The sequence below is a fragment of the Sphingomonas sp. MA1305 genome (genome assembly GCF_016107325.1).
In the GTDB taxonomy this organism is placed as follows: Bacteria; Pseudomonadota; Alphaproteobacteria; order Sphingomonadales; family Sphingomonadaceae; genus Sphingomonas.
This window is the reverse complement of the sequence record NZ_RCVT01000003.1, coordinates 285,558-343,228: the sequence shown is the minus strand read 5'-3', so window position 1 is coordinate 343,228 and position 57,671 is coordinate 285,558. Positions and strand designations below refer to the sequence as shown.

The following is a 57,671-nucleotide window of genomic DNA, read 5'->3' as shown; positions in this document are numbered from 1 at the left end:
CCTCGACATCGCCGGCCAGGTGCTCGACATCGCCCATGGGGGCCTCGCCGCGCGCGGCCGCCTCAATGCCGCGGGCGACGACGAGACCGGCTTTCTCGACCCGCTGCGCGAGGTGGTGCGCAGCGGCAAGGTGCCGGCCCAGCGGCTGCTCGACCGCTACAACGGCGACTGGCGGCAGGACATCACCCACGTCTATGCCGAGGCGAGCTTCTGACGCTGTCCTACACGGGCCGCGGCGGCTATGCTGACCGCGGCTCTTTCTTATCGTCGATCACAGGCGCCGCCCCCATTCGTCTCGGCTGAGACGTTTGCGACCTTCCGCGGCCGGACGGCCGTGTACCGGTGCGACTTTCGAGACTTTCCGAAGTCGGGAGGTCGGGTCGCGAAGGCGCACAGGTGAGACCTTTGCGACCTTCCGCGCGCGTCACGCCGGCAGGGAGGTCAGCGCGCTACCATCCAGCGCAGGAAGCGCGGCACCGCGCCATGGCGGGCGATCCAGGCATCGTAGGCGACATAATCCGGATCGAGTCGCAGATGCCGCTCCTCGGTCCGGGCGCGCCAGTAATAGACGCCACTGACCACCCCCATCAGCGCCGTCGCCCGCACCGCGTCGACGACGCTGCCCGTGGTCAGCACCGGCAGCGTCGACGCCCACCAGAACAGGTTCTTCGACAAATAGGCCGGGTGCCGCGACAGCGCATAGGGACCGTGCGTCAGGATGCCGCGGTTGGTCAGGTTGGAAAAGCGCAGGCCGAATGCCACCGTCGCCCAGGCGTAGATCGCGGTCAGCGCGACCAGCATCGCCCCCCAGCCGGCGAGCAGCCAGGGATGCCACTGGAACCAGGTCGCCCAATCCTGGGTGCCGGGGTGATAATCGAGCGGACCGCCGCTCTCCATCAGGATGAAGGGCGGATAGCAGATCAGCGCCGCCGTCCACGCCGCGGCGAACGGATTGGCGCTGCGGATATGCGCGTCGAGCGGGCGCAGCGTCAGCACATAGCCGACCGTCGCGAACATCACGTCGACGCTGAACATCAGGCCGATCAGCCATTGCGTCAGCGCGACCGGATCGCGCACCGCCTGGGTCAGGTCGGTGCGGATCAGATCGCTCCAGCCCCCCGGCACCACCGCCAGCATGAAGGCGAGGAAGAAAGCCTTCACCGCCCAGGCCCGCAGATGGCCGTAGATCGCCTCCGCCTGCCAGCCGGACCGGCCCGACAGCCAGGTGCCGAAATGCCAGGCGCCGTCGCGTGAGTCCACCAGCCGCCGGTCGAGCCACAGCACATAGGGCACCGCCAGCACCGCGACGAACGGCATCGCCCGCGCCAGCCATTCCATCGCGAAGGCGAACGGCCCGCGCCAGTAGAAGCGGCAGATGCAATAGATCAGCGCGATCCCCGCCCAGGTCGCGTACAGGCCGAACAGCTTGGTCAGGCTGACGTCCAGCGTCGCCCGCCGTTCGCGCGGCAGGGTCCAGTCGATGCCGGTGCTGGCGCGCCGGTGCACCGTGTCGACGATCAGCGACCAGCCGACCATCGGCATCGCGCAGGCGGCGAGCGCGACCAGCGCCGCATAGGGTCCGTCCATGCCGACATGGCGCGCGACGCTCACCCACAGCGCGAAGCCGACGAGCCCCGCCAGTCCGACCCCGCTGCTCACCGCGGACGCCGGCCGCTTCGCCTGCTGGATAGGCGCCGCGAGCGCCGGATCGTGATACATGCCGGCTGTGCTAGCGCGGCAGTGGTAAGCAAGCCGTGAACTATGCCGCCGAGGAAATTAAGAGCCGCATGGCTTCGGTTCGGAACCGCCAGTCAGGCCGCGTGGGGCGATGGAGCGGGTAACGGGAATCGAACCCGTGTATTCAGCTTGGAAGGCTGCTGCACTACCATTGTGCTATACCCGCGAGGGCGGATCGCCATCGAGGGTTGAGCCCTTAAACGAAACGGGACGGGGTGCGCAAGCATGCCCCGTCCCGTCCGCGCGACGAACCTTGCGGCGCTGCGCCGCCTTACATCGACTGGAGTTCGGTGATGTGCGTCTGCACCACCGGCGCGACCTTCGCCGCAACCGCCTTCAGCGGTGCGACCGTGCCGCTGGCGGCATAGCCCTGGTGCAGCGCCAGCGCGCGCTGGTGCGCTGCCTTCTGCTGGGTGACGTACAATTGGTCGCGGGCGGTGCCCTTGGCGGCGCGCAGCGCGGCGACGTCGCGCGTGCCCATCGCATCGAGCTTCGGCGGCGGCGGGGTCATGCGCGCCTGCTGCGCCGCCGCCTTGACCTCGGCGGTGCTCTTGGTGTGATCCTGGATCATCATGTTGGCGAAACTGCGCAGCTTGGCGTTCTGCGTCGTCTGCAGCAGCAGCTTGCTCGACTGGATCTCATATTGGTCGCCGGCGCCGGCCTTGGCGACATAGGTCATGCCGCTCATCGGCGTCTGCGCCACGGCGGCGGCGAAGGGGATGGCCGCGATGGCGGCGGCGGTAAGGATGCGGTTCATTGTCGGTCCTCCTGCTTGGTTCAGTTCTTGGCGGTGCCGGGCTCGGCCATGTTGCGATGCTGCTCCGCCAGCACCGCATTGGGCGTGACGTTGGCGATCGCCGATTGCAGCTTGTTCTTGAGGCCGGAGGCGACCGCCGCCTTGCCCGCCATCAGCGCGTCCCAGCCGTCCTGCGCGACCTTGGCCGGGTCCGCCTTCTTAGGATCGGTGCCGACGTCGGTGTCGAGCATGTCGGCGCGGGCGAAGAATTCGGTGTCGGTCGGCCCCGGCATCAGATTGGTCAGCGTGACGCCGTCGGCATCCTTGATCTCGTTCTGGATCGCCGCGACGAAGCTGTCGATGAACGCCTTGGTGCCGTTGTACACCGCCTGGAACGCGCCGGGGATGTAGCCGGCGATCGAGCCGGTCACCAGCACCTTGCCGTCATTGCGCGCGACCATGTCGCGCAGCACTTTCTGGAGGAGATAGGTGGTGCCGGTGATGTTGGTGTCGACCACCAGCCGCCAGTCCTTGACCTCCTGGTCGAGGAAGGCGCGACCCAGGCCGTGACCGGCATTGGCGCACAGCAGGTCAACCTGCCGCCCGTTGGTCGCGCTCAGCAGCGTATCGACGCCGTCGATCGTCGACAGGTCCGCCTGCACCGAGCGTACCTCGGTACCGAACTGCTTGAAGTCCGCCGCGGCGGCGTCGATCAACGGCTCGTCGGCGACGACCAGAATGTCGTAGCCGTTCTTCGCCGCCAGCGTGGCGAGTTCGAAGCCAATGCCCGTCGAGGCCCCGGTGATGATCGCGAATTTATCGGCCATTCCCTTCACTCCTCTCCTTCGTCATTCCCGCGAAGGCGGGAATCCAGACACGCTTACGTCCTTGATAGAGCCGCACCGTCAGCGTCTCTGGATCCCCGCCTGCGCGGGGATGACGTTCAGCTGTCACGCCGCCGCCGCCATGCCCGGCTTCAGCACGATCTTCGTCACCTCGTTCTGCTGGTCGTGGAACATCTTGTAGCCCTTGGGCGCGTCCTCGAGCGGCATGCGGTGGGAGATCAGGAATTCGGTGTCGATCTTGCCCTCCATGATCGCGTTGAGCAGCGCGGGCATGTAGTGCTGGACGTGGGTCTGGCCGGTCTTCAGCGTCAGCCCCTTCTCCATGAAGGCGCCGAGCGGGAACTTGTCGACGAAGCCGCCATAGACCGCCGGCATCGACACCCGCCCGCCCTTGCGACAGGCGATGATCGCCTGGCGGATCGAATGCGGCCGGTCGGTGCCCAGGAAGGTCGACGCCTTGATCTGGTCGATGACATTGTCGACGAACAGGCCGTGCGCCTCCAGCCCGACGGCGTCGATCACCGCATCGGGGCCGATGCCGCCGGTCATCTCCATCAGCGCCTCATAGGTGGCGCTTTCCTCGAAGTTGATCGTCTCCGCGCCGAAGCGCTTGGCGAGTTCAAGGCGATGCGGGAAGTGATCGATCGCGATGACCCGCTCGGCGCCCATCAGGAAGGCGGATTGTACCGCGAACAGCCCGACCGGGCCGCAGCCCCACACCGCGACGGTATCGCCCGGCTCGATCTGCGCATATTCCGCCGCCTGCCAACCGGTCGGCAGGATGTCGGACAGGAACAGCACCTTGTCGTCGTCGACCCCATCGGGGACCACGATGGGGCCGACGTCGCTGAACGGCACGCGGACATATTCCGCCTGTCCCCCGGCATAGCCGCCGGTCATGTGGCTATAGCCGAACAGGCCCGACATCTCCTGCCCGTACAAGGACATGGCAATGTCCTGATTGTCGGCGGGCAAGCCGTTCGGGCAGGCCGAATATTGGTGCTTGTTGCAATGGTAGCAGCTGCCGCACGAAATGGTGAACGGCACCACGACGCGCTGGCCCTTCTTCAGCGTCGACTTGGCGCCGACCTCGACCACTTCGCCCATGAATTCATGGCCGAGCACGTCGCCCGCCTGCATCGTCGGAATATAGCCGTCGTAGAGATGCAGGTCCGATCCGCAGATCGCGGTCGACGTCACCTTGATGATGCAGTCGCGCGGATTGACGATCTCCGGATCGTCCACCGTGTCCATGCGGACGTCATGCTTGCCATGCCAAGCCAGCGCTCTCACAGGCCCATCTCCTCGAACTGCTTGGGATTCATCGCGGGGGTCGCGATCTCGCCGGTTTCCATCAACTGCTTGAAGCGGCGCAGGTCACGACGGGCCTGGATCGCCGGTTCCCGCTGGAACATCTTGGCGATCACCTTGCCGATGATGCCGCCTGGCGGATCATAGGCGATCGTCGCGCTCACCACCGTGCCGCGCGCACCGGCGTCGCGGAATTCGACACGGCCGCTGTTGGCGACGTCGGCGCCCGGCTCGGAGGTCCATTCGATGAAGCGGTTCTGCTCCTCGGCGGTGATGCGCGCGTCCCATTCGACGGTCGAACCGCCCGGCGCCTTGACCACCCAGTGCGAACGCTGCGCGTCGCCGACGGTGATCGACACGACATTCTCCATGAAGCTCGGCAGGTTCTGGAAGTCGCGGAAATAGCCGTAGACCTCTGCCACCGGACGGTTGATCGTCACGGCGCGGCCGACCACCGACGAGCCCTTGCCCTCGACCAGCGCGTCGGTCGCGGCATCGGCGGCATGGGCCTGTTTGGAGGCGGACAGCGGCGCGTCGTCGCTCAGGCCTTCACGGGCGTCGGACATCGGCATCTCCTCTAGTCGAATGCCCGCCCAACCGCCGCGACGGTTGCCCGTTCCAACCGTTACACCCCTGAATTAAAACAGATAAACATGAATTTTGCGGCCGGAGCGGCCGATCCGTGCCGCCACGCGTTCGTCAGCAACAGCCAGGAGACAATCATGACCGACCATCAGCCGATCACCGACGCGATCACCGACACTCCGCAGCGCGCAGCGATGCAGCCGCAGCACACCACCGGCGAAACACCCCTCGCCGCACAAGTGGACGAAGACGGCGCGAAGCCGGCAGCCCCCCAGAATTCGGTCCGGTCGGACAAGGATACCGACGCGCTTCACGACCAGCTCACCGAGGATCTGTCGGTACAGGGCGGCGAATAAGCGGTCGGTCGCGTCGTCCCCGACTAACCAAAAGGGGCCAAGCATCCACACCGGGATCACCCGGCGAACGCCGGGCTCCAGAGGAGAAGGCCCAGGTGACGGAGCGTATCCGCTGACCACAGCGGACTCGCACTTGAGCCCCGGCCTTCGCCGGGCTGGCGCTGACCCTACGACCCGGCCTTCGCCGGGCTGGCGCTGACGAAGTCGGGGACGATGTATGTCGACGCCAAGGTCAAGGCGACCCAAAAACCGCGCTGTCCTACACGCGCGCGTGCCGCTACGCCGTATGCAGCGCTCACCCGATTCTTTCTCATCGTGTAATTTACTGTCGCGACAGATGCGCCATTCGCAACATCCAGGCGACAATTCTGTCAAGACTCGCGCGCGGCAACGGGTCGCCCGCCGCTCTCGGCGCCGTCCCGCTTGCTCCCTCGATGTCGGATCGATGGTGGAAGGGGCTGGATTCGAACCAGCGTACACTTGCGTGGGCAGATTTACAGTCTGCTGCCTTTAACCACTCGGCCACCCTTCCGGGGTGTCGCTTCCCTCGAAGCGGAGGCGGCCTATTGGCGAAGCCGAACGCCCCTGTCAACGGCATGCTTGCATCGTCCGACAGCGGACCTTAGCACCCTCGGCAACGAAACACCCGGGGGGAATATCATGCGTCACCTGCTGTTTGCCGTGTCCGCCGTAGCGCTCGCCAGCGCCGCCACCGCGCAGGACCGCGGCGCGGTCAACGCGATCATCGATCAGGGCACCAACCACAGCGAGGTGATGCCGATCGCGCAGCATCTGTCGGATGTGATCGGCCCGCGCCTGACCAACTCGCCGGCGATGCGTCGGGCGGAGGACTGGACCGAGGCCAAGTTCCGCGAGTGGGGACTGAAGAACGTCCACAAGGAAGGCTTCGCCTTCGGACGCGGCTGGTCGATCGAGCGCGCCAGTGTCCGCATGGTGACTCCGCGCGCGGTGCAGCTGACCGCCATTCCGGTCGCCTGGACGCCGGCGACCAACGGCACGATCACCGCGCCTGTCGTCGTCGCTCCGATCAGCACCGAACGCGACTTCGCGAAATATCACGGCCAGCTGACCGGCAAGATCGTCATGGTCACCCTGCCCCGTGCCGCAGGCGATGCGACCGACGCGCCGTTCAAGCGCCTGTCCGGCGAGGACATCGGCAAGCTCGACCAGTTCCAGCAGCCGACCTACGATCCCGCCGCGACCGACCGCCGCCTGAAGCGGCTCGACTTCACCAAGAAGCTCGATGCCTTCCTGAAGAGCGAGGGCGCGGTGGCGATCGCGACCATGGCCTATCGCGACGGCAAGCTCGTCTCCGGCGAAGGCTATCTGTTCGGCACGGGCGAAACGGCGTCGCTGCCTTCGGTGCAGATCGCGCAGGAGGATTATCTGCGCCTCGCTCGCCTGGCCAAGGTCGGTCCGGCGCCGACGCTGGAGATCACCAGCGACGTGCGCTTCGACGACAGCGACCAGCAGGCGTACAACGTCTTCGCCGAGATCCCCGGCACCGATCCGAAGGCCGGCTATGTCATGGCCGGCGCGCATCTCGACAGCTGGGTCGCCGGCGACGGCGCGGCCGACAATGGCGCGGGTTCGGCGGAGATCATGGAGGCGGCACGCATCCTCGCGGCGAGCGGCGTGCGCCCGAAGCGGACGATCCGCTTCGCCCTGTGGGCGGGCGAGGAACAGGGCCTGCTCGGCTCGATGGCCTATGTGCAGGCGCATCTCGCCCGCCGCGGCGCACCGGGCGAAGCGATGCCGGCTGGCATGAAGGGCTTCTACGGCTTTTCCGATCGCTGGCCGATCACGCCGCTGCCGGGTTACAGCGACCTCGCCGCCTATTTCAACATCGACAACGGCTCGGGCAAGCTGCGCGGCCTGTATGCGGAGAACAACCCGGCGGTGGTGCCGATCTTCCGCGAATGGCTGGCCCCCTACGCTTCAATGGGCGCCGGCAACGTCGTCGCGCGCCAGACCGGCGGCACCGATCACGTCTTCATGCAACAGGTTGGCGTGCCGGGCTTCCAGTTCATCCAGGACCCGCTCGACTACGGCAGCCGCATCCACCACAGCGCGATCGACACCTACGACCACCTGAAGGCGGAGGACATGCGCCAGGGATCGATCGTGCTCGCCGGCGTCTTGCTCTCCGCCGCCAATGCGGACAAGGCGCTGCCTCGCCCGCCGCTGCCGACCAGGCCGGTGGTCACCGATCCCTTTGCCTATAGCGACAATGATGACTGATCCCGCCTTTTCCCAAATGACGAGCTCCCGCTGATGGCGCGTCGTGGCCACCGTCCGTCGACCGGCACCGCCAACCGTCCCCGCTTCTGGGGTCGTCACGCGGTGACGGCGGCGCTCGCCAATCCGAACCGCGTCGTGCGCAAGCTGTGGGGCACGCGCGAGGCGCTCGCCGCGCTCGACCTGCCGCCGGTGCTGCCGGTGACCTTCGCCGATGTCGCAGACCTCGGCCGGCTGGTGCCCGCCGATGCCCCGCATCAGGGCCTGGTCGCGGAGGTCGAGCCGCTCGAAGACATGTGGCTGGGCGACCTGCTGATCGAGGGGCAGGATGACCAGCGCCCGCTCGTCGTGCTCGATCAGGTCACCGACCCGCACAATGTCGGCGCGATCCTGCGCTCGGCAGCGGCGTTCGACGCGCTCGGCATCGTCACGCAGGATCGCCACGCGCCGCCGGAAAGCGGCACGGTCGCCCGCTCGGCGTCCGGTGCGCTGGAGACGGTGCCCTGGGTCCGCGTCGTCAATCTCGCCCGTGCGCTGGAGGAGATCGCCGAAGCCGGCTTCTGGCGGATCGGCCTGACCGGCCACGCCAATCAGACGCTGGCACAGGCGATGGGCAAACAGCGCATCTGCATCGTGCTCGGCGCAGAGGGCGAGGGCATGCGCCAGAACACCGAGGCGCATTGCGACGAGCTCGCCAAGCTGCCGATCAGCCACAAGGTCGAAAGCCTCAACGTCTCCAACGCCGCGGCGATCGCGCTCTACGCAGTGGCGGCCCGCTGATCGCCCGTGAGCCCCTCCGTCGTCGGAGGGGCTCGGCAACGTCTTATTCGTCCGCGCCGATCGTCACGCGCATTCCGTCCAGCGCCGGCCCGAACGGCAGCTGGCACGACAGCCGGCTGGTCGCGTCACGGTCGTCGACCGAATCGAGCAGGTCATTCTCGTCCTCACTCATCGGCGGCAGTTTGTCGGCGAAGGCGGGGTCGACGTGGACGTGGCAGGTCGCGCACGAGCAGCAGCCGCCGCACAGCGCGAGGATCTCGTCGATGCCGCCGTCGCGGATCACTTCCATCACGGAAAGCCCCGTGTCGCCAGCGACTTCGCGTTCTTCCCCCGTCCGCGTGACGACGATAAGCTTGGCCATGATCTTCTCCAGAATTCGTCTCCGCGCCCTAGCCGCCTGCGCCGTCCGGGATCAAGCATGGGCCTGAACGCCGAACAGTTGCGCGATGCGCTCGATGCGCTCGGCGCGATCGAGCCCGCCTTTGCCGAGGGCCTCGCCCGCGTCGGCTATCCCGCCCCGCGCATCCGCGCCCGCGGCTACGATACGTTGCTGCGGACGATCCTGGGACAGCAGGTCAGCGTCCAGTCGGCCAATGCGGTCTATGCCAAGCTCGCCTCGCTGGTCGGCAATCCCAGCGATCCGCACACCATCCTCGCCGCCAGCGACGAGACGCTGCGCGCGGCCGGCCTGTCGCGGCAAAAGGCATCCTATGCGCGCAGCCTCGCCGAAGAAGTGACGAGCGGTCGCCTCGACCTCGACCATCTGGCCGCCGATGACGAAGAGGCGATTGCGCAACTCGTCCGGATCAAGGGCATCGGCCGCTGGTCGGCGGAAATCTATCTGTTGTTCGCCGAGGGGCGTCCGGACGTCTGGCCCGCCGGCGATCTGGCGGTGCAGGTCGAGATCGGCAAATTGCTCGGCCACGACACCCGTCCTTCCGAGAAGCTGGTGCGTCAGATTGCCGAGGCATGGCGCCCGCACCGAGGCGCGCTCGCGATCTTCACCTGGCATCATTATGGCGCCGGACCCGACGTGGAGTTGAGCAAGGCGCCGGTCTGACCCAAATCTCGCAGACTGGCTAACATCGGCTGATCCCGTTCGATGTCAGGAGGTTACCTGCCAGGAACGGTCGCCCGGCGGCGATCTGGCAGGAGCGTCGCGATGCGAATCCACCACCTCAACTGCGGCACCGACTGCCCGCTCGGCGGCGCCCTGTTCGACGGCCGCAGCCTCGGCCCGCTCGGGCGAATCGTCTGCCACTGCCTGCTGATCGAGACGGACGCGCACGGCCTGGTGCTGGTCGACACCGGCTATGGCCTGCGCGACGTCGCCCATCCCCACCATTACCCCCACCCCCGCATCACCCCGGCGTGGCGGGCGATGCTCAATATCCGGCTCGACGAGCGGGAGACCGCGCGGCGCCAGATCGAGGCGCTGGGCTATCGCGCCGACGATGTCCGGCACATTATCGCCACCCATCTCGATTTCGACCATGCCGGCGGACTGGAGGATTTTCCGCACGCGACGGTCCATGTCATGCAGCGTGAATATGACGATGCGACCGGGCCACGGGCCGACTTCGTCGCCCGCCACCGCTGGCGCCCCGCCCAGATCGACGAGGTGCAGCGCTGGCGCGGCTATGGCGCAAGGGGGGAACCGTGGTTCGGCTTCGACGCGGTCCGCGATCTGGACGGCTTGCCGCCGGAAATTTTGTTGCTGCCCCTGCCCGGCCACACCTGGGGGCACGCCGGGGTCGCGGTCCGCGTCGGCGACGGCCGATGGTTGCTTCATGCCGGCGACGCCTATTTCTATCGCGGCGAGATGCGCAGTGCGCAGCGGCGCTGCACCCCGGGGCTGCGCGCCTATCAACGGCTGATGGAGGTCGATCGGGTCGCCCGCCTCGCCAATCAGCAGCGGCTGCGGACGCTCTCGATCGAACGGCGCGACGCGGTCACAATCACCTGTACCCACGACCCCGTCGAACTCGAACGCTGCCAAGCCGGCGACCCGCTATAGGCCGGCCGGGCTCCCGTCTACCGAGATCGTGCAGCCGTAATCCGGCGGCTTCTCCCCCGCCGGCATCAACGCCACGATCCGCGCCAGCGAGCAAAATGATGAGAGCCGATCCGCCGAGGTGAGGGCCCATTTTTCTCATGAGAAGGCGGCGGCCGAAAAGGTTCCGCACCGCACAACAAAACATTCTCTTTGCCGATCGTGCCATCATCCGCCACACATTCGGCCGATGCCACCTGCTTCCGCCCCCTCGCTGATCGGCAGCCACCGTAGCGTCGTGGTGCCGGTCGGGGGTAAACCGGGGCGGCGGTTGGCGGCATTCCTTGGACCGGGATTTCTTGTCGCGGTCGGCTACATGGATCCGGGCAATTGGGCGACGGACATCGCCGGCGGCTCGGCCTTTGGCTATACATTGCTCTCGGTCGTTCTGCTGTCCAACCTGATGGCGATCGTGCTGCAGGCCTTGTCGGCCCGGCTCGGCATCGCAGCCGGGCTGGATCTCGCCCAGGCGTGCCGGGCGCAGTATTCCCGGTCGGTCACGCTCGGCCTCTGGGCGCTGGCCGAGGTTGCGATCATCGCCTGCGACCTGGCAGAAGTGCTCGGCACCGCGATTGCGTTGAAGCTCCTGTTCGATCTGCCTCTCGTCTGGGGCGTTCTGGTCACTGCGCTCGATGTCTTCCTGATCCTCGCCCTGCAGCGCTACGGCTTTCGCAAGATCGAGGCATTCATCGTCGCGCTGCTGCTGATCATCGCCGGCTGTTTCGCGTTCGAGCTGTTCCATGCCAGACCCGATGTCGGCGGTGTCGTCGCGGGCTTGCTGCCGACACCCGGCATCCTGTCCGATCCGACGAAGCTATACCTCGCCATCGGCATCCTCGGTGCGACGGTGATGCCGCACAATCTCTACCTTCATTCCTCGATCGTGCAGACGCGCGCGATCGAAGCCGATGACGCGGCCAAGGCGGAAGCGGTCCGGCTGGCAACGTTCGATAGTACGCTTGCACTCGGCCTCGCCTTCTTCATCAATGCCGCCATCCTGATCCTTGCCGCGGCGGTGTTCCATGCCAGCGGCCAGACCGGCGTCGCCGATATCGACGAGGCCTATCGCCTGCTGGCGCCGACCATGGGGGTCGGTGCGGCGAGCATCGTCTTCGGCATCGCCCTGCTCGCCTCCGGACAGAATTCCACCGTCACCGGAACCCTCGCCGGCCAAATCGTGATGGAGGGCTTCCTCGACATCCGGCTGCCGGTCTGGCTGCGGCGGCTGGTCACCCGGCTGCTCGCGATCGTCCCGGCGGTCCTCGTCGTCGGAGCGGCGGGCGACAGCGGCGCGACCCGGCTGCTGGTGCTGAGCCAGGTCGTGCTGAGCCTGCAATTGCCGTTTGCCGTGGTGCCGCTGGTCGCCTTCACCGGCCGCTCGACCGTGATGGGACGGTTCGCCGGCCCGATCTGGCTGCGCGCTCTAGCCTGGATCATCGCGGCGACGATCATTGGCTTGAACATCACCTTGCTGTGGGGAATGTTCTGATCGCCACGCCGTTTCGCCCCTCGGCAACATGTTAACAGTGCCAAGATTATGGGCCCTGTCGTCAGTACGTGCTTACCCATTTCCCAAGTTACGGGGCCATTGTGACCGATAGCGATTCTCCTCAGGCGCTCGCCTCTTCGATCGTCGACACGCTCGTCCACCGGATCGGTAAGGACGCGCAGGCGGCGCGTCCCCATGATTGGCTGGCGGCAACGATCCTCACGCTGCGCAACGAGATCATCGAACGCTGGATGGAGTCCACCAAGGCGGCGCATGCCGCCGGGGCGAAGCGGGTCTATTATCTCAGCCTCGAGTTCCTGATCGGCCGCCTGTTGCGCGACGCTTTGTCCAACCTTCGCCATACCGAAGAGGTGGCGGCGGCCCTGTCATCCCTCGGCGTCGACCTTGCGGAGATCGAGGAGATCGAGCCCGACGCGGCGCTCGGCAACGGCGGTCTCGGCCGGCTCGCAGCCTGCTTCATGGAAAGCCTCGCCAGCCTCGACCTGCCGGCTTACGGCTATGGCATTCGCTACGTGAACGGCATGTTCCGCCAACGCATCGACGATGGCTGGCAGGTCGAGCTGCCGGAGACGTGGCTGGCGCACGGCAACCCGTGGGAGTTCGAGCGCCGGGAGAGCGCCTATTTCGTCGGCTTCGGCGGCGAGGTGACTAGCACCGCGGCCGGCCTGACCCATTGGTCGCCGGCAGAGGCGGTGGAAGCGGTCGCCTTCGATACGCCGATGGTCGGCTGGCGCGGCAAGCGGGTCAATACGCTGCGGCTGTGGCGTGCCCGCGCCTTTGACCCGATCCGCCTCGACCAGTTCAACGCGGGCGATTTTCAGGGCGCGCTTGCCGGGCAGCTGCGGGCGGAGACGCTGACCCGCGTTCTTTATCCCAACGATTCCACCCCCGCGGGGCAGGAATTGCGGCTGCGCCAGGAGTATTTCTTCTCCTCGGCATCGATCCAGGACATCGTGCGCCGTCACGTCCAATATTTCGGGGACATCCGCACCCTGCCCGATAAAGCGGCGATCCAGTTGAACGATACCCATCCCGCCGTGTCTGTCGCCGAACTGATGCGGGTGCTGGTCGATTTCCACGAGTTGGCCTTCGAGGAGGCGTGGGACATCACCCGTGCGACCTTCGGCTACACCAATCACACCTTGCTGCCCGAGGCGTTGGAAAGCTGGCCGTTGCCGCTGTTCGAGCGCCTGCTGCCACGGCATATGCAGTTGGTCTATCAGATCAACGCCAAGCTGTTGCGCGATGCGCGCAAGGTCGACGGTATCGACGATCGCGCCATTGCCGCGATCAGCCTGATCGACGAAGGGGGTGAACGGCGCGTCCGGATGGCGAACCTCGCCTTCGCCGGCAGCCATTCGGTCAACGGTGTGGCGGCTTTGCACACCGAATTGATGAAGAAGACGGTGTTCGCGGACCTGCACCGGCTGTTTCCCGACCGGATCAACAACAAGACCAACGGCATCACCCCGCGCCGTTGGCTGCAGGAATGCAATCCGGGCCTGACCGAGCTGGTCGCCGGCGCGATCGGCGAGACATTCCGCGACGACGCGCAGGCGCTGACCGCGCTCGCGCCCTATGCCGACGATGCAGCCTTTCGGGAGCGTTTCGCCGCGGTGAAGCGTTCGAATAAGGTGGCACTGTCGAATTATCTGAAGGAAAGCATAGGCTTGCGCGCCGATCCTGACGCCATCTTCGACGTTCAGATCAAGCGCATCCACGAATATAAGCGGCAGCTGCTCAATATCGTCGAGACGGTGGCGCTGTATGACCAGATTCGCAGCCATCCGGAGCGGGACTGGACGCCGCGGGTCAAGCTGTTCGCCGGCAAGGCGGCGTCGAGCTACCACAATGCCAAGCTGGTCATCAAATTGGCCAATGACGTCGCTAAGCGGATCAACGCCGATCCCGCGGTCGGCGATCTGTTGAAGGTGGCCTTCGTGCCCAATTACAACGTCAGCCTGGCAGAACGGATGATCCCCGCTGCCGATCTGTCCGAACAGATCAGCACCGCCGGCATGGAAGCCTCTGGCACCGGCAACATGAAGTTCGCGCTGAACGGCGCCCTGACGATCGGCACGCTCGACGGCGCCAATATCGAGATCAAGGATCACGTCGGCGACAACAACATCTTCATCTTCGGCCTGACTGCCCACGAGGTCGCTGAAAAGCGCGCCGCCGGCTATGAACCGCGCGAGGTGATCGAGGACTCGCGCGAGCTGGCGCAGGCAGTCAGCGCGATTGCTTCCGGTGTCTTCTCGCCCGACGATCCCGATCGCTACAAGGGGTTGATGGGGGGCCTGTACGACCATGACTGGTTCATGGTCGCTGCCGATTTCGACGCTTATGCCGCCGCGCAGCGGGCGGTCGATGCCCGTTGGAGCGACCCCGCCGCCTGGGGTCGGTCGGCGATCCTCAACGTCGCCAATATGGGCTGGTTCTCTTCCGACCGAACGATCAGCGAATATGCCCGCGACATCTGGGGCGTGATGTGAAGCCGCCGCGCGGCGCCCTGGCAGCCCTGATTGAGGGGCGGCACGACGACCCCTTCTCGCTGCTCGGCGTCTTCGCCGGACCGAAGGGCAGTTTCGCTCGCGCACTGATACCCGGCGCGGAGACGGTGGAGGCGCATGCGCTCGACGGCACGAGCCTTGGCGTGCTGATCCGCACCGACGACCGCGGCCTGTTCGAAGGCGACGTCGCCGGTGATCCGCAGCCGGTGAAGTATAAGGCCCAGGGCTATGGCGCCGAATGGTGGCTGACGGACCCGTATAGCTTCGGCCCGGTGCTCGGCCCCACCGACGATTATCTGATGGCTGAGGGATCGCACTTCCGCCTGTGGGACAAGGTCGGTGCGCACCAGATCGAGCATGAGGGCGCGCAGGGCACGCATTTCGCGGTTTGGGCCCCCAACGCCCGGCGGGTGTCGGTCGTCGGCGACTTCAATGACTGGAACGGCGCGCGGCATGTCATGCGCCGTCGTGGCGCGGTCGGCGTGTGGGAGATCTTCCTTCCCGACATAGGCCCTGGCCGTGCCTACAAGTTCGAGATCGTCGGGCCGGACGGCACCATCCAGCCGCTGAAGGCGGACCCCTTCGCCTTCGCCGCCGAATTGCGGCCGAAGACCGCGTCGATCACCACCGCCCCACCCGCGCATGTCTGGCACGACGCACCGCATCGCGACAGCTGGGCAGGCGTCGATCCGCGCCGCGTGCCGATCAGCATCTACGAAGTGCACGCAGGATCCTGGGATCGCGACGACAACGGCTGGTATCTCAGCTGGGACGCGCTGGCCGACCGGCTGATCCCCTATGTCGTCGACCTGGGCTTCACCCATATCGAGTTCATGCCGGTCAGCGAGCATCCCTACGACCCGTCATGGGGCTATCAGACCACCGGCCTCTACGCGCCGACGGCGCGGTTCGGCGACCACGAAGGCTTCGCGCGCTTCGTCGACGGCGCGCATCAGGCGGGGATCGGCGTCATCCTCGACTGGGTGCCGGCGCATTTCCCGACCGACGCGCACGGCCTCGCCAGGTTCGACGGCACCGCGCTCTACGAACACGACGATCCCCGTCTCGGCTTCCACCCCGACTGGAACACGGCGATCTACAATTTCGGTCGCCGCGAGGTCGAGGCGTTCCTCGTCAACAACGCCCTGTTCTGGGCCGAACGCTACCATGTCGACGGATTGCGCGTCGATGCGGTCGCATCGATGCTGTACCGGGACTACAGCCGCCAGGCGGGCGAATGGATCCCGAATGCGGAGGGCGGCCGCGAGAATTGGGAGGCGGTGGACTTCCTGCGCGCGATGAACCGCGCGGTCTATCGCGAGCATCCCGGCATCTTCACCATCGCCGAGGAATCGACCAGCTGGCCGGGCGTATCCGCCCCCGCCCTGGACGACGGACCGCGCAACAACCTCGGCTTCGGCTTCAAATGGAACATGGGGTGGATGCACGACGTGCTCCACTATTTCGCGCGTGAGCCGATCCATCGGCGCCATCACCATGGCGAGATCAACTTCGGCCTGGTCTACGCCTTCAACGAGAATTTCGTGCTGCCGCTGAGCCATGACGAGGTGGTGCACGGCAAGGGCACGCTGCTCGAAAAGATGCCGGGCGACGACTGGCAGAAGTTCGCGAACCTGCGCAGCCTCTACGCGTTCATGTGGGGCTATCCCGGCAAGAAACTGCTGTTCATGGGACAGGAATTCGCCCAGCGCCGCGAATGGAGTGAGGATCGCGCCCTCGACTGGGGTCTGCGCTGCGCCCATTCGCATGAAGGCGTGCGGAATCTGCTGCGCGATCTCAACCGCGTCTATCGCGACACGCCCGCACTCTATGCGCGCGATTGCGAGGCGGAGGGATTCGCCTGGCTGGTCGCCGACGACGCGCTCAACTCGGTCTTCGCCTGGCTGCGGACCGCGCCGGGCGAGAAGCCGGTGGCGGTGATCGCCAATCTGACTCCGGTAGCGCGCGCGCCCTACCGCATCCCGCTGCCGCACGACGGCTGCTGGCGCGAGATCATCAATTCGGACGCGCACGAATATTGGGGATCCGGCCTGGGCAATTTGGGCGGCGTGACGGCGAAGGACGGCGGGGCTTGGGTCACGCTGCCGCCGCTCGCGACGATCATGCTGCAATTCGTGGGCTGATCCTCATGGCAACGACAATGAACAAAATGATGGAGAGGGGTCGATGGTAGACCGGATAGGACGTCACCCGCTGTCGCGCGATGCGATGGCCTATGTGCTGGCTGGCGGGCGCGGCAGCCGGCTGATGGAACTGACCGACACCCGCGCCAAGCCAGCGGTCTATTTCGGCGGCAAGAGCCGGATCATCGACTTCGCGCTGTCCAACGCGATCAATTCGGGCATCCGCCGGATCGGCGTCGCTACGCAATATAAGGCGCATAGCCTGATCCGCCACCTGCAGCGCGGCTGGAACTTCCTGCGCGACGAGCGCAACGAAAGCTTCGACATCCTGCCCGCCAGCCAGCGCGTCTCGGAATTCCAATGGTATGAGGGCACCGCCGACGCGGTTTATCAGAACATCGACATCATCGAGAGTTACGGTCCCGAGTTTATGGTGATCCTGGCCGGGGATCACATCTACAAGATGGACTATGAGATCATGCTCCAGCAGCATTGCGACAGTGGCGCCGACGTCACGGTTGCTTGTATGGAGGTGCCGCGCATGGAGGCGCGTGCGTTCGGCGTGATGCACGTCGATGAGACCGACCGGATCATCGACTTCGTCGAGAAGCCCGCCGATCCGCCGTCGATCCCCGGCCAGCCCGACGTCGCGCTTGCCTCGCTCGGCATCTACGTCTTCTCGACCCAGTTCCTGTTCGAAGAATTGCGCCGCGATGCCGACACGCCGGGATCGAGTCGCGATTTCGGCAAGGACATCATCCCCTACCTCGTCGAACACGGCAAGGCGCAGGCGCACCGCTTCTCCGCCAGTTGCGTGCGCTCGTCGGAGGAGCCGGCCGCCTATTGGCGCGACGTCGGCACGGTCGACGCCTATTGGGAAGCGAACATCGACCTGACCGACATCATCCCGCAGCTGGACCTGTACGACAAGGAATGGCCCCTGTGGACCTATTCCGAGATCACGCCGCCGGCGAAGTTCGTCCACGATCTCGACGGGCGGCGTGGTTCGGCGGTGTCGAGCCTGGTGTCGGGCAATTGCATCGTGTCGGGATCGACCATCCACCGCAGCCTGTTGTCGACCGGCGTGCGGGCGCACAGCTACTCGTCGCTCGATGAAGCGGTCGTCCTGCCCTATTGCCACATCGGTCGCGGTGCGCGGCTGAAGAAAGTGGTGCTCGACCGCGGCGTGGTGATCCCGGATAATCTCGTCGTCGGCGAGGATCCGATGCTTGACGGCCAGCGCTTCCGCCGCACCGACAAGGGCGTCTGTCTGATCACCCAGCCGATGATCGACCGGCTGACGGCGTGAAGGTCCTGTCCGTCGCCTCGGAGGCCTTCCCGCTGGTCAAGACCGGCGGGCTGGCGGACGTCGTCGGGGCGCTGCCTGCGGCGCTCGCTCCGCACGGCGTGCAGACGACGACGCTGATCCCCGGCTATCCAGTGGTCGGCAAGGCGGTGAAGGGCGCCAAGGTCGTGCGGCGTTGGCCCGACCTGATGGACAGCGAGGCGCGGCTGCTGAGCGCACGGATCGGCGAGCATCCGCTGCTCGTGCTCGACGCGCCGGCGCTGTTCGCGCGGACCGGCGGGCTGTACGGCCACGCGGATGATTGGCGGCGCTTCGCAGCGTTGGCGAAAGCGGCGGCGGACGTGGCGGAGGATTTCGACCTGCTCCATGCCCACGATTGGCAGGCCGCACTGGCGCCGGCCTATCTGCGCTACGGCGGTGGCACGGCGCGCAGCGTGACGACCGTGCACAACATCGCCTTCCAGGGCCAGTTCGGCGCCGACATCTTTCCGGAACTGGGCTTGCCGGACGCCGCCTGGGGCATCGACGGCGTCGAATATTACGGCGGGGTCGGCTTTCTCAAGGCGGGCCTGGAAAGCGCCGATGCGATCACCACGGTCAGCCCGACCTATGCCGCCGAAATCCGGGAGAACCGCTTCGGCATGGGGCTGGAGGGGTTGATCGAGGCGCGCGTGTCCCGCGTCCACGGCATCGTCAATGGCATCGATCCGGCGGTGTGGAACCCGGAAACGGACGCCGCCCTGCCCCAGCGCTATACCGCCCGCGCGCTCGGCCGGCGCCGTGCGAACAAGCGTGCGGTGGAAAAGATGTTCGGGCTGGAGGCCGGCGACGGCCCGTTGTTTACTGTCATCAGTCGCCTGACCTGGCAGAAGGGCATGGACGTGCTCGTCCACTGCCTGGACGAATTGGTCGCGCGCGGCGGTCGGCTGGCGCTACTCGGCTCGGGCGACGCGCCGCTGGAACAGGCCTTCCTGACGGCCAGCCAGCGCCATGCCGGTCGGATCGGCGTGCGGATCGGCTATGACGAGCCGCTGTCGCACCTGCTGCAGGGCGGCGCCGATGCGATCCTGATCCCGTCGCGCTTCGAACCGTGCGGGCTGACCCAGCTCTATGGGCTTGCCTATGGCTGCGTCCCCGTCGTCGCGCGGACCGGAGGGCTCGCCGACACGGTGATCGACGCCAATGAAGCGGCGCTCGCCGCCGGCGTCGCGACGGGCTTTCAGCACGGCGAGGTCAGCTATCATAGTCTCAGCCACGCCATAGCGCGGACGGTTCGGGCCTATTCACGACCCGATCTGTGGTGCACCATCCAACGCAACGGTATGCGTGCGGACTTCTCGTGGAACGAGAGCGGCCGCCGCTATGCCGATCTTTACAAGAGCCTGATCGCATGACCCGTAGTGTTTCGACGACGCCCTATCCGGACCAGAAGCCCGGCACTTCCGGGCTGCGCAAGAAGGTGACCGTCTTCCAGCAGCCGAACTACGCCGAGAATTTCGTCCAGTCGGTGTTCGACGTTATCGATGGCAAGGACGGCGCGACCCTGGTGATCGGTGGCGACGGCCGCTTCCTCAATCGCGAGGTGATCCAGAAGGCGATCCGCATCGCTGCCGCCAACGGTTTCGGGCGCGTCGTGGTCGGCCGCGGCGGCCTGCTATCGACGCCGGCGGCGAGCAACATGATCCGCATCCGCCAAGCCCTGGGTGGTCTGGTGCTGTCGGCCAGCCACAATCCGGGCGGCCCGACCGAGGACTTTGGGATCAAGTACAACATCGCCAACGGTGGTCCCGCGCCCGAAGGGGTGACCGAGGCGATCTTCGCGCGAACCAAGACCATCGACCGCTGGCTGACCGTCGATGCAGCCGACCTCGACCTCGATACGCTGGGCGAGAGCCAGGTCGGCGCAATGACGGTCGAAGTGGTTGATCCCGTCGCGGACTATGCCGCGTTGATGGAGCGCTTGTTCGACTTTGCTGCGATCCGCGACGCTGGGCTGACCATGGCCTTCGACGCGATGAGCGCGGTGACCGGCCCCTATGCGACCGAGATCCTTGAGCGCAGGCTGGGTTTCGCCCCGGGCACGGTGCGCAACGGCATCCCCTTGGAGGATTTCGGCGGCCATCACCCCGACCCCAATCTGGTCCATGCCAAGGACCTGTACGATCTGATGATGTCCGCCGACGCGCCCGATTTCGGCGCCGCGTCGGATGGCGACGGCGATCGCAACCTCATCATCGGCCGGGGCCGCTTCGTGACGCCATCGGACAGCCTGGCGATGCTCGCCGCCAACGCGCATTGCGCATCCGGCTATGCCGGCGGGCTGAAGGGCATCGCCCGCTCGATGCCGACCAGCGCCGCGGCCGATCGGGTCGCGGAGCGGCTCGGTATCCCCGCCTTCGAGACGCCGACCGGGTGGAAGTTCTTCGGCAATCTGCTCGACGCCGGCATGGCGACGGTCTGTGGCGAGGAAAGTGCAGGCACGGGCAGCGATCATGTCCGTGAGAAGGACGGCCTGTGGGCGGTGCTGCTCTGGCTCAACATCCTCGCCGTCACCGGCAAGTCGGTCGACCAGCTCGCCCGCGATCATTGGGCGACCTACGGCCGCAATTATTACGCTCGTCACGACTATGAAGGCGTCGAGAGCGCGCGGGCGGACGCCCTGATGACGGAGTTGCGTGGTTCGCTGGGCGACCTGCCGGGTCGCACTGTCGGTTCGCTGACGATCGCCGCGGCGGACGACTTCGCCTATACCGATCCGACCGATCAGTCGGTGAGCCGCCACCAGGGCGTGCGCATCCTCTTCGAGGGCGGCAGCCGCGTCGTCTTCCGTCTGTCGGGCACCGGCACCAGCGGCGCGACCCTGCGTGTCTACCTCGAACGCTACGAGCCCGCCGAAGGTCGGCTGGACGAGGAGACCGGCACGATGCTCGCCGACATCGTCGCGGCGGCGGATGCGATCGCGGGGATCGGGCGGCACACCGGGCGGAGCGCGCCCGACGTGGTAACGTGATCGGGCTTGCGGGGTCCGTCGCGTCGGCCCCCGCTTTCGGCGCGATCGTCGACGAGGGTGCCGTCCGCTTTACCGTTCGTGCTTCCGCTCCTGTCACTCTTTGCCTGTACGACGGCAATGCCGAGCGCCAGATTGCCATGGAAGATACCGGCGCGGGCATTTGGACCGTGCGCGTCGCCGGCGTCGGCCCCGGCCAGCGCTACGGCTATCGCTGCGCCACCGACCCGACCAAGCTGCTGGTCGATCCCTATGCGGTCGAACTCGACCGCCCCTTCGTCTACGATCCCATTCTGGGTGAGCCCGGCGTCGAGACCGCCCCTCTGGTTCCCCGGGCGATCGTGCAACCGCGGCTCAGCCCGACGCGCCCGCTGCCGCCGCTCTTCGCGCCCGGCGGGCTGATCTACGAGATCAACGTCCGCGGCTTCACCATGCTTCATCCGGACGTGCCGCCGGCGCAGCGCGGCACGATCGCGGCCCTCGCCCATCCCGCCATCATCGCGCATCTCCGGAAGCTGCACGTCGCGGCGGTCGAGCTGATGCCGATCGTCGCCTGGATCGACGAGCGTCACCTGCCGCCGCTCGGCCTCACCAACGCCTGGGGATACAATCCGGTCGTGCCGATGGCGCTTGATCCGCGGCTCGCTCCCGGAGGCGTGGCGGAGCTCCGCGACACGGTGGCGACGCTGCGCGCGGCGGGGATCGGCGTGATCCTCGACCTCGTCTTCAATCACAGCGGCGAAAGCGACGTACACGGCCCGAAGCTGTCGTTGCGCGGTTTCGATGACGCGCTCTATTATGCGCATGCGCCCGATGGCAGCCTGATCAACGACACCGGCACCGGCAACACGCTCGACTGTGCACGGCCCGAGGTGCGGCAGCTGATCCTCGATGCCCTGCGCCATTTTTCCGCGCTGGGCGTAGACGGCTTTCGCTTCGATCTCGCGACCGTGCTGGCGCGCGGTCCGGGTTTTGCCGCCGATGCGCCCATCTTCACAGAAATTGCCGCCGACCCCCTGCTTGCCGGCCGGCTGATGATCGCCGAGCCATGGGACATCGGACCCGGCGGCTATCAGCTCGGTCAATTTCCGGCTGGCTGGCTGGAATGGAACGACCGCTATCGCGACGACGTCCGCCGCTTTTGGCGCGGCGATCTCGGTGCCGGAGCCTTGGCGACGCGGGTCGCTGGCTCGGACGACATCTTCGGCAATGACGGTACGCGCAGCGTCAACTTCGTCGCCGCACACGACGGCTTCACGCTCGCCGACCTCGTCGCCTATGAACACCGTCACAACCACGCCAATGGCGAGGGCAATCGCGACGGCCACGGCGACAATTACAGCTGGAACAACGGCGTTGAGGGGCCGAGCGGTGATCCGTCCGTGAATGCGGCGCGCGACCGCGATCGGCGTGCGCTGCTGGCGACACTCTTCGCCTCGCGCGGCACGATCATGCTGACCGCAGGCGACGAGTTCGGGCGCACGCAGCAGGGCAACAACAATGCCTATGCGCAGGACAATGCGATCGGCTGGGTCGATTGGGCGGCGCGCGATGGCGCGCTGGAAGATTATGTCGCCGGCCTGGCGGAGTTACGCAAGGCGCATCGGCTGGGCGATCCGGCTCCGTATCAGCAGCCGCGATGGTATGATCTGTCAGGCTCGCCAATGACGGCCGCGGCCTGGGACGGCGCAGCCGGCTTCATCCTGGAGATCCGCGGCGCCCGCATCCGCGTCGATCGCGTGACGCGCCAGGTGACGATCGGCTGAACCGTCACATCGCCGGCTGGCGCACCATGCCGGGCATCAGATTGTGGTCGAGATGCCCCATGATCCAGATCGAGCCGACCAGCACCAGACCGACGATCAGCACGCCGAACGCCAAGGCCAGCACGTTGTTGGTATTGTCCGGTCCGCTGGTCACGTGGAGGAAGAAGACGAGGTGGACGCCCATCTGGGCGATCGCCAGCGCGATCAGGGCGACCGGGATCGCCGGCCCCCACACCAAGCCGGTTCCCGCCACCGTGAAAGAGGCGCCGGTGAGCAGCGCGGCGAGCACGAAACCCGCGGCGTAGGTCCGCACCTTCTCTCCGACGCTGGCACCCGCGCTTGCCCCGTCGCCGGGCGCGCGATCGTCGTCGAGTTCGGCATTATCGTCGCTCATGCGCCCGATCCCAGCAGATAGACCACGGTGAACAGCGCCACCCAGATGATGTCCAGCGCATGCCAGAACAGGCTGAAGCAGGCGACGCGCCGCATGATGTCGTCGCGGAAGCCCTTGGCCCAGACCTGCGCCATCATCGTCGTCAGCCACATCAGGCCGAGCGTGACGTGCACGCCGTGGCAGCCGACCAGCGCGAAGAAGGCGGACAGGAAGGCGCTGCGCTGTGGCCCATGTCCTTCATTGATCAAATGTAGGAATTCATAGGCCTCAAGACACAGGAAGCCCGCGCCGAGCAATGCAGTGGCGGCCATTGCGAGCTGGAACCACAGGCGGTTCTTGACGCTCGCGGCGATGCCGGCGAGCCCGCAGGTGAAGCTGGACAGCAGCAACAGCACCGTCTCCGCCCCGACCAGCGGCAGTTCGAAGATGTCGCGCCCGGATGGTCCGCCCGCGGTCGCGCGTTCGAGCACCGCATAACCGGCGAAAAAGCCGGCGAACATGACGAAGTCGGTCAGCAGGAAAATCCAGAAGCCATAGGCAACGACGATCCGTTTCGGCGCCGGCCCCTTGTGGCTGCTGCCCTGCGCCTCCGACCGGCCGAGCCGGTGGGGATCGCCTGCGCTGGTGGCGGCGGCGCTCACGCGGTCTGCTCCACCGGCAGGTCAAGCATCGCCGCCTTGCCACGCCGCCGATCCGCATCGAGCCGCCGGGCCTCGTCGGCACTGACCTCGAACTCGGTCTTGTCGCGCCAGGCGAAGATGACGAAGGTCGCCCAAGCGCCGAGGAAGCCGAGCACCACCAGCCACCAGATGTGCCACACCAGGGCAAAGCCCATTGCGGTGGCGAAGAAGGCGGTGACGACGCCGGTCGGCGAATTGCGCGGCATCTCGAAGCTCTCGTATTTGGGCTGCTTCGACAGTTCCTTGTTCTCCCGCGCCGTCTCTTTGATGCCCCAATAGGCCTCCTGCCCCTCGACATTGGGCAAGGCGGCGAAGTTGAACGCCGGCGGCGGCGAACTGGTGATCCATTCCAGGCTGCGGCCGTCCCACGGGTCGCCACTGCTATCCACCAGCCTCGCACGATCTCGGATCGAGACGATGAACTGCATGACCTGACAGGCCATGCCGCCGGCGATCAGCACCGCGCCAAATGCGGCGGCGATCAGCCACGGCTGCCAGCCGGCGACGTCGTAATGCTGCATCCGCCGCGTCATGCCCATCAGGCCGAGGACGTAGAGCGGCATGAAGGCGAGGTAGAAACCCGTCACCCACAGCCAGAAGGCGCGCTTGCCCCAGCGTTCGTCGAGCATGAAGCCGAACGCCTTCGGGAACCAGTAATTATAGCCGGCAAAGGCGCCGAACAGCACGCCGCCGATGATCACGTTATGGAAATGCGCGACCAGGAACAGCGAGTTGTGCAGGACGAAATCGGCGGGCGGTACGGCGAGCAGCACGCCGGTCATGCCGCCGATGACGAAGGTCATCATGAAGGCCACCGCCCACATCATCGGCACATGGAAGCGAATGCGGCCGCCATACATGGTGAACAGCCAGTTGAAGACCTTCACCCCGGTCGGCACCGCGATGATCATCGTCGTCACGCCGAAGAAACCGTTGACGTCGGCCCCCGCCCCCATCGTAAAGAAATGGTGCAGCCAGACCATGAACGACAATATGCAGATGACCATGGTCGCGACGACCATCGAGCGATAGCCGAACAGCGGCTTGCCCGAGAAGGTCGACACGACTTCCGAGAAGATGCCGAAGGCCGGTAGGATCAGGATGTAGACTTCGGGATGGCCCCAGGCCCAGATCATGTTGACGAACATCATCTGGTTGCCGCCGAGCTCGTTGGTGAAGAAGTGGAAGCCGAGATATCGGTCGAGCAGCAGCATCGCGAAGGTCGCGGTCAAGATCGGAAACGCGGCGATGATCAGCAGGTTGGAGGCCAGCGAGGTCCAGCAGAACATCGGCATGCGGCTGTAGGTCATGCCCGGCGCCCGCATCTTCAGGATCGTGGTAACCAGATTGACGCCGCTGAGCAGCGTGCCGATCCCGGATATCTGCAGCGCCCAGAGATAGTAATCGACGCCGACACCGGGTGAGAAGCGCAGCTCCGACAAGGGCGGATAGGCAAGCCATCCGGTCTTGGCGAACTCGCCGATCACCAGGCTGAGGTTGACCAGCAGCGCGCCCGCTGCGGTCAGCCAGAAGCTGACCGAGTTGAGGGTCGGAAACGCCACGTCACGTACGCCAAGCTGCAGCGGCACGACGAAGTTCATCAGCCCGACCATGAACGGCATCGCCACGAAGAAGATCATGATCGTGCCGTGCGCGGAGAAGATCTGGTCGTAGTGATCGGGCGGCAGCCAGCCGCCATTATTGTAGGCGATCGCCTGTTGCGAGCGCATCATCGCCGCGTCGGCGAAACCGCGGACCAGCATGACGAGGGCGAACAGGCAGTACATGATGCCGATCTTCTTGTGATCGACCGACGTGATCCACTCGTTCCACAGATAGGGCACATAGCCGTGCCGCCACGCCCAGACGGCGGCGGCGAGGATCATCGCGCCGACCGCGCCGGCGGCGAACAGCGGCAACGGATTGTCGAAGGGGATCGAATGCCAGCCGAGCTTGCCCAACATCAGCTTTCGCGCCCCTCGTTGTCGACTTCATGCACCGGCGCCCCCGCCTGGCGCACCGCCGCGGCAAAGAAACCGGGCGGCACCGCGCGATAGGTGAAGGGCGCGACATTGCCCTTCGCCTTGGCGAGCGCGAGGTAGCTGGCGCCGTCCAGCACGGCGCCGCCGCTGCCGCGCACGCCGTTCGCCCAGGCCGCAAATTGTGCCGGCGGCACGGCGGTCACGGTGAAGTTCATGTTGGCGAAGCCCTCGCCGCTATAGTGCGCGGACAGGCCGCGATACTGGCCGGGCCGATCCGCCATCAGGTTCAGCTTCGCTTCCATCCCCGCCATCGCATAGATCTGGCTGCCCAATTGCGGGATGAAGAAGCTGTTCATCACCGTTGCCGAGGTGATCTGGAACCGTACCGGCACCCCCGCGGGGATGACCAGCCGGTTGACGCTGGCGACGCCCTGATCGGGATAGATGAACAGCCATTTCCAATCGAGGGCGACGACCTGCACCGTCACCGGAGCCTGCTTGCTGACGAGCGGCCGCGGCGGATCGAGCTGGTGGCTGCCGACCCAGCCCATGCCGCCGAGGAAGATGATGATCAGCAGCGGCACCGACCAGACGAGGAGCTCCAATTTTCCGGAGAAGGAGAAGTCCGGATAGCGTTTGGCGCGGTCGTTCGAAGCGCGATACCAATAGGCGAAGGCACCCGTCGCGACAATGGTCGGGACGACGATCGCCAGCATGATGCCGAGCGCGTTGATCAGGATGCTCTTCTCGCCGGCCGCTACCGGGCCGGCGGGATCGAGGACACCCGGGACGCAACCTGACAGCGCCGGCAGCATCGCCACCGTCACCGCCACACCACGGGCCACGTGCCACCGGATTGGCGTCATCATCCCCCCATCACCGCGCCGAATGGGCGATCTATGCCAGGGTAACGAAGCGGCGGCCATGTAGGTCCATACCAGTCAGGGCGCCGCCACTTTGGCTTTACGGGCAATTGTCGGCCTTCACGCCACATGCCGGCCACAATCTCTTTCCTATAACTGATGTATAAAATCGATTTCGCTGAGATGAGAATGCAACACTGCCCGAATGATGCTGGCATTCGGCTCGGGGGAAATTGCGGGCTTGCCAGAATTGACACGGTAACGACTTGCTTTCGGGGGATAATCCAATGACCGGGCGTAGGACATCGCTGACGCTGCTGATGGCCGGGTGCAGTGGGTTGGCGTTGGCAATTCCCCAGCCGGCGCTTTCGCAAAACGGTGCAGCACCGGCGGCCGATCGGGCCGCTGCCGCAACCGAAGCGGGCACCGCGGACGATGTGATCATCAGCGCCCGCCGCATCGCCGGCTCCGCGATCGGCGATGCCACGCCGATCGCAGTGCTGGACCCCGCAGCGATCCGCGCAATGGGCGCAACGAACATGAAGGAGTTGGTGCAGCGGCTGAAAGGCTTGACGGCAAGCGCCAGCGGCGGCGCGCCGATCTTCCTGCTCAACGGCCGGCGCACCGCCGCACCGGAAGAAATCTGGGAATTGCCGCCCGAGGCGATCGAGCGCACGGAGATTTTGCCCGAACAGGATGCGGCACGATTCGGCTTCCCGCCGACGCAGCGGGTGATGAACTTCATAACCAAGAAGCAATTTCGTTCGGTGGCGACGCAGCAACTCGCCGGCACGACGACCGAAGGCGGCGGCGGCACCAATTATCTTGAAATGATCGCCACCCGACTGTCCGGATCGCGGCGCCTGTCGGTCAATGCATCCTGGTTGCGGCAGAACCCGGTACAGCAGGATTCCCGCGCAATCCTGCCCGATCCGGACATCCCTTTCGCCTTGACCGGCAATGTCGCCGCCGCCGGTGGCGGCAGCATTGATCCCGCGCTCGACCACCTTGTGGGCGACACGGTGAAGGTCGCCGCATTGCCCACCGATTCCGCCGGCCGGCGCAACCTCGCCGCCTATACCGCGACCGCGAACAGGCCGGCGATCACCGACATCGGTCGTTACCGCACGCTGCAGCCGCGGATCGACACCGTAAAAGCCGATGCGACGTTCGCCGCGCCGATCGCCGACGCCGTCTCCGGTTCGCTGACCCTCGGGATGGAGGCTCAGCAAACCCTTGGTCGCAACGGACTCGCCGCCGCCACGCTGCGCGTGCCGGGCGGTGGCGTCCTGCCGTTCGCCGGCGACACCTTGGTATCGCGCTACTTTGCCGACACCACGCTCCATCAACGTAGCACCAACCTGAAATTGAACGCCGGCGGCGGCGTACACGGGCTGATCGGTCGCTGGTCGTGGCACGTAACCGGCAGTTACGACCATTCCCAATCGAGCACCTACAACGAACTCGGCATCCCGACCGACGCCTTACAGGCCAGCATCACCGCGGGCGGCGACCCGCTGCAGCCGCTGGATGCGGCGGAGACGGCAGCGCGGCTGGCCACGCGCCGCCGTGGCAGCGCCGACAACCTGACCGCAAAAGCGACCGCGAACGGGCCCTTGGTCCGACTGCCGGCAGGCGATGCCCTGGTCACCGTGACGGGTGACTATATGCGTGGAACCGGCACGATCGGCCTTGCCAACGGCTCGGACCGGGCGCTGGCCCGGACGACAAGCGGTGCGAGCATCAACGCGACCGTCCCCGTCACGGCGCCGGATCAGGGCGTGCTGTCATTTGTCGGAAGGCTGACGTTGAACGGTACGATCGGCATCTCCGACGTGTCCGGTTACGGCAGCCTTGTCCGATCGACCTACGGCCTCACCTGGGCGATCGACAAGCGCATCCAATTCACCGCGTCGATCGACCTTTCGCAGACGCCGCCGGATCTCATGGTGCTGACCCTGCCGATCCTCTCAACGCCGAACACGCCGTTCTTCGACTTTGTCACCGGCACCACGGCGACGGTGACGACGATCAGCGGGGGCAATCCGCTGCTCTTGCCCGAGCGCCGTCACGCCGCCCGGTTTGGCGTATCGCTGACGCCGTTCGCCGATGGACCGCTCCGCTTGTCGGTCGATTACGTCGACCGTCGTACCGTCAACCAGATGACTTCGGTCGGCAGCGCGACGTCTGCCTTCCAATCTGCCTTTCCCGAGCTGTTCCAGCGCAACGACATCGGCCAGCTGACCCGCGTCGATCTGCGCTCGATCAACGTCGCCGAGGAACGGGAGCGCAGCCTGCAATTCACCGGAAGCATCTTCACGCAGCTTGGGAAGAAACCGGCCGCCGCTGCGTCGCCAGCCGGTGGCGCTGCGAAGGTCGCGCCGCCCCCGAAGCCGCCGAAGCCGCGACCCTATCTCTACGCATCGACCAATGCGACGCTGCGGCTCGAAGACACCGCGTTGCTGCGCGCCGGCCTGCCGACGCTCGACCTGCTCGACGGCGCGACGCTGAACGGCACAGGCGGTCGTCCACGGTGGGAAGTGACGGGCGATATCGGCGGCTCGTTCGGGCCGGTCAATCTCGGCACCTATACGCAGTTGCAGGGACCGACGCGGGTCCGCAATTCGATCGCCGCGTCGGACCTGCATTTCTCCGGACGTACTTGGATCGTCGCCTACGGCTCGCTCCACGCGGATCAGGTGGTGCACCAGCCGTGGGCCAAAAACACGACGTTGAACGTGACCGTGGAGAATCTGCTGAACGATCGGATCGACGTGCGCGACCGCACCGGTGCGACGCCGAATCGGTTCCAGGCCGCCTATCTCGACCCGCTCGGTCGATCCATCCGGCTCGGTGTCCGCAAATTGTTCTAGGAAGCGGAGCTAGCGCGCAGCATCGGTCCGCCCGACGCGCCAAGCCAGGGAGCGGCCGTTCATCGCCGCCATATCCGCGTCCCCGTCGATCGCCGCCTGTCCCAAGGCCACGGCCCTGGCCAGAGCTGCCGCGTCGATGTGGCGATAGGCCGGGCGGCCGGTGACGGCATCGTACCACCGGCCGCCGAGTGCGTTATCGAGCAGGATGCGCTGGAAGCAATGATCCGCGCGCACCGGCCAGTGGCGCTCGGCGGCAAGCGCGGGCAGCGTGACCCGCGTCAGCGTCAGCCACGCGTCCTCCAGGGCGGCACGGTCCGGATCGGAAGCCGGAACCGCGCCGCGGGGCATCAGATGTGGATCGGCTTGCCGGTCACCGCCATGGCGGCTTCCTTGATCGCCTCCGAATGGGTCGGATGGGCGTGGCAGGTATAGGCGATATCCTCGCTGGTCGCGCCGAATTCCATTGCCTGCGCCGCCTGCGCGATCATCGTGCCGGCGACGCTGGCGATCGCCCAGACGCCGACGACGCGATCGGTCTTGGCATCGGCGATGATCTTCACGAAGCCGTCGGGCTCATGGTTGGTCTTGGCGCGGCTGTTCGCCATCATCGGGAACTTGCCGATCTTCACATCGCCGCGTGCCTTCGCCGCTTCCTCGGTCAGGCCGACCCCGGCGAATTCCGGCATGGTGTAGACGACCGACGGGATGACGTCGTGGTTCACGATGCCATGCTGGCCGGCGATATTCTCGGCTACCGCGATCCCCTCGTCCTCCGCCTTGTGCGCGAGCATCAGGCCCGGCGCGACGTCGCCGATCGCCCAGACGCCGGGAACGTTGGTACGGAAATCGTGGTCGATCTCCACCTGGCCGCGGCCGTTCAGCGCGACGCCAGCCGCTTCGAGGTTGAGGCCGTCGGTATTGGGCTTGCGGCCGATCGCGACCAGCACGGCGTCCGCCTCGATCGACTGCGCTTCGCCGCCGGCCGCGGGCTCGACGGTCAGCGTCGCCGTGTCGCCGTTGACGGCAACGCCGGTGACCTTGGTCGACAGCTTGAACTCGATGCCCTGTTTCTTGAAGATCTTATTGGCTTCCTTACGCACGTCGCCATCGAAGCCGGGCAGGATCTGGTCGAGGAATTCGACGACGGTGACCTTGGCGCCGAGACGCCGCCACACGCTGCCGAGCTCGAGGCCGATCACGCCGCCGCCAATGACGACGAGGTGCTGCGGCACCTTTGCCAGCTCCAGCGCGCCGGTCGAGTCGACGACGACCTTCTGGTCGACGGTCACGCCGGGTAGAGGCGTGACGCTGGAGCCGGTGGCGATGACGATGTTCTTGGCGCGCACCGTCCGGCCCGCAACTTCGACCGTGTCCTTGCCGGTGAAGCTGGCGCGGCCCTTCAGCCACTCGACCTTGTTCTTCTTGAACAGATATTCGATGCCGCCGGTCAGCTGCTTGACGGCGTCGCGGCGCTGGCCGTGCATCGCATCAAGGTCGAGCTCGACGCCCGTCGCCTTGATACCGAGCTTGGCGAAGGCGCCGCCAGCGACACCCTCGAAATATTCCGACGCGTGCAGCATGGCCTTGGACGGGATGCAGCCGACGTTGAGGCAGGTGCCGCCCAAAGTCTCGCGGCTTTCCGCGCAGGCCGTCTTCAGGCCGAGCTGCGCCGCGCGGATCGCGGCGACATAGCCGCCGGGGCCGGCACCGATCACGAGGACGTCATAGTCGTACTGCTGTTCGTCAGCCATGGTCTTGTCTCCACCCCGGCGCTTGCCGGGGGCCAGTTACGGGGCGGATATAGGCGTGCACGGCCCCGGTTGCATCAGTCGCCGCCCCACCCCCGGCCTGCGCCGGGGTGGCAGGAAGCGCCAGTCTTACAGGTCGATCAGGATGCGGGTCGGATCCTCGATCGCATTCTTCAGCGCGACCAGGAAGGTCACCGCCTCGCGGCCGTCGATCAGACGGTGGTCGTAGCTCAAAGCGAGATACATCATCGGGCGCACCACGATCTGGCCGTCGCGGACCACCGGGCGCTCCTCGATGCGGTGCAGACCGAGCACCGCCGACTGCGGCGGGTTGATGATCGGGGTCGACATCAGCGAACCGAACACGCCGCCGTTCGAGATGGTGAAGGTGCCGCCCTTCATTTCGTCCATCTTGAGCGTGCCATCCTTGGCGCGCTTGCCGAAATCGCCGATCGTCTTTTCGATGCCGGCGACCGACAGGTCCTGGGCGTCGCGGATCACCGGCACGACCAGGCCGTTCGGCGCGGAGACAGCGACCGAGATGTCGGCATAATCGTGGTAGACGATCTCGTCGCCCTCGATGCTGGCGTTGACCGACGGGATGTCCTTCAGTGCCATCGTTGCGGCCTTCACGAAGAAGCCCATGAAACCCAGCCGGACGCCATGCTTCTTCTCGAACAGGTCCTTGTACTTGGCGCGCGCCTCGATCACCGCGGTCATGTCGACGTCGTTGAACGTCGTCAGCATCGCGGCGGTGTTCTGCGCTTCCTTGAGGCGCTTGGCGATCGTCTGGCGCAGGCGCGTCATCTTGACGCGTTCTTCCTTGCGGCCGCCGGTGGGTGCCGGAGCGGCGGCAACGGGCTGCGTCGCCGACGCGGACGCGGTGGGCTTGGCCGATGCGGCGGCGGCGACGTCTTCCTTGGTCAGGCGGCCGTCCTTGCCGGTGCCCTGGATCGTCGAGGGATCGACGCCATGCTCCAGCACCGCACGGCGCACCGACGGCGACAGGGCCGCGGCGGCATCGCCGGTCGGCGCAGCGGCGGCGGCAGGCGCGGACGTCGCCGGGCTGGCAGTCACGGCCGGCTCGGCCGCCGGGGTCTTGGCCGGGGCGCCGTCGCCCGCCTCGATCGTCGCCAGCATCGCGCCGACCTCGACTGTCGCGCCGACCTCGACCGCATGCTGGCCCATCACGCCCGCGACCGGGCTCGGCACCTCGACCGACACCTTGTCGGTCTCAAGGCTGGCGATCGGTTCGTCGACCGCGACCGCATCGCCAGGCTGCTTGAGCCATTCGCCGAGCGTCGCCTCGGTGATCGATTCGCCGAGCGTCGGCACCACAACTTCAGTCGCCATTCCCATCTTCCTCCGCCCCGGGGGGCTTCACGCGCGCGGGTCGGTCGTCACCCGCGCCAGTTTCACCGTATCACCCGGCCGAAGCGACGGCCGGGCCATTCGTCATCTTAGCTCGACGGCGCCTGCGTGGGCCGTGCCGTCGTCGTGCTGCCTTCTGCACGCGTCCGGCGGATTTCCTCACGCACATTATGGCCCAGCGCATCGGCGACCAGCGCGCCCTGCTCCGCGGTGTGGCGCTTCATCAGGCCGGTCGCCGGCGAAGCCGCACCGGCGCGGCCGGCATAGCGGGCGCGGGCAACACGCGCACCGGCCTGCTGTAGCACCTCTTCGATGAACGGCTCGACGAAGAACCAATAGCCGTTGTTCTTCGGCTCTTCCTGGGCCCAAACCACGTCCTGCAGGTTCGGCATCTTCGCGATCCGCTCCGCCAGCGCCTCGCTGGGGAAGGGGTAGAGCTGCTCAACGCGGACGATCTGCGTGCCCGTGTCGCCGGCGGCATCGCGCGCCTCGATCAGGTCATAGGCGACCTTGCCGGTGCACAGCACCAGCCGGGTCGTTTCCGCATCGGCCGCGCCGTTGGTGTCGGACAGCAGGCGACGGAAGTGGCTGTCGCCCAGGAAGTCCTCGCTCTTCGACACCGCCAGCTTGTGACGCAGCAGCGACTTGGGCGTGAACAGGATCAACGGCTTGCGGAAGTTGCGATGCATCTGCCGGCGCAGCAGGTGGAAATAGTTCGCCGGCGTGGTGACGTTGGCGACCTGGATATTGTCGCCCGCGCACGACTGCAGGAAGCGCTCGGGACGCGCCGAGCTATGCTCCGGCCCCTGCCCCTCGTAGCCGTGCGGCAGCAACATCACCAGACCGTTGGCGCGCAGCCACTTGGACTCGCCCGAGGTGATGAATTGGTCGATCATGATCTGCGCGCCGTTGACGAAGTCGCCGAACTGCGCCTCCCACAGCACCAGCGTCTTCGGGTCGGCGAGCGCATAGCCATATTCGAAGCCGAGCACGCCATATTCCGACAGCGGGCTGTCGAGCACCTCGAAACGACCGTGCTCCACCGTCTGCAGCGGGATGTACTTATGCTCGTCGGTCTGGTCGACCCAGACGGCGTGGCGTTGGCTGAACGTCCCGCGGCCCGAATCCTGGCCCGACAGGCGCACGCCATAGCCCTCCGACAGCAGCGAACCGAAGGCCAGCGCCTCGCCGGTCGCCCAGTCGAAGTTCTCACCGGTTGCGAACATCTGGCGCTTGGCGTCGAGCACGCGGCTCAGCGTCTTGTGGACCTGGATCGAGTCTGGGATCGTCGTCAGCTTGCGGCCGAGCGCGTCGAACAGCTTGCGGTCGAGACCGGTCTCGACGTTGCGGCGGCCCTGGTCGCTTTCCTTCGGCGCCGACAGGCCCGACCAGCGACCGGCGAACCAGTCCGCCTTGTTGGGCTTGTAAACCTGGCCGGCCTCGAACTCGCCCTCGCAGCGGGTGACATATTGCTTGATGTTCTCGTCGACCCACGCCTGGTCGACGACGCCTTCCGCCACCAGACGCTTCGAGTAGATCTCGCTGACGCCCGGATGCTTGCGGATGATGTTGTACATCAGCGGCTGGGTGAAGCCCGGCTCGTCGCCTTCGTTGTGGCCGAAGCGCCGGTAGCACCACATGTCGATGACGATGTCGCGGTGGAACTTCTGCCGGAATTCCATCGCCATCTTGGTGGCGAAGGTCACTGCCTCGGGATCGTCGCCGTTGACGTGGAACACCGGCGCCTGCACGCCCTTGGCCACGTCCGACGGATAGGGCGACGAGCGCGCAAACTGCGGGCTGGTCGTGAAGCCGACCTGGTTGTTGATGATGAAGTGGACGCAGCCGCCGGTGTTGTAGCCGCGGATGCCGGAGAAGCCGAGGCATTCCCAGACGATCCCCTGCCCCGCGAAGGCCGCGTCGCCATGGATCAGCACCGGCAGCGAGGCGGTGTGGTCGGTCAGGTCGCCGGCGATCGTCTGGATCGCGCGAGTCTTGCCGAGCACGACCGGGTTCACCGCCTCGAGGTGCGACGGATTGGCGACCAGGCTCATGTGCACCTTGTGGCCGTCGAATTCGCGGTCCGACGAGGTGCCGAGGTGATACTTGACGTCGCCCGAGCCGCCGATGTCCTCCGGATTGGCGGATCCGCCGGCGAATTCGTGGAAGATGACGCGCAGCGGCTTGCCCATCACGTTGGCGAGCACGTTCAGCCGGCCGCGGTGCGCCATGCCGAAGACGATCTCGCGCACGCCATATTGGCCGCCGTATTTGATGACGCTTTCCAGCGCCGGGATCATCGATTCACCGCCGTCGAGGCCGAAGCGCTTCGTCCCGACATACTTCTTGCCGAGGAACTTCTCCCACTGCTCGGCTTCGATGACCTTGTTGAGGATCGCCTTCTTGCCGTCGACGGTGAAGTCGATCGCCTTGTTCTGGCCCTCCATCCGCTCCTGCAGGAAGCGGCGTTCCTCGACATCGACGATGTGCATGTATTCGAGGCCGACGTTGCCGCAGTAATTCTTGCGCAACGTGTCGACCAGCTGGCGGATCGTCGTCCATTCGAAGCCCATCGTGCCGCCCAGATAGACGGGGCGATCGATGTCGGCATCGGTGAAGCCGTGATATTCAGTGCGCAGGTCCTCGGGCATCTCGCGCTTGGCAAGGCCGAGCGGATCGAGATTGGCGGCGAGGTGGCCGCGGACGCGATAGGTGCGGATCAGCAGCTGGGCGCGGATCGCATCGCCGGCCGCGCGGATGATCTCGTCCTTAGACGGCGCCGGCGCGGCGGCGGCGGTCGGCGCGGGCTTGCCGCCCTTGGCCGGCTTCGGCGCCGGCTCCATCTGCGTCGGGTCGAGGCCGGCAGTCAGGTCATCGGTGGTGGTCAGCGGCCAGCGCTTGTTGGTCCAGCTCGGACCGCCCGCCCCACGCTCCAGCCCTTCGAAGAAGGTCTGCCAGCCGCCCTCGACCGACGCAGGGTCGGCCTGGAACTTGGCATAAAGCGCCTCGATGAACGCGGGGCTGACGCCCTGCGCGATGTCACTGAAATCCTGGCCTTCGTAGCCCATCGTCTTCGTCCTTCTTTCCCTCTCCCGTCGGGAGAGGGAGGGGCCCGCCCGCATAGCGGGTGGGAGGGTGAGGGTGACGGGTGCCCCACACCCTCACCCTTCCGCCGCCTGTCGGCGGCTCCCTCCCTCTCCCGGCGGGAGAGGGAGGGTGTAACGTCAACCCTTCAGCACCTCGAGCAGGGTCGAGCCCAGCTCCGACGGCGAGGCCGCCACCTTGATGCCGGCGGCTTCCATCGCCGCGATCTTGTCCTCGGCGCCGCCCTGACCGCCCGACACGATCGCACCGGCATGGCCCATGCGACGGCCCGGAGGCGCGGTGCGGCCGGCGATGAAGCCCGCCATCGGCTTGCTGCGACCGCGCTTCGCCTCGTCACGCAGGAACTGCGCCGCTTCCTCTTCGGCCGAGCCGCCGATCTCGCCGATCATGATGATCGATTCGGTGGCGTCGTCGGCCAGGAACAGCTCCAGCACGTCGATGAAGTTGGTGCCGTTGACCGGGTCGCCGCCGATACCGACCGCGGTGGTCTGGCCGAGGCCGGCGTTCGAGGTCTGGAACACCGCCTCATAGGTCAGCGTGCCCGAGCGCGACACGACGCCGACCGAGCCCTTCTTGAAGATCGAACCCGGCATGATGCCGATCTTGCACTCGCCCGGCGTCAGCACGCCCGGGCAATTCGGGCCGATCAGCCGCGACTTCGACGCCGACAGCGCGCGCTTGACGCGGACCATGTCGAGCACCGGAATACCTTCGGTGATGCAGACGATCAGCGGCACTTCCGCATCGATCGCCTCGAGGATCGAGTCCGCGGCAAAGGGCGGCGGCACGTAGATCACCGACGCATCGGCGCCGGTCTTGGTCACCGCCTCGGCGACGGTGTCGAACACCGGCAGGCCGAGATGCTCGGTACCGCCCTTGCCCGGCGTGACGCCGCCGACCATCTGCGTGCCGTAATCCAGCGCCGCCTTGGTGTGGAAGCTGCCGGTCTCACCGGTCATGCCCTGGGTGATGACCTTGGTGTTCTTGTTGACGAGGATGCTCATGGAGGCTCCCGAGAGTGACAGCCTCCGTCGGCGGAGGCCATGATAAAAGGCGCTGGCGACCACCGGCCGCCGGCGCTGAAAAGATGATCAGGCGAGGCTCTCGTCGATGCCCTTGCAGGCGACGAGCAGTTCCTTGACCGCGTCGACCGAGACCTGAAGGTTGGCCTTCGCCTCGTCCGACAGCTTGACCTCGACGACCTTCTCGACGCCGCCGGCGCCGATCACGACCGGCACGCCGACATAGAGATTGTCGATGCCATATTCACCCGACAGGTGAGCGGCCGCGGGCAGGATGCGCTTCTGGTCATAGAGATACGCCTCGGCCATCGCGATGCCGCTGGTCGCGGGCGCGTAATAGGCCGAGCCGGTCTTGAGCAGCGCGACGATCTCGCCACCGCCGCCGCGCGTGCGCTTGATGATCTCGTCAACCTTCTCCTTGGTCGAGAAGCCCATCTCGATCAGGTCGCTGACCGGAATGCCGCTGACGGTCGAATATTGGAGCACCGGCACCATCGTGTCGCCGTGACCGCCGAGCACGAAGGTGTTCACATCCTTCACCGACACGCCGAACTCCTCGGCGAGGAAGTGGCTGAAGCGCGCGGAATCGAGCACGCCGGCCATGCCGACGACCTTGTTCGCCGGCAGCCCGGAGAATTCGCGCAGCGCCCAGACCATCGCGTCGAGCGGGTTGGTGATGCAGATCACGAAGGCGTCGGGCGCATTGGCCTTGATGCCCTCGCCTACCGCCTTCATCACCTTGAGGTTGATGCCGAGCAGGTCGTCGCGGCTCATGCCGGGCTTGCGCGCGACCCCGGCGGTGACGATGATCACGTCCGCACCAGCGATGTCGGCGTAATCGTTCGAGCCCTTGATGCTGGCGTCAAAGCCTTCGACCGGGCCGCACTGCGACAGGTCGAGCGCCTTGCCCTGCGGCACGCCCTCGACGACGTCGAACAGGACGATGTCGCCCAGTCCCTTGAGCGCTGCGAGGTGCGCGAGCGTGCCGCCGATATTGCCGGCGCCGATCAGCGCGATCTTCTTGCGGGCCATCCCAATCCTACTCCGTGATGAGGGCGTGTGAATTGGTCACGCCGCATAGGCCTATTGGTGCGATGGCACAACCGCATAACGACCACCGGTTAAGATAATTGATGATAATCGTTCGCGATAGCGATAAGGCGGATCTGCCTCTCCTCAGCGCAGGTTCTGATCCGATGGACAGGCAGTCGTGACAAGGCGCCGCGCCCGGCTAGCAGCGTTCCTCAACCAAGCCCCGGTCTTCGCCCGGGACGAAAACGGGTCTGTGTACCCAAAGCCGTGCCCCCGCGTCAGACAATTGCCGCGGGGCGGCGCTAGGCCGTCTCCCCCGCCGCACCATGCCCCTGGGCAAGATAGTCGTCCGAGCGCATTTCCTCCAACCGGCTGACGGTGCGCTGAAATTCGAAGCGGCCGTCGCCTTCGGGATAGAGCGCGTCGGGTTGCGCATCCGCAGCGGCGAGCAGCTTGACCTTATGCTCGTAGAGCGCGTCGATCAGTTGCACGAACCGCGCCGCCTCGTTGCGGTTCTCCGGCCCCAGCTTCGGAATGCCGACCAGAATGACCGTGTGATACCGGCGCGCGACCGCCAGATAGTCCGCCGCGCCCCGCGCCTCGCCGCACAGCTTCTTGAAGGAGAATACCGCGACGCCCTTCAGCGTCTTGGGAACATGCAAGGTGCGCCCCTGCACGTTCAGGTCCTCCGAGGGGATGGGTTCGCTGACTTCATGGTCCGTCAGTCGGAAAAAGGCGGCGGACAGTTCCGCCGTCACCTGCGGTCCGTTCGGCACCAGCCAGGTGTCCTGCTGGCCGAGCCGGTCGCGCCGATAGTCGACCGGCCCGTTAAGCGCGAGCACGTCCAGCCGGCTTTCGATCAATGCGATGAAGGGCAGGAAATGCTCGCGATTGAGGCCGTTGCGATACAGGTCGGACGGCGCGCGGTTCGAGGTGGTGACGATCGTCACGCCGGCCGCGATCAGCGCGGTGAACAGCCGCGACAGGATCATCGCATCGGGCGAATTGGTGACCATCATCTCGTCGAACGCGAGCAGCCGCGTCTCCGATGCCAGTGCCGCCGCGACCGGCGCGATCGGATCGCCGACCTCGCGGCGCCGCTCGATCGCGATCCGGCCGTGCACCTCCAGCATGAATTCGGCGAAATGCACCCGCCGCTTCGCCGCCACACCGACATTGGCGAAGAACAGGTCCATCAGCATCGACTTGCCGCGTCCGACGTCGCCCCACAGATAGACACCACGCACGCTCGTCGCGCGGCCGGTGACGCGAGCGAGCAGGCCGCGCCGTTGCGGCCGCTCCAGCGCGACAGCGAGGGCATCGAGACATTCCGCGGCGGAACGCTGCTCCGCGTCCGGGCGCAACTCGCCGGCGGCGATCAGCGCGTCATAGGCAGCGAGAACAGCGGACACGGACAATCTCCTGCGCGACCAAACCGCGCGGCCCCTTCGACCGCCAGCCCTGTCGCATACGGCGCCCCCGCGGGTCCGGGAGCATGGTGAACATTTAGGCGATGGCGGGCGGGGTCGACTTCCGCAGCGTCGCGGTGAAGCTGGCGATCGTCGAGACGTCGTCCTGCACGATCAGTCCACGCAAAAACAGAAGTCGGCCGGTTTCCCGTAGAAGCTCGATCCGTGCCTCGACCGGACGGTCGATCGCCCCGCCGCCGATGAATTGCGTCGCGAGGTCGAGCGTCACCCCGCCGCCGGCCTGCAGCAAATCGAAACCCCGGGCCGCCGCGAACAGGGCGCAATCGATGAAGCCGAGCAGCGCACCGCCATGGATCTGGTCGCGTAGATTGCTGTGCGCGCGCGTCGGCGTCATGCGGACACGCGCGATGCCGTCCTCGACCCTGACATGGATGGGCCCGAGGAAGGCATTGAAGCGGCTGCTGTCACCCAACTGCCAGAGCATCCACCCGGGAACGTCAGGGTCGGCTTCGTAGCGGAACGGCACAGCCTTGCCCTCCCCGCCCGTCGCCCCGGCCGCACCAAAGGCCGCCGTACCACTCCCGTCGGGCGAGGCAGGGACCGGCGCAGAGTCGGCCGGACGAGGGTGTTCGAGCGCCAAGTTACAGGATGCGCTCGGCTTCCATCTTCTTGACCTCGGCGATCGCCTTGGCCGGGTTCAACCCCTTCGGGCAGGTGTTGGCGCAGTTCATGATCGTGTGGCAGCGATACAGGCGGAAGGGATCTTCCAGCTGGTCGAGCCGCTCGCCGGTCATCTCGTCACGGCTGTCGGCAAGCCAGCGATAGGCCTGCAGCAGGATCGCCGGGCCGAGGAACTTGTCGGCATTCCACCAATAGCTCGGACAGGACGTCGAGCAGCAAGCGCACAGGATGCACTCGTACAGCCCGTCCAGCTTGGCGCGATCCTCCGGCGACTGAAGCCGCTCCTTGCCCGACGGCGGCGGGCTGACCGTCTGCATCCACGGTTTGATCGAGCTGTACTGCGCGTAGAAGTGCGTGAAATCGGGCACCAGGTCCTTGATCACGTCCATCGACGGCAACGGCGTGATCTTCACCTCGCCGCGAATGTCCTCGATCGCGGTGGTGCAGGCGAGGCCGTTGCGGCCGTCGATATTCATCGAGCACGATCCGCAAATGCCTTCGCGGCACGAACGACGGAAGGTCAGCGAACTGTCCTGCTCGCCCTTCATCTTGATCAGCGCGTCGAGCACCATCGGACCGCAGCTATCGAGGTCGATCTCGAACGTGTCGTACCGCGGGTTCTCGCCCGTGTCGGGGTCGTAGCGATAGACCTTGAAGGTCTTGACGCGCTTGGCGTCGCCATTCGCTTTATGGACCTTGCCCTTGGCGCGAACCTTGCTGTTCTTGGGCAGGGTGAAGTCGGCCATCGCCGCAGCGCTCCTTGAATTGCTGCACCTGCGGCTATGCCTTTCGCCGCGCGGGTGCAACCCCCAAGGTGGGGTTAGATCACGTCGAGCACCAGTCCCAGCGCCTTGGCCTCCTCGGCCTCGACGTACCAGTTGCTCCGCGCGCGATCGCGCAACTGCTCGAACGTGACCTGCGAGCCGGCGACGATCGCGCGGAACCCTTCCTCCTGGATCAGGACCGACTGTTCGATCTCATGCAACTTGGCCTTCAGCACGACAGGTAGGGTGGTGAGCGGCCCCGAAAGATCGAGACTGCCGGTCATCTGGCGTTCGTGCAGCATCAGCCGGGTGTTGCGGGTCAGGAAACGGCGCTCGACAGGAAATGCAGCCATGAAGGTGGCGCCGGCGGAATAGACGGCGACCTTGCCCAGAAACAGGGCGTCTCGACCGCTATGGTCTCGCAGCAGCCGAATGTCGTCGCCCATGGCCCGGCCCATTTCCGGGTCGCCGCCAAGTGTAGTCAGAGAGACCACCAGCGGGCCATCGGCGGGCGCCGCGGCGAGCTGGCTCTTGAAGCGATCGTACATCCCTTCGTCCACCGGTCCGTGCAGCTGGACATGCGGGCGGGCGAGCAGAGGATAGTCGCGGGCGGTATTGGGGGCCTGGATCATGGCGTGCGAACCATTCGCATCACTGTCCGGTTCCGCGCGAATCGCGGCGGAACCCGCGCCCGGCTGAGACGCTTGGGACGCGAAGCAACCCACGGGAATTGCCCATGAAGCCGACGCTCAAGCCGCTCGCGGAACAGGTCATCGTCATCACCGGCGCAAGTTCCGGCATCGGACTTGCTACCGCTTGCGCGGCTGCGGAGGCCGGCGCGCGGGTGCTGCTGATCGCGCGGGAGGACAAGGACCTGCGCCCGATCGTTGCCGAGATCGTGGCGAGCGGCGGCACCGCCGACGCCTTCGCCGCCGACGTCGGCGACGCAGCGCGTTTGCGTGCCGCGGCCGCCCATGCGGTGCAGCGGTTCGGGCGGATCGACACTTGGATCAACGGCGCCGGGGTCGCGATCTACGCCGCGCTGCGCGAGACACCTGCCGAGGAACACGAGCAACTCTTCCGCACCAACTACTTTGGCACGGTCCACGGTTGCCTCGCCGCCATTCCGCATCTGGAACGGGGCGGCGCCCTGATCACCATCGGATCGATCGCCGGGGATATGCCGAGCCCGCTGATGGGCGCCTATGCGGCGTCGAAACATGCGATCAAGGCCTATGTTGAGGCACTGCGCATGGAGCTGGGCGAGGCCGGGCTGCCGATCTCGGTGACGCTGGTCAAGCCGTCGGGCATCGATACCCCGATCGCGCAGCATGCCGCCAATCGCGAACCGGGCGAGGCCCAGATCCCGCCGCCGGTCTACGATCCGAAGCTGGTCGCCCAAGCGATCCTGCATTGCGCGACGCACGTGAAGCGCGAGATCACCGTCGGCGGTGCGGGGCGCGCGCAGGCGCTGTTCGCCGCCCATTTTCCGGCGCTGTTCGAAGTCCTTGCGCCCAAGGCGGCAGCAAGCTTCGTCGACCCGGCACGGCCGCAGCCGCGGCCGGACAATCTCTTCGCCAGCGTGCGCACCGGACGCATCCGCTCCGGCGAACATCACGCGCGCCAGACCAGTTTCTACACCACCGCGGCGGAATACCCCGGCACAACCGCGGCCATCGGTGTCGGCCTCGCCGCCGGGCTGGGCGCGTTGATCGCCTCGCGCCACCGCACCCGACACTGATCGAAAGGACGCAAAGTTTATGGCCGAATCCCATGTGACGATCGATACCGCCACCGTGTTCGACAATGTCGACGAGCGGCAGATCGAGTTCGCCGGCGAGGCAAGCGGCGAGCGTTACGACTTCGCATTGCGCTACGACGTCCTGGAGGCGCTGGCTGGCGCGGTACCGACCGATCCTCTGCCCGTCTTCCAATTGCACAGTGCCGCAGCGGAGCGCGCCGCCACCGCCGCCTTGGCGCGCGATCCCGATCAGGAGCGGATCGTCGTCAGCGAGAACGATCTTGGCTGAGATCGACTGGACGATGAGCGCCGCCCTTGACGCCGTGCAGCGCGGCGACAGTGAGGTGCCGGAGGTGACCAACCTCGCCGGGGCGGTGCGGGCGTGGCTCGCGCTCGACAACGGCCTGCAGAACGAGGCGGTGCTAACGCCGGAGCGACCTGTGGACCTGGACGGCGAGGCGGTCGCGGCCTTCGAAGGCCAGGCGATCCGCCAGCTCGCGGATCTTCTGCCCGAGTGACCGTCAGCACACCTCGGCGGTGAAGGTCGGCGGGCCGCCCGGCGGCACGCGGGCAGGACTGTTCCAGAAGACGTCCGTTGCAAGCCGGTGACGATCGCCATAGACGGCACGCAGGACGTCGGCGAGGGCGGGATCGTACCGGACCAGATCCGCATCGGACAGCACGACAACGTCGCCGAAGCGGGCGACCTTGTTTGAGTTGAACCAGAATTGCGTGCCCTCGGCCCAGTATTCCTGGACGGTGGTGGCGGCATATTCGCCCTTCCACCGCCCGGCCGCCAGCGCCGCGGCATAAGCGCGTTCGACGCGCTGGTAGAGCAAGGGGTCGGCCTCGATCACCGCATCGAGGATCGCATGGCTGAATTCATGCACGAAGATGTTCTCGCCACGATAGCGGTCGTGGTCGAGCCCGAGCAGGTTTTCCTCGGCCCCAGAGGTCAGCTTGCCGCCCATGCCACGGGCGCGGCCGTTCCAATATTGTGCGTCGGTAAGACGCCCGATCCGTTCGTCATAATGTTTGCGTTCGCAGACCGTTAAAGCCGGATCGTCGGCTTTCGGCTTCTTCCAGTCGCGCTGTTCGGGAAGATCCATCGTCCCCTCTTCGGGAGACATCACCGCGACGCGATAGCCGCGCGCGATCAGCCAATGGCGGAGGTCGGGCCGCTCGACCAGCATGTCGCGGATGACGTCGCGCGCGAACAGCAGGGCGACCGGCGGCACCTTCGAGGAGGCAGCGACCGGAATACCCGCGGCATCGACATAGCGGCTGTAGAAGCGATCGAGTTTCAGCGCGGGCGGCGGCGCCGTGACAACGGTTGCGGCGTAATCCGGACCCTCGAGATGAGTCTGCGCTGCGGTGGCGGAGGAGAAGGCAATCAGTGTCAGGGCCAGAACGCGCATCGAAACTCACCTCGTAGATCGTATACGATGGCAGAGCCAGAGGGCCTCAGCAAGGGCACAAATGCTTCACCTTCGACAAACGAAAAGGGGCGGGGGAGGACTGCACTCCCCCCGCCCCTTGCCGCTCGACGAACGTGTCAGATCGACGTGATCAATACACCCGCTTCTTCGGCTTGATGTACTCGACCTCGTCGGTCAGCGTGTAATCATGCACCGGGCGATAATCGATCGCGGTGCTGCCGCCCTCGCCGCCCCAGCCGTCGAAGGTCGTGATCGTGTGCTTCATCCAGTTCGCGTCGTCGCGATCCGGATGATCCTCGTTGACGTGCGCCCCGCGCGATTCCTTACGGTTCGCAGCCGATTCCATCGTCACCACGGCCTGGCTGATCAGATTGTCGAGTTCCAGCGTCTCGACCAGATCGGTGTTCCAGATCAGGCTGCGATCCTGGATGCCGACATCGGCCATGCGCTTGTACAGGCCGTTGATCAGCGTCTGCCCCTCGCTCAGCAGCGCATTGTCGCGGAACACGGCGCAATGCTTCTGCATGGTGCGCTGCATCTCAAGACGGATCTGCGCGGTTGGCGAGCCGCCGGCGGCATGACGGAACGTGTCGAGACGGCCCAAGGCCAGCTCTTCCGAGCCCTTGGGCAGCGGATTGTGGCTGGTGTTTGGCTTGGTGATGTCGGCAATCCGCTTGCCCGTCGCCCGACCGAACACGACCAGATCGATCAGCGAGTTGGAGCCGAGGCGGTTGGCGCCGTGCACGCTGACGCACGCCGCCTCGCCGACCGCGAACAGGCCCGGGACGACGCTGTCCGGATTGCCGTCCTTCAGCTGGACGACCTCGCCGTGGAAGTTGGTCGGGATGCCGCCCATGTTGTAGTGGACGGTCGGCGTCACCGGCAGCGGCTGGCGGGTCAGGTCGACGCCGGCGAAGATCTTGCCCGTCTCGGTGATGCCGGGCAGCCGCTCGTGCAGCACCTTGGGATCGATATGGTCGAGGTGCAGGAAGATATGGTCCTTGTGCGGGCCGACGCCGCGGCCTTCGCGCATCTCCATCGCCATCGACCGCGACACGACGTCGCGCGATGCCAGATCCTTCGCCGAGGGGGCGTAACGCTCCATGAAGCGCTCGCCCTCGGAATTGGTCAGATAGCCGCCCTCGCCGCGCGCACCCTCGGTGATCAGCACGCCCGCGCCGTAGATGCCGGTCGGATGGAACTGGACGAACTCCATGTCCTGTAGCGGCAGGCCGGCGCGCAGCACCATGCCGCCGCCGTCACCGGTGCAGGTATGTGCCGAGGTCGCGGAGAAATAGCAGCGGCCGTAGCCGCCGGTGGCGAGCACGGTGTTGTGACTGCGGAAACGGTGGATGCTGCCGTCTTCCATGCACAGGGCGATGACGCCCCGGCACTCGCCATTCTCCATGATCAGGTCGAGCGCGAAATATTCGACGTAGAAATCGGCATCGTAGCGCAGCGATTGCTGGTAGAGCGTGTGCAGCATCGCATGGCCGGTACGGTCCGCCGCGGCGCAGGTGCGCTGCGCGGGCGGGCCCTCGCCCATGTTCTGCATCATGCCGCCGAACGGGCGCTGGTAGATGCGGCCCTCGTCCGTGCGGCTGAACGGCATGCCGGCATGTTCCAGCTCGTAGACCGCGGCCGGCGCCTCGCGCACCATATATTCGATCGCGTCCTGGTCCCCGAGCCAGTCGGAACCCTTGACGGTGTCGTACATATGCCAGGTCCAGTGATCTGGACCCATGTTGCCGAGCGACGCGGCGATGCCCCCCTGCGCCGCGACGGTGTGGCTGCGCGTCGGGAACACCTTGGTGATGCAGGCGGTCTTCAGACCGTTCTGCGCGCATTCCATGACGGCGCGCAGGCCCGATCCGCCCGCGCCGACGACCACAGCGTCGTACGTGTGGTCGATGATCTTGTACGCATCAGCCATTATGCGGCAGCTCCGAAGGCGACCCGCAGGATCGCAAAGATGGCGACGGCGGCGGTGCCGACCGTGAAGAAGTTGAGCGCGATCAGCGCGGCGACGCGCTGTTCGTCGTGCTGGTAATCTTCGATCACGACCTGCAGGCCGAGGCGGAAGTGATAGAAGACCGATACGACGAGCAGGATCATCGGAATGGCGACCCAGGCCGACGACAGCCACAGGTGCATCGACGTGTAGTCGAAGGCGGGCTGACGCGCCATCGAGATGACGAACCAGAGCATCAGCAACAGGTTCGATCCGGCGGTCAGCCGCTGGCGCCACCAATGATGCGCGCCTTCCTTGGCGCTGCCGAGGCCGCGGACGCGGCCGATGCTGGTGCCCGAACCCATCACTTGATCCCCTGATAGAGCCAGAAGGCGGCGGTCAGCGCAATGCCGCCGACCAGCACGACCAGGCTGAACATCTTGTTGCGCTTCAGCTCGAACGCGGCCCCCGCATCCATCACCAGGTGGCGGATGCCGTTGAGCATGTGCGTGAAGAACGCCCAGCTCAGCATGACACCGACCAGCCAGCCGATGATGTTGAGGTGTCCCGCCGACGTCGTGAAAACGTCGCGGAAGGTCGCATAGCTTTCCGCCCCGCCCGCCAGTGCCGCGAGCCACCACACCAGCATCACCGTGCCGAGCGTCGCCATCACCGTGCCGGTCGCGCGATGAAGGATCGAGACCAGCATGTGCGGTCCCCAGGCATAGTGGAGCTTCAGAAAGCCGGCAAAGAGATGTGGGCTCTTCGGACGAGCCGGAGTGCGGGATGCCATGGACGGTCCTCGGGTATGATTGCCCTGCCTATTAGGCGCGTGCGCCGATGATGCAAGCCGTATGCCTGCGCTCTAACTGACCATTAACCAATGGGCGATAGCGATGCGGACAGAACCTCAATCAGCGTCGCGGAGTGCCGACTTGTCCGATATCGCTTTGCCCCAGCCGACCACGATCGCCGCCGCGATCGACCTGACCAGTCGGATCAAGGCGTTCGACGGGGGTGAGAACACGCTGGTCCAGCGCGCCGTCGAACTGTGGTCGATCATCGAGCCCGATGCGGCCGATATCGTCGAGGCCTATTGGGGCCATTGGCGTCTGCAGAATCCCGGCGCACCGGAATGGTCGCTGCACGAGCGTGAGCGGCGCGTCGCGGTGGGCATTACCTATCTGCGCAACCGCTTCTGCAATCTCAGCGGCCGCGAATGGGTCGAATCGCTCGAGCGTGCCGTGGCCTCCGCCTATGCGGCGGGCGTATCGACGATGGAGGTGCTGGCGATGTCCTGCGCATCCGATCGCGCCGCGCTCAAGGCCCTGATGCAACGGCTGCCCACCGACGATCCGCGCCGATCGGTGCTGGTCGACGTGCTGATGCGCCTGTTCGGCATGGAGACCGAGCTGACCGTCGAGCTGTTCGCCGGCTTCCACGACTATAGCAATCGCGTGGCCCGCGACCGGCTGGCCTCGGAATTCCGCGAGGGTATCGCCAGCGCCGTCGAAACCGCGACCGACGAGGGCCAGGCGCTCCGCTCGCAGGCGCAGCGCAGCTCGGGTTCGGCGCGCGGCATGCTGGGCAAGGCAAGCGAGGTCGCCGCCGCGGCCGAACAGTCCGCCGTCGCGATGCGCGAGGCGGCGCAGACTGCGGCCGGCCTGATCCGTGCGATCGAGGATGCCCGTACCGAGGTCGAGGCCGCCGCCGAGATCGCCCAGCGCGCCAGCGTTCAGGCGAGCGATGCGGTCGGCATGTCGGAGGCTTTGTCGGACCATGCCAAGTCGATCGAGTCGATCCTGGGTCTGATCCGCGACATCGCCGGCCAGACCAATTTGCTCGCGCTCAACGCGACGATCGAGGCGGCGCGCGCCGGCGACGCCGGCCGCGGCTTCGCGGTGGTCGCCCAGGAGGTGAAGAGCCTCGCCAACCAGACCGCGCGCGCGACCGACGACATCGCCGCCAAGATCGCCTCGATCCAGGCCGCGACCCGATCGACGGTCGACACCAATGCCTCGATCAAGACGACGGTGACCGAGGTGCAGGAAAGCGCCGACCGCATCCGCTATGCGATGGAGGCACAGGCGCAGACGGTGACCGCGATCACCGCTGCGGTCGACGAGACCGCGCTCGCCGCCGACTCCATGTCCACCACCATCGCCGCGATCCGTGAGGATACCGAGGCGGTGGCGACCGAGATCGACAGCGTCGGCCGCGGCTTCGACCGCCTCGACGGCCGGCTGGCCACGCTGAAGTCGAGCGCCGGCGAGTTCGTCGCCAAGGTCGCCGCCTGACGCCCCTGCCCTCTCCCGTCCGCGGGAGGGGAACAGGCGTTGCCGGTCGCCCCAGCCCGCCGTAAGGGCAGGCGATGACTATCCTTCTCACCGGATCGAGCCGCGGGATCGGTGCCGCGATCCATGTTGCGCTGACCGACGCCGGCCAGACCGTCATCGGCCACGGCACGCAGAGCGGCATCGCCGCCGACTTCGCCGACCCCGCCGGCCCACGCGCCTTGTGGCAGGCCGCGCTGGAGCAGGCGGACGGCACGATCGACGTGCTAATCAACAATGCCGGGGTGTTCGAGGCCAATCCGCTCGACCGCGACCACGACGACTGGGTCGGCGACTGGGAACGGACCCTGCGCATCGACCTGACCGCGGCGGCGGAGCTGTCCCGGCTCGCAGTGCGCCACTGGCAGGAGCGCGGCACGCACGGTCGCATCGTCAACATCGCCAGCCGCGCCGCCTATCGGGGCGACAGCCCGGCGCACTGGCATTATGCCGCGGCCAAGGCCGGCATGGTGGCGATGACCAAGACGATCGCCCGCGGCTATGCGCGCGAGGGCATCTATGCCTTCGCCATCTGCCCCGGCTTTACGATGACCGGCATGGCCGACGACTATCTCGCCAGCCGCGGCGGCGAGGGCCTGCTCGCCGACATCCCGCTCGGCAAGGTGGCGATGCCCGAGGAGGTCGCCAAGGTCGCGCGCTTCTGCGCGCTGGAGGCCCCGGCCTCGATGACCGGCGCGGTGCTCGACGTGAACGGAGCCAGCTATGTCCGCTGAAGTCACCAGCTGGAAGGTCACCCTGCCCTGCACCCGCGCCGAGGCGGAGGCGATCGACGCCGCGTCGGACCTGGCGATCGACGCGGTGCTGATGACCACCGAAGAGGTCGAGGACGATGTCGAGCGCTGGCGGCTCGACGCCTATATGGACGCCGAGCCCGATGCGGCGATGCTCGCGTCGCTGCACGCGCTGGTGCCGAGCGCGAGTGGGCGCGACCCGGTCGTCGAGCCGCTGACCGACGCCGACTGGGTGGCGATGAGCCAGGCCGGGCTGGAGCCGATCCGCGAGGGCCGCTTCGTCGTCCATACCAGCGCACATCCGGTCGAGACGCCGGAGGGTGGGCGCGCCTTCCTGATCGACGCCGGCCAGGCGTTCGGTACGGGCCACCACGGCACGACGAGCGGCTGCCTGGCGATGCTCGACAGGCTGGCGGTCGAGGGCGCCGGCTTTGCGCGGATCATCGATCTGGGCACCGGCACCGGCCTGCTCGCCTTCGCGGCGCGGCACCTGTGGCCGGAGGCGGCGGTGACGGCGACCGACATCGACCCGATCGCGGTCGACGTGACGCGCGAGAACATGGCGTTCAACGAGGTCGAGGAGGTCGCGCTGATCGTCGCCGACGGGACGCGCGACCCGGCGATCGTCGCGGGCGGCCCCTACGACCTCGTCATCGCCAACATCCTGGCCGGGCCGCTGATCGCGATGGCGCCGGAGGTCGCGGGCATCGCTGCCCCCGGCGCGACGATCGTGCTGGCCGGCCTGCTGTCCAATCAGGCGGCGAAGGTGGTCGAGGCCTATGCGGCGCAGGGCGCGCGGGAGACGGGGCGCGACGTGCGGGGCGACTGGACGATCCTGCGCCTGCAGGGCGCCGCGACCGCACGGCCCGCCGCAGCCACCGACGCGAGCCGCCGGGGCGACTGGGCGACGGACGGCCGCTAGCGTCCGAAGTTCTCGAAGTTCACGCACAGGCGAGGTGGCCCAGACGGCCACTCCGCCAAAATTGTCAATTCATTACAATAGCTTATCCAAAGTGATCGGCAGGTCGCGGATGCGCTTGCCGGTGGCGTTGTAGATCGCATTGGCGACCGCCGCGGCGACACCGGTGATGCCGATCTCGCCGATACCGTGCGCGCCCATCGGCGTGTGCGGATCGGCGATGTCGGTCCAGATCACGTCGATGTCGGGCACGTCGAGATGCACGGGGACGTGATATTCGGCGAGGCTGGGGTTCATGATCCGGCCGTAGCGCTCGTCGAACTGGGTTTCCTCCATCAGCGCCATGCCGAGGCCCATGATGATGCCGCCGCGGAACTGGCTGCGCGCCGTCTTGGGATTGAGGATGCGGCCGCAATCGAACGAGCCGAGGAAGCGGCTGACCCGCGTCTCGCCGGTGACCGCATTGACCCGGACCTCGCAGAACAGGGCGCTGTGCGAATGCATCGACCAGTGCATCAGCTCGAGCGGCGGCGAGCCGGCCTGCGTCACCTGCACCTGATCGCGCTGCGCCCGGGCGAGGATCGAGGCATAGCTTTCGCGGCGGGCCGGATCGTCGAGCTTGGTGAGGCCGCCCTCCTCGCTGCCGACCTCGTCCGGCGACAGGCCGGCAAGCGGCGAATCGTTGCCGGCGAGTTTGAGCAATTCGGCCACGAGCGCATTGTGCGCGGCGATCACCGCCGCGCCGATCGCCGCGGTCTGTTGCGACCCGCCGGCCATGATCGCCCCCGGAATCAGCGAATCGCCGTAGTCGACCGCGACCCGGTCGAGCGGCAGGCCGAGCCGTTCCGCCGCGACCAGCGCGGTGGTGGTCGACGTCCCCATCCCCATTTCCGCCGCCGCGACATCGACCTGCGCGCGCACTGCGTCGCCGTCGCGGACCAGGGTGATCCGCGCCTGCGCGCCCGGCATTCGGTAATAGGGATAGGTGCCGGTCGCGCAGCCGACGCCGATCTGCCATTCGCCGTCGCGGCGCGTACCGGCGGTGGTCGGACGATCGGCCCAGCCGAATTTCTCCGCCCCCTGTCGCCAGGCCTCGACGATATGGCGCGACGAGAAGGGCAGGCCCGAGGTCGGGTCCTTGTCCGGCTCGTTGCGCAGGCGCAGTTCGACCGGATCGATGCCCATGTCGACCGCCAGTTCGTCGATCGCGCATTCCAGTGCGAAGGTGCCGACCGCCTCGCCTGGCGCGCGCATGAAGGTGTTGGCGAGCATGTTCATCCGCGTCACCTCGACGCCCAGCGTGATGTTGGGCGCGGCATAGCCGGCGCGGGTGCCGAGGATGAACGGTTCCGGCATGTTGTTGTGCGGCGTCATCACCGACAGGCCGGTGTGGATCAGCGCCTGGAACCGGCCATCGGCGTCGGCGCCGATCGCGACCCGTTGTTCGGTCAGGGTGCGGCCGCCGACGGTGCGGTAGACGCCCTCGCGCGATAGCGTGATGCGCACCGGCCGTCCCGCCAGCCTGGCCGCGGCGGCGCCGATGATCTGATGATCCCACAGGCCCTTCGAACCGAAGCCGCCGCCGACATAGGGCGAGGTCAGGCGCACCTGTGCAGGCTTCAGGTCGAACACCTCGCCGATCGTCTGCGCCTGTGCGGTGACCATCTGGCTGGCGTCGTGGATGATCAGTTCGTCGCCCTGCCATGCCAGCGTCGCCGCATGCGGTTCGATCGGGTTGTGGTTGTGGCGCGGCGTGAAATAGCGCTGGTCGACCCGGTGCGCCGCCGTGGCCAGCGCCGCATCGGCGTCGCCGATCGTGTCGGCGAGCGGGCGGCCCATGAATACGCCCTTTTCGATCCCGTTCGCCTTCGCCTGTTCGAGGCTGGTGGTCGACGGTTCCTCGGCGAAGGTGAAGCGCAGCAGGCTGGCGGCATGATCCGCCTGTTCCTGCGTCTCGGCGAGGACGCAGGCGATCGGCTGGCCGTTCCAGTGGATGCGATCGTCCTGCAGGATCGGCAGATCGGCGGGGCCGACCGCGGTCGGCGACGAGCCGAAGACGCCGGGCTTGTTCATCCGCGGCGCGTTGCGGTGGGTCATCACCAGCACGACGCCGGGCGCCGCCTCGGCCGCGGTGCTGTCGATCGCGGTGATCCGGCCGCGCGCGATCGTTGCGAAGGCGAGCGCGGCATAGACCATGTCGTCGAAGCGATATTCGGCCGCGAAACGCGCCTCGCCCTGCACCTTGAGCGCGCCGTCGAGGCGCGACACCGGCGACCCGATCAGGCCGTGCTTGCGGGCGATCAGCGGATCGGGGACGCCGCCCGGAATCCAGCTGTCGGGGGCGAGCGGCACCAGCTTCTGCATCGCGCTCTGCGCGACGCCCTGCGCCGCCTGTTTGACCGTTTCGACGATGCTCATGCCGCTTTTCCTTGTGCAAGGTCGCCGATAACGGCGGCCAGGGTGCGCGCCGCCAGCAAGGGTTTGAAGCCATTGTCGCGCAGTAGGCGCGCGTCGGCGAATTCCGCCTCCGCCGCAGCACGGATCGCCGCTTCGGTCGCAGGACCGCCACGCAGCGCGTCTTCCGCCTTGGTCGCCCGCCACGGCTTGTGCGCGACGCTGCCGAAGGCGATGCGCAGGTCGGCGATGCGGTCGCCGTCCATCTCCACCGCCGCGGCGACGGAGATCAGCGCGAAGGCGTAGCTCGCCCGGTCGCGCACCTTGCGATAGGTCGAGCGCGCCGCCAGCGGCAGCGCCGGCAGTTCCACCGCGGTGATCAGATCGCCGGGCTGCAGCACGGTGTCGCGGTCCGGCGTATCGCCGGGCAGCCGGTGCAGTTCGCCGAAGGCGATCGTACGCCGGCCGTCCGCGCCCTCGACATGGACGGTCGCGTCGAGCGCGGCCAGCGCGACGCACATGTCCGACGGATGCGTCGCGACGCAGGCGTCGGAGGCGCCGAGCACGGCGTGAATACGATTGAAGCCGTCGCGCGCATCGCAGCCCGATCCCGGCGCGCGCTTGTTGCAGCGCGAACCGTCGGTGTCGTAGAAATAGGTGCAGCGCGTCCGCTGCAGCAGATTGCCGCCGACGGTCGCCATGTTGCGGATCTGGGCCGAGGCGCCGGCGAGGATCGCGCGGGTGAGCACCGGATAACGTTCGCGCACGGCGCGATGTTCGGCGAGCGCGGTGTTCCGCACGCCCGCGCCGATCAGCAGGCCGCCGTCCGGCGTCTCGGTGATGTCGGACGACAGGCCAGAGACGTCGACCAGCCGGTCGGGTCGCGCCACCGTCTCGCGCATCAGATCGACCAGATTGGTCCCGCCGCCGAGATAGGCGACCCCCTGCCCCGTGCCGAGGCGCAGCGCCTCCGCCGTGTCGCCGGCGCGGGCATAGTCGAACGGCGTCATGCTGCCACTTCCTCGACCAGCGTGTGCCGGATCGCGTCGATGATCCCGTTGTGTGCGCCGCAGCGGCACAGATTGCCGCTCATCCGCTCCTGCACCTCCTCGCGGGTCAGCGCGACATCGCCGACCAGATCGGCGCTGACGTGGCTGGGCACGCCGCGCTTCGCCTCCGCCGCCATGCCGATCGCCGAGCAGATCTGGCCCGGCGTGCAATAGCCGCACTGGAAGCCGTCATGTTCGATGAACGCGGCCTGCAACGGGTGAAGGCCGTCGTCGTTCGCCAACCCCTCGATCGTGGTGATCGCGCGGCCGTCATATTGCACCGCCAGTGCGAGGCAGGACAGGATGCGCTCGCCGTCGACCAGCACTGTGCAGGCGCCGCATGCGCCCTGATTGCAGCCCTTCTTGGTACCGGTCAGGTGCAGCGTCTCGCGCAGATGGTCGAGCAGCGAGACGCGGGGGTCGGCGGGGGCCGCCACCGCCATCCCGTTGATGATGAGCGACATGCAGCTTCCTCCTTAGCCTAGGTTGCCAATCTAGTCGGAAAAGCCGCGGGCTCGCAAAGCTTTATTCTTTCAAGAGCGCCCGTTCAAAGATGGAACCTAATCGTCCCGCCGATCGTGCGCGGATCGCTGGGCGTGCCGAGGATCAGGCCGGAATTGCCCGCCTGGATGGTCAGGTTCTGGATATAGTCGGCGGCGAGCAGATTGCGCGCCCAGACGATCGCCTCAACCCCATCGGCGAAGCGATAGCCGATGTTGGCGTTGGTCAGATTATAGGCCCGGATATAGGTGAAGCGCGACAGGCTGGGGTCGCCGTTATAGCCGCTGCGCGAGGCGGTATCGACGTGCAGCATGATCTCGCCATCGCCCAGCGCACGGACGTAGTCGAGGCCGGCGGTGATCGCGAAGCGCGGCAACGACGCCAGCCGCCGGCCGGTCAGGCTGCATCGGGTGGTGGCGGCGGTCTGCACCTCCAGCGGGCATGGTCCGGCCGGATAGTCGCTGTAGCGGCCGTCCGCGTAAGCGGCGTTGGCCCGCAGGCTGAGGCCGGGGAGCAGGACGGCGGTGACATCCGCCTCGACCCCCTTCACCGTCACTTGGGGTATGTTCGACAGATAGCCGCGCAACTGCACCGTCTGGGTCAGCGAATTCTCGACCACCGTCGCCTGGAAGTCGCGCACCTTGGTGTAATAGCCGTCGATGTTGACGATCAGGCGACGATCGAACAGCGCGTTCTTCAGGCCGATCTCATAGGTCTCGTTGCGTTCGGGGCGGACGACCGCCGTGGCGAGCACCGGCTGGTTGGCATTGTCGAGCGGCAGGCCCGACATGTTGATGCCACCCGATTTGAAGCCGCGCGCATAGCTGGCGTAGGCGAGCGTGGTGTCGGTCGCCTGCCAGGCGAGATTGCCGCGGCCGGACAAGCTGCCGTCGCTGTCGTGCGCCTGGTAGCTCTGCGGCCGCAACACGCCGAGCCGCGCGCTGATCAGCGCGGCGTTGGTGGTGGCGGGTCCGCCGAAGACGGTGGTGGCGTAATAACCGTCCTTGTCCTCCTGCGTGTAGCGCAGCCCGAGCGTCGCGGTCAGCCGCGGGACGATCCGGTAATTGGCCTCGCCGAAGGCGGCATAGCTGGTGCTGCGGAAATCGGTGCGGCCGTCCTGGCCGTAGCCGTCGAGCAGATTGGCGGGCACCGGCGTATTGGCGGTGCCGGTGGTGGTGCCGATCAGATAGCGTGCCGCGGCCGGCCCGTAGATGCTGATCGGCCGGCCGGTCAGCCGCTGGCGGAAGCCGTAGAGGCCGACGACGTAGGACAAGCGCGCATCGCCGTTCGAGGCGAGGCGCAATTCCTGGCTATACTGGTCCTGGCGCGACGGGATATGCTGCGACAGCTGGACTGGGATGCCGGTATAGTCGCGGTCGTTTTCCGCATCCCAATTCCAGAAGCGCCACGCGCTGACCGAGGTGAGCGTTGCCGGCCCCAGGTTCCAGTCGGTGATCGCGCTGACCCCGCCCTCGTTGGTGTCGACGCCGAGCGGCCCGTCGATATCGGTCTTGCGATCGTAAGGATCGGTGCTCGCCGGCGTGTAACCGAATTGCGCGGCGAGACCGCTCGGGCCGCCGAACTGCCGGTTGGCCGCACGCAGGGACGTGCCGGTGCGCAGATAGACCTGGGTGCAGCAATAGGCCTGGAAATTGGTGAAGTCGGCGATGATCCGCATCTGGATCGTGTCGTCGGGCCTGACCAGCAATTGCCCGCGCACCGCCTGCGTCCCCAGCGTGTTGGCGGCACGGCCAGTGCGGACGTTGTCGAGCACGCCGTCGCGGCGGGTCGAGACGGCGGACACGCGATAGGCGATCGCGTCGCTGATCGGCCCCGACACCCAGCCGCGTGCCTGGACCGTGTCGTAGCTGCCGTAGGACAGTTCGGCGAACCCCTCGCGCGTGAAGGTCGGCGCGCGCGAACTGATGTTGAGCGCGCCGGCGGTGGTGTTCTTGCCGAACAGCGTTCCCTGCGGGCCGCGCAATTCCTCGACCCGCTCGATGTCGGCGAAGTCGAACGCCGCGGTCGCCGGACGGGCATGATAGACCTGGTCGATATAGACGCCGACGCCCGGCTCCAGCCCGTCGTTCGCCTGGCTGACCGCGACGACGCTCGATCCCAGGCCGCGGATGGTGAAGGCGGTGTTGCGCGGATTGGCGGAACTGTAGTTGAGGCTGGGGATCAGCGTCGTCAGCCCCTGGGTATTGATGGTGTAGCTGCGGTCGAGCAGCGCGCCGTCGACCACCGACAACGCAGCGGGCACCTGCTGCGCGCTTTCCGCGCGGCGGCGCGCGGTGACGATCACGTCGGGGACGGCGCCCTCCTCCGCTGGGCGGGCGCTGTCGGTGCCGTCGCCTTCGGTGGTGAGGATCTGCGTCTGTGCCCCGGCCTGGCCGGCGCTCAATGGTAGGGCCGCGGCGCACAGCAGCCACGCACAACGCTTCGTCATCGGTCGGATACCCCTATCGTGGCGGGGCAGCCCGCTCGTTATATCCATCGATATATCGAGGCTATATCCGTCCGTATATAGAAGATCGCGTCTTGCGGCTATTTCGCCGGCGGCAGCGGTTCCGGGCGCAGCAAGCCACGCAGCGTCGCATAGGCGGGGTCATCGGCGACTTGGGCGGCGGCGCGGCGCTCCAGCGCCTGATAGGCGGTGAGCACGACGCCGCCGGTCTCGGTGAGACGGGCGCCGCGCTCCAGCCCGCCGCCGCGCAGCGTCTCGACCAGCGGCGGATCGAAGCAGCGATTCATCTCGTCGACCAGCAGCCACGCCCGGCGATAGCTCATGCCGAGCGCGCGACCCGCCGCGGAGATCGATCCGTGGGTAGCGATCGCCTCCAGCAGCGCCGCCTTGCCCGGGCCGATCGCCGGCGCGTCGCCGCACGCCACCTGTAGCTTCAGCCAGAGCGGACCGATCTTCACGTCACTTGCCGATCATCACGTCGCTGGCCTTGACCACCACGGTGACCGTGTCGCCAACGGCGAGACCGAGGTCGTGCACCGCTTCCTCGGTGATGCTGGCGGTGACGATCGTGCCGTTGCCGATGTCGACCTTCACCGTGCCATTGACCGCGCCGGGGGTAATGGACGTGACCGTGCCGGCGATCTGGTTGCGTGCGCTGAGCCGCATGTCGGGACTTCTCCGTTGGTGTTGCCGGTGCCGCCTTATCGCGCCGAACCGGCGACCGCCACTGCGGGTCAGCGGAAGCGGGCGAGCCAGGCGGTGCGGCGATCGGTCTCGCGGGTCAGGCAGGCCGGATGATTGAGCCGCTCGATCGTGCCGACGCCATCCCCCGTCTGCAGCGGGCAGGCGGCGTCGCGCCGGGCGATCCAGCCGCGCTGTGCCTGCCGCAGCGCCGCCTGCCGTGCCGGCGGCAGCCGCCGCAGCGTCGCGCGATAGGTCGCGTTGAGCCTGGCGTCGGCGCGGCGATAGTCGGCGCCGAAACAGGCCGCCATCGCCGGCGTGACGCCACGCGCGGCCTCGCCGCTGTTGAGGCAGCGGTCGAGCTGGGGCGAGCTCGCGGCGATCAGCAGAGTGACAATGAGCATCGATCCTTCTCCTTACCAGCTCAACGCAGGTGCCGCGCGATCGACCCGCCCCGCCCCTACAGGTCGGCGACGTGCCGCTCGGCCGCGGCCAGCGCCGCGTCGCACGCCGCTACCAGCGCCGCCGCCGTCGTCGCCGCCAGATCGAAGCGCAGCTCGTGCATCGTCATGCCGGAGCGATAACCCTGCG

General features: G+C 66.8%; 52 protein-coding genes and 2 tRNA genes (2 of these 54 cut by a window edge). 20 read left to right on the top strand and 34 right to left on the bottom strand.

All coding sequences use genetic code 11. The features are described from left to right. Positions 1–214: the 3' end of a glutamate--cysteine ligase gene (locus D9601_RS14535; protein WP_198354748.1), read on the top strand. The gene continues 1,160 nt to the left of window position 1, outside the view; the window shows 214 of its 1,374 coding nt (coding positions 1,161–1,374); its start codon lies beyond the left edge, outside the window; the stop codon is at positions 212–214. Positions 215–441: 227 nt separating this feature from the next. Here D9601_RS14535 and D9601_RS14530 read toward each other — a convergent pair whose 3' ends face one another. The 6 genes from D9601_RS14530 to D9601_RS14505 all read right to left on the bottom strand — a co-directional run bounded on the left by D9601_RS14530 (position 442) and on the right by D9601_RS14505 (position 5,195). After that, positions 442–1,719, bottom strand: a complete 1,278-nt coding sequence (locus D9601_RS14530) for a methyltransferase family protein (RefSeq protein WP_198354747.1) — start codon at positions 1,717–1,719, stop codon at positions 442–444. A gap of 110 nt (positions 1,720–1,829) precedes the next feature. Beyond that, positions 1,830–1,903: transfer RNA gene (locus D9601_RS14525), tRNA-Gly, on the bottom strand. Between the two features lie 105 nt (positions 1,904–2,008). Further along, positions 2,009–2,494, bottom strand: a complete 486-nt coding sequence (locus D9601_RS14520) for a DUF4142 domain-containing protein (protein ID WP_232474229.1) — start codon at positions 2,492–2,494, stop codon at positions 2,009–2,011. Positions 2,495–2,514: 20 nt separating this feature from the next. Next, positions 2,515–3,300, bottom strand: coding sequence for an SDR family NAD(P)-dependent oxidoreductase (locus D9601_RS14515; RefSeq protein ID WP_198354746.1), 786 nt, complete (start codon positions 3,298–3,300; stop codon positions 2,515–2,517). A gap of 123 nt (positions 3,301–3,423) precedes the next feature. Then, complete coding sequence (locus tag D9601_RS14510) at positions 3,424–4,611, bottom strand: zinc-dependent alcohol dehydrogenase (protein ID WP_198354745.1); 1,188 nt, start codon at positions 4,609–4,611, stop codon at positions 3,424–3,426. Next, positions 4,608–5,195, bottom strand: a complete 588-nt coding sequence (locus tag D9601_RS14505) for an SRPBCC family protein (RefSeq protein WP_198354744.1) — start codon at positions 5,193–5,195, stop codon at positions 4,608–4,610. Before D9601_RS14505 ends, D9601_RS14510 begins: the two co-directional genes overlap by 4 nt. A gap of 156 nt (positions 5,196–5,351) precedes the next feature. Between D9601_RS14505 and D9601_RS14500 the strand changes: the two genes are divergently transcribed. Then, positions 5,352–5,570 carry a hypothetical protein gene (locus tag D9601_RS14500; protein WP_198354743.1) on the top strand — a complete coding sequence of 73 codons (219 nt, stop codon included), beginning with the start codon at positions 5,352–5,354 and terminating at the stop codon, positions 5,568–5,570. Between the two features lie 446 nt (positions 5,571–6,016). Here the strand turns inward: D9601_RS14500 and D9601_RS14495 are convergent. After that, positions 6,017–6,102, bottom strand: a tRNA-Tyr gene (locus D9601_RS14495). Between the two features lie 128 nt (positions 6,103–6,230). Here D9601_RS14495 and D9601_RS14490 point away from each other — a divergent pair. Continuing rightward, complete coding sequence (locus D9601_RS14490) at positions 6,231–7,832, top strand: M20/M25/M40 family metallo-hydrolase (RefSeq protein ID WP_198354742.1); 1,602 nt, start codon at positions 6,231–6,233, stop codon at positions 7,830–7,832. A 33-nt stretch (positions 7,833–7,865) separates the two neighbouring features. Continuing rightward, the gene (rlmB, locus tag D9601_RS14485) at positions 7,866–8,609 is read left to right on the top strand and encodes a 23S rRNA (guanosine(2251)-2'-O)-methyltransferase RlmB (RefSeq protein WP_198354741.1); all 744 of its coding nucleotides are present in this window, start codon (positions 7,866–7,868) and stop codon (positions 8,607–8,609) included. 43 nt (positions 8,610–8,652) lie between these two features. Here the strand turns inward: rlmB and D9601_RS14480 are convergent, their stop codons facing one another. Then, positions 8,653–8,970 carry a 2Fe-2S iron-sulfur cluster-binding protein gene (locus D9601_RS14480; RefSeq protein ID WP_198354740.1) on the bottom strand — a complete coding sequence of 106 codons (318 nt, stop codon included), beginning with the start codon at positions 8,968–8,970 and terminating at the stop codon, positions 8,653–8,655. 57 nt (positions 8,971–9,027) lie between these two features. On the opposite strand from D9601_RS14480, the gene D9601_RS14475 reads away from it, so the two are divergent. From D9601_RS14475 to glgX, 9 genes are all read left to right on the top strand, one after another. After that, on the top strand, positions 9,028–9,669 hold the full coding sequence (locus tag D9601_RS14475) for a DNA-3-methyladenine glycosylase family protein (protein WP_198354739.1): 642 nt from the start codon (positions 9,028–9,030) through the stop codon (positions 9,667–9,669). 102 nt (positions 9,670–9,771) lie between these two features. Then, positions 9,772–10,626 carry an MBL fold metallo-hydrolase gene (locus tag D9601_RS14470; protein WP_198354738.1) on the top strand — a complete coding sequence of 285 codons (855 nt, stop codon included), beginning with the start codon at positions 9,772–9,774 and terminating at the stop codon, positions 10,624–10,626. A 226-nt stretch (positions 10,627–10,852) separates the two neighbouring features. Continuing rightward, entirely contained in the window at positions 10,853–12,151 is a 1,299-nt protein-coding gene (locus tag D9601_RS14465; protein WP_198354737.1) for an Nramp family divalent metal transporter, read from the top strand. Positions 12,152–12,252: 101 nt separating this feature from the next. Beyond that, positions 12,253–14,667: a glycogen/starch/alpha-glucan phosphorylase gene (locus tag D9601_RS14460; RefSeq protein ID WP_443024758.1), complete on the top strand. Its 2,415-nt coding sequence runs from the start codon at positions 12,253–12,255 to the stop codon at positions 14,665–14,667. Next, positions 14,664–16,829: a 1,4-alpha-glucan branching protein GlgB gene (glgB, locus tag D9601_RS14455; protein ID WP_198354736.1), complete on the top strand. Its 2,166-nt coding sequence runs from the start codon at positions 14,664–14,666 to the stop codon at positions 16,827–16,829. The genes D9601_RS14460 and glgB overlap by 4 nt, the downstream gene beginning before the upstream one ends. Positions 16,830–16,914: 85 nt before the next feature. Then, positions 16,915–18,138, top strand: coding sequence for a glucose-1-phosphate adenylyltransferase (gene glgC, locus D9601_RS14450; protein ID WP_232474267.1), 1,224 nt, complete (start codon positions 16,915–16,917; stop codon positions 18,136–18,138). After that, positions 18,135–19,529, top strand: coding sequence for a glycogen synthase GlgA (gene glgA, locus D9601_RS14445; protein WP_198354734.1), 1,395 nt, complete (start codon positions 18,135–18,137; stop codon positions 19,527–19,529). The genes glgC and glgA overlap by 4 nt, the downstream gene beginning before the upstream one ends. Further along, positions 19,526–21,145 (top strand): alpha-D-glucose phosphate-specific phosphoglucomutase, encoded by a 1,620-nt coding sequence (locus tag D9601_RS14440; protein WP_198354733.1) that lies wholly within the window; start codon positions 19,526–19,528, stop codon positions 21,143–21,145. The genes glgA and D9601_RS14440 overlap by 4 nt, the downstream gene beginning before the upstream one ends. Beyond that, entirely contained in the window at positions 21,145–22,908 is a 1,764-nt protein-coding gene (gene glgX, locus D9601_RS14435) for a glycogen debranching protein GlgX (protein ID WP_443024760.1), read from the top strand. Before D9601_RS14440 ends, glgX begins: the two co-directional genes overlap by 1 nt. 4 nt (positions 22,909–22,912) lie before the next feature. Here glgX and cyoD read toward each other — a convergent pair whose 3' ends face one another. From cyoD to cyoA, 4 genes are read right to left on the bottom strand one after another with little or no spacing between them, the layout of a single operon-like run. Continuing rightward, complete coding sequence (gene cyoD / locus D9601_RS14430; protein ID WP_198354732.1) at positions 22,913–23,302, bottom strand: cytochrome o ubiquinol oxidase subunit IV; 390 nt, start codon at positions 23,300–23,302, stop codon at positions 22,913–22,915. After that, positions 23,299–23,943 carry a cytochrome o ubiquinol oxidase subunit III gene (gene cyoC, locus D9601_RS14425; RefSeq protein WP_198354731.1) on the bottom strand — a complete coding sequence of 215 codons (645 nt, stop codon included), beginning with the start codon at positions 23,941–23,943 and terminating at the stop codon, positions 23,299–23,301. Before cyoC ends, cyoD begins: the two co-directional genes overlap by 4 nt. Continuing rightward, positions 23,940–25,946, bottom strand: coding sequence for a cytochrome o ubiquinol oxidase subunit I (cyoB, locus tag D9601_RS14420; RefSeq protein ID WP_198354730.1), 2,007 nt, complete (start codon positions 25,944–25,946; stop codon positions 23,940–23,942). The genes cyoC and cyoB overlap by 4 nt, the downstream gene beginning before the upstream one ends. Continuing rightward, positions 25,946–26,809 carry a ubiquinol oxidase subunit II gene (gene cyoA, locus D9601_RS14415; protein ID WP_332838012.1) on the bottom strand — a complete coding sequence of 288 codons (864 nt, stop codon included), beginning with the start codon at positions 26,807–26,809 and terminating at the stop codon, positions 25,946–25,948. Before cyoA ends, cyoB begins: the two co-directional genes overlap by 1 nt. A gap of 305 nt (positions 26,810–27,114) precedes the next feature. On the opposite strand from cyoA, the gene D9601_RS14410 reads away from it, so the two are divergent. Beyond that, entirely contained in the window at positions 27,115–29,700 is a 2,586-nt protein-coding gene (locus tag D9601_RS14410) for a TonB-dependent receptor (protein ID WP_232474228.1), read from the top strand. Between the two features lie 9 nt (positions 29,701–29,709). Here the strand turns inward: D9601_RS14410 and D9601_RS14405 are convergent, their stop codons facing one another. From D9601_RS14405 to D9601_RS14360, 10 genes are all read right to left on the bottom strand, one after another. Then, positions 29,710–30,048: a GCN5-related N-acetyltransferase gene (locus D9601_RS14405; protein ID WP_198354728.1), complete on the bottom strand. Its 339-nt coding sequence runs from the start codon at positions 30,046–30,048 to the stop codon at positions 29,710–29,712. Further along, positions 30,048–31,451 (bottom strand): dihydrolipoyl dehydrogenase, encoded by a 1,404-nt coding sequence (lpdA, locus tag D9601_RS14400; protein WP_198354727.1) that lies wholly within the window; start codon positions 31,449–31,451, stop codon positions 30,048–30,050. The genes D9601_RS14405 and lpdA overlap by 1 nt, the downstream gene beginning before the upstream one ends. Before the next feature lie 126 nt (positions 31,452–31,577). Continuing rightward, a complete protein-coding gene (gene odhB, locus D9601_RS14395; protein WP_198354726.1) occupies positions 31,578–32,801 on the bottom strand; it encodes a 2-oxoglutarate dehydrogenase complex dihydrolipoyllysine-residue succinyltransferase in 1,224 nt (407 codons plus the stop codon). 107 nt (positions 32,802–32,908) lie between these two features. Continuing rightward, positions 32,909–35,887 carry a 2-oxoglutarate dehydrogenase E1 component gene (locus D9601_RS14390; protein ID WP_198354725.1) on the bottom strand — a complete coding sequence of 993 codons (2,979 nt, stop codon included), beginning with the start codon at positions 35,885–35,887 and terminating at the stop codon, positions 32,909–32,911. Positions 35,888–36,043: 156 nt separating this feature from the next. After that, entirely contained in the window at positions 36,044–36,928 is an 885-nt protein-coding gene (gene sucD / locus D9601_RS14385) for a succinate--CoA ligase subunit alpha (RefSeq protein WP_115379064.1), read from the bottom strand. An 87-nt stretch (positions 36,929–37,015) separates the two neighbouring features. Continuing rightward, positions 37,016–37,978 (bottom strand): malate dehydrogenase, encoded by a 963-nt coding sequence (gene mdh, locus D9601_RS14380; RefSeq protein WP_198354724.1) that lies wholly within the window; start codon positions 37,976–37,978, stop codon positions 37,016–37,018. Between the two features lie 302 nt (positions 37,979–38,280). Beyond that, positions 38,281–39,390 (bottom strand): cell division protein ZapE, encoded by a 1,110-nt coding sequence (gene zapE / locus D9601_RS14375; RefSeq protein WP_198354723.1) that lies wholly within the window; start codon positions 39,388–39,390, stop codon positions 38,281–38,283. Between the two features lie 94 nt (positions 39,391–39,484). After that, positions 39,485–40,048, bottom strand: coding sequence for a PaaI family thioesterase (locus D9601_RS14370; RefSeq protein ID WP_332838010.1), 564 nt, complete (start codon positions 40,046–40,048; stop codon positions 39,485–39,487). Between the two features lies 1 nt (position 40,049). Continuing rightward, a complete protein-coding gene (locus D9601_RS14365) occupies positions 40,050–40,835 on the bottom strand; it encodes a succinate dehydrogenase iron-sulfur subunit (protein ID WP_198354722.1) in 786 nt (261 codons plus the stop codon). Positions 40,836–40,909: 74 nt separating this feature from the next. Continuing rightward, on the bottom strand, positions 40,910–41,485 hold the full coding sequence (locus D9601_RS14360; protein WP_198354721.1) for a ClpP family protease: 576 nt from the start codon (positions 41,483–41,485) through the stop codon (positions 40,910–40,912). Between the two features lie 104 nt (positions 41,486–41,589). Here D9601_RS14360 and D9601_RS14355 point away from each other — a divergent pair, with 104 nt between their 5' ends. Genes D9601_RS14355 through D9601_RS14345 form a run of 3 tightly spaced genes read left to right on the top strand, consistent with a single transcriptional unit; the run spans position 41,590 to position 43,112 of the window. Next, positions 41,590–42,594 (top strand): SDR family oxidoreductase, encoded by a 1,005-nt coding sequence (locus tag D9601_RS14355; RefSeq protein WP_198354720.1) that lies wholly within the window; start codon positions 41,590–41,592, stop codon positions 42,592–42,594. Between the two features lie 19 nt (positions 42,595–42,613). After that, positions 42,614–42,883 (top strand): DUF1488 family protein, encoded by a 270-nt coding sequence (locus D9601_RS14350; protein ID WP_198354719.1) that lies wholly within the window; start codon positions 42,614–42,616, stop codon positions 42,881–42,883. Beyond that, a complete protein-coding gene (locus tag D9601_RS14345) occupies positions 42,876–43,112 on the top strand; it encodes a hypothetical protein (protein WP_198354718.1) in 237 nt (78 codons plus the stop codon). Before D9601_RS14350 ends, D9601_RS14345 begins: the two co-directional genes overlap by 8 nt. 3 nt (positions 43,113–43,115) lie before the next feature. On the opposite strand, the gene D9601_RS14340 is transcribed toward D9601_RS14345, so the two are convergent. The 4 genes from D9601_RS14340 to sdhC form a co-directional block, all read right to left on the bottom strand. Then, on the bottom strand, positions 43,116–44,012 hold the full coding sequence (locus D9601_RS14340) for a glycoside hydrolase (RefSeq protein ID WP_232474227.1): 897 nt from the start codon (positions 44,010–44,012) through the stop codon (positions 43,116–43,118). Between the two features lie 151 nt (positions 44,013–44,163). Continuing rightward, positions 44,164–45,966, bottom strand: coding sequence for a succinate dehydrogenase flavoprotein subunit (gene sdhA / locus D9601_RS14335; protein WP_198354717.1), 1,803 nt, complete (start codon positions 45,964–45,966; stop codon positions 44,164–44,166). Continuing rightward, positions 45,966–46,349: a succinate dehydrogenase, hydrophobic membrane anchor protein gene (sdhD, locus tag D9601_RS14330; protein WP_198354913.1), complete on the bottom strand. Its 384-nt coding sequence runs from the start codon at positions 46,347–46,349 to the stop codon at positions 45,966–45,968. Before sdhD ends, sdhA begins: the two co-directional genes overlap by 1 nt. Then, positions 46,349–46,777, bottom strand: coding sequence for a succinate dehydrogenase, cytochrome b556 subunit (gene sdhC, locus D9601_RS14325; RefSeq protein WP_198354716.1), 429 nt, complete (start codon positions 46,775–46,777; stop codon positions 46,349–46,351). The genes sdhD and sdhC overlap by 1 nt, the downstream gene beginning before the upstream one ends. A 142-nt stretch (positions 46,778–46,919) precedes the next feature. On the opposite strand from sdhC, the gene D9601_RS14320 reads away from it, so the two are divergent. From D9601_RS14320 to D9601_RS14310, 3 genes are all read left to right on the top strand, one after another. Further along, the gene (locus tag D9601_RS14320) at positions 46,920–48,281 is read left to right on the top strand and encodes a methyl-accepting chemotaxis protein (RefSeq protein ID WP_232474226.1); all 1,362 of its coding nucleotides are present in this window, start codon (positions 46,920–46,922) and stop codon (positions 48,279–48,281) included. Between the two features lie 74 nt (positions 48,282–48,355). Continuing rightward, positions 48,356–49,051, top strand: a complete 696-nt coding sequence (locus D9601_RS14315; protein WP_198354714.1) for an SDR family NAD(P)-dependent oxidoreductase — start codon at positions 48,356–48,358, stop codon at positions 49,049–49,051. After that, complete coding sequence (locus tag D9601_RS14310; RefSeq protein WP_198354713.1) at positions 49,041–49,991, top strand: 50S ribosomal protein L11 methyltransferase; 951 nt, start codon at positions 49,041–49,043, stop codon at positions 49,989–49,991. Before D9601_RS14315 ends, D9601_RS14310 begins: the two co-directional genes overlap by 11 nt. 72 nt (positions 49,992–50,063) lie before the next feature. Here the strand turns inward: D9601_RS14310 and D9601_RS14305 are convergent, their stop codons facing one another. The 8 genes from D9601_RS14305 to D9601_RS14270 all read right to left on the bottom strand — a co-directional run. Beyond that, a complete protein-coding gene (locus D9601_RS14305) occupies positions 50,064–52,406 on the bottom strand; it encodes a xanthine dehydrogenase family protein molybdopterin-binding subunit (protein WP_198354712.1) in 2,343 nt (780 codons plus the stop codon). Continuing rightward, entirely contained in the window at positions 52,403–53,392 is a 990-nt protein-coding gene (locus tag D9601_RS14300; RefSeq protein ID WP_198354711.1) for an FAD binding domain-containing protein, read from the bottom strand. The genes D9601_RS14305 and D9601_RS14300 overlap by 4 nt, the downstream gene beginning before the upstream one ends. Further along, positions 53,389–53,895: a 2Fe-2S iron-sulfur cluster-binding protein gene (locus tag D9601_RS14295; protein WP_198354710.1), complete on the bottom strand. Its 507-nt coding sequence runs from the start codon at positions 53,893–53,895 to the stop codon at positions 53,389–53,391. Before D9601_RS14295 ends, D9601_RS14300 begins: the two co-directional genes overlap by 4 nt. 83 nt (positions 53,896–53,978) lie before the next feature. Beyond that, on the bottom strand, positions 53,979–56,381 hold the full coding sequence (locus D9601_RS14290) for a TonB-dependent receptor (RefSeq protein WP_198354709.1): 2,403 nt from the start codon (positions 56,379–56,381) through the stop codon (positions 53,979–53,981). Between the two features lie 98 nt (positions 56,382–56,479). Then, complete coding sequence (locus D9601_RS14285; RefSeq protein WP_198354708.1) at positions 56,480–56,857, bottom strand: winged helix-turn-helix domain-containing protein; 378 nt, start codon at positions 56,855–56,857, stop codon at positions 56,480–56,482. Position 56,858: 1 nt separating this feature from the next. After that, on the bottom strand, positions 56,859–57,065 hold the full coding sequence (locus D9601_RS14280) for a TOBE domain-containing protein (RefSeq protein WP_198354707.1): 207 nt from the start codon (positions 57,063–57,065) through the stop codon (positions 56,859–56,861). A gap of 68 nt (positions 57,066–57,133) precedes the next feature. Then, complete coding sequence (locus D9601_RS14275) at positions 57,134–57,484, bottom strand: lysozyme inhibitor LprI family protein (RefSeq protein WP_198354706.1); 351 nt, start codon at positions 57,482–57,484, stop codon at positions 57,134–57,136. A 56-nt stretch (positions 57,485–57,540) separates the two neighbouring features. Then, on the bottom strand, positions 57,541–57,671 hold the end of the coding sequence (locus D9601_RS14270) for a GNAT family N-acetyltransferase (protein WP_198354705.1). Its footprint extends 403 nt past the window's final position; the window shows 131 of its 534 coding nt (coding positions 404–534); its start codon lies off the right edge, out of view; the stop codon is at positions 57,541–57,543.

Bases quoted from the DNA above. Each gene is read 5' to 3' on its own strand.
- D9601_RS14530 (WP_198354747.1), bottom strand. From the start codon at position 1,719: ATGTATCACGATCCGGCGCTCGCGGCGCCTATCCAGCAGGCGAAGCGG.
- D9601_RS14520 (WP_232474229.1), bottom strand. From the start codon at position 2,494: ATGAACCGCATCCTTACCGCCGCCGCCATCGCGGCCATCCCCTTCGCC.
- D9601_RS14515 (WP_198354746.1), bottom strand. From the start codon at position 3,300: ATGGCCGATAAATTCGCGATCATCACCGGGGCCTCGACGGGCATTGGC.
- D9601_RS14505 (WP_198354744.1), bottom strand. From the start codon at position 5,195: ATGTCCGACGCCCGTGAAGGCCTGAGCGACGACGCGCCGCTGTCCGCC.
- D9601_RS14500 (WP_198354743.1), top strand. From the start codon at position 5,352: ATGACCGACCATCAGCCGATCACCGACGCGATCACCGACACTCCGCAG.
- D9601_RS14490 (WP_198354742.1), top strand. From the start codon at position 6,231: ATGCGTCACCTGCTGTTTGCCGTGTCCGCCGTAGCGCTCGCCAGCGCC.
- rlmB (WP_198354741.1), top strand. From the start codon at position 7,866: ATGGCGCGTCGTGGCCACCGTCCGTCGACCGGCACCGCCAACCGTCCC.
- D9601_RS14480 (WP_198354740.1), bottom strand. From the start codon at position 8,970: ATGGCCAAGCTTATCGTCGTCACGCGGACGGGGGAAGAACGCGAAGTC.
- D9601_RS14475 (WP_198354739.1), top strand. From the start codon at position 9,028: ATGGGCCTGAACGCCGAACAGTTGCGCGATGCGCTCGATGCGCTCGGC.
- D9601_RS14470 (WP_198354738.1), top strand. From the start codon at position 9,772: ATGCGAATCCACCACCTCAACTGCGGCACCGACTGCCCGCTCGGCGGC.
- D9601_RS14465 (WP_198354737.1), top strand. From the start codon at position 10,853: ATGCCACCTGCTTCCGCCCCCTCGCTGATCGGCAGCCACCGTAGCGTC.
- glgC (WP_232474267.1), top strand. From the start codon at position 16,915: ATGGCCTATGTGCTGGCTGGCGGGCGCGGCAGCCGGCTGATGGAACTG.
- D9601_RS14440 (WP_198354733.1), top strand. From the start codon at position 19,526: ATGACCCGTAGTGTTTCGACGACGCCCTATCCGGACCAGAAGCCCGGC.
- cyoD (WP_198354732.1), bottom strand. From the start codon at position 23,302: ATGAGCGACGATAATGCCGAACTCGACGACGATCGCGCGCCCGGCGAC.
- cyoB (WP_198354730.1), bottom strand. From the start codon at position 25,946: ATGTTGGGCAAGCTCGGCTGGCATTCGATCCCCTTCGACAATCCGTTG.
- D9601_RS14410 (WP_232474228.1), top strand. From the start codon at position 27,115: ATGACCGGGCGTAGGACATCGCTGACGCTGCTGATGGCCGGGTGCAGT.
- D9601_RS14405 (WP_198354728.1), bottom strand. From the start codon at position 30,048: ATGCCCCGCGGCGCGGTTCCGGCTTCCGATCCGGACCGTGCCGCCCTG.
- lpdA (WP_198354727.1), bottom strand. From the start codon at position 31,451: ATGGCTGACGAACAGCAGTACGACTATGACGTCCTCGTGATCGGTGCC.
- odhB (WP_198354726.1), bottom strand. From the start codon at position 32,801: ATGGCGACTGAAGTTGTGGTGCCGACGCTCGGCGAATCGATCACCGAG.
- D9601_RS14390 (WP_198354725.1), bottom strand. From the start codon at position 35,887: ATGGGCTACGAAGGCCAGGATTTCAGTGACATCGCGCAGGGCGTCAGC.
- sucD (WP_115379064.1), bottom strand. From the start codon at position 36,928: ATGAGCATCCTCGTCAACAAGAACACCAAGGTCATCACCCAGGGCATG.
- mdh (WP_198354724.1), bottom strand. From the start codon at position 37,978: ATGGCCCGCAAGAAGATCGCGCTGATCGGCGCCGGCAATATCGGCGGC.
- D9601_RS14365 (WP_198354722.1), bottom strand. From the start codon at position 40,835: ATGGCCGACTTCACCCTGCCCAAGAACAGCAAGGTTCGCGCCAAGGGC.
- D9601_RS14360 (WP_198354721.1), bottom strand. From the start codon at position 41,485: ATGATCCAGGCCCCCAATACCGCCCGCGACTATCCTCTGCTCGCCCGC.
- D9601_RS14355 (WP_198354720.1), top strand. From the start codon at position 41,590: ATGAAGCCGACGCTCAAGCCGCTCGCGGAACAGGTCATCGTCATCACC.
- D9601_RS14350 (WP_198354719.1), top strand. From the start codon at position 42,614: ATGGCCGAATCCCATGTGACGATCGATACCGCCACCGTGTTCGACAAT.
- D9601_RS14340 (WP_232474227.1), bottom strand. From the start codon at position 44,012: ATGCGCGTTCTGGCCCTGACACTGATTGCCTTCTCCTCCGCCACCGCA.
- sdhA (WP_198354717.1), bottom strand. From the start codon at position 45,966: ATGGCTGATGCGTACAAGATCATCGACCACACGTACGACGCTGTGGTC.
- sdhD (WP_198354913.1), bottom strand. From the start codon at position 46,349: ATGGGTTCGGGCACCAGCATCGGCCGCGTCCGCGGCCTCGGCAGCGCC.
- sdhC (WP_198354716.1), bottom strand. From the start codon at position 46,777: ATGGCATCCCGCACTCCGGCTCGTCCGAAGAGCCCACATCTCTTTGCC.
- D9601_RS14315 (WP_198354714.1), top strand. From the start codon at position 48,356: ATGACTATCCTTCTCACCGGATCGAGCCGCGGGATCGGTGCCGCGATC.
- D9601_RS14310 (WP_198354713.1), top strand. From the start codon at position 49,041: ATGTCCGCTGAAGTCACCAGCTGGAAGGTCACCCTGCCCTGCACCCGC.
- D9601_RS14305 (WP_198354712.1), bottom strand. From the start codon at position 52,406: ATGAGCATCGTCGAAACGGTCAAACAGGCGGCGCAGGGCGTCGCGCAG.
- D9601_RS14300 (WP_198354711.1), bottom strand. From the start codon at position 53,392: ATGACGCCGTTCGACTATGCCCGCGCCGGCGACACGGCGGAGGCGCTG.
- D9601_RS14295 (WP_198354710.1), bottom strand. From the start codon at position 53,895: ATGTCGCTCATCATCAACGGGATGGCGGTGGCGGCCCCCGCCGACCCC.
- D9601_RS14290 (WP_198354709.1), bottom strand. From the start codon at position 56,381: ATGACGAAGCGTTGTGCGTGGCTGCTGTGCGCCGCGGCCCTACCATTG.
- D9601_RS14280 (WP_198354707.1), bottom strand. From the start codon at position 57,065: ATGCGGCTCAGCGCACGCAACCAGATCGCCGGCACGGTCACGTCCATT.
- D9601_RS14275 (WP_198354706.1), bottom strand. From the start codon at position 57,484: ATGCTCATTGTCACTCTGCTGATCGCCGCGAGCTCGCCCCAGCTCGAC.